General features: G+C 67.6%; 41 protein-coding genes and 1 tRNA gene. 19 read left to right on the top strand and 23 right to left on the bottom strand.

Annotated elements, in window-relative coordinates; translation table 11 throughout:
• Positions 1–463: 463 nt before the first annotated feature.
• The 3 genes from VMJ70_15535 to VMJ70_15525 form a co-directional block, all read right to left on the bottom strand.
• Positions 464–835, bottom strand: coding sequence for a transmembrane 220 family protein (locus VMJ70_15535; GenBank protein ID HTO92543.1), 372 nt, complete (start codon positions 833–835; stop codon positions 464–466).
• A 50-nt stretch (positions 836–885) separates the two neighbouring features.
• Positions 886–1,452 (bottom strand): hypothetical protein, encoded by a 567-nt coding sequence (locus VMJ70_15530; GenBank protein HTO92542.1) that lies wholly within the window; start codon positions 1,450–1,452, stop codon positions 886–888.
• A gap of 117 nt (positions 1,453–1,569) precedes the next feature.
• The gene (locus VMJ70_15525; GenBank protein ID HTO92541.1) at positions 1,570–1,812 is read right to left on the bottom strand and encodes a DUF2630 family protein; all 243 of its coding nucleotides are present in this window, start codon (positions 1,810–1,812) and stop codon (positions 1,570–1,572) included.
• A gap of 141 nt (positions 1,813–1,953) precedes the next feature.
• On the opposite strand from VMJ70_15525, the gene VMJ70_15520 reads away from it, so the two are divergent.
• Positions 1,954–3,063, top strand: a complete 1,110-nt coding sequence (locus tag VMJ70_15520) for a potassium channel family protein (protein ID HTO92540.1) — start codon at positions 1,954–1,956, stop codon at positions 3,061–3,063.
• Positions 3,064–3,082: 19 nt separating this feature from the next.
• On the opposite strand, the gene VMJ70_15515 is transcribed toward VMJ70_15520, so the two are convergent.
• Positions 3,083–6,472, bottom strand: a complete 3,390-nt coding sequence (locus VMJ70_15515; GenBank protein HTO92539.1) for a hypothetical protein — start codon at positions 6,470–6,472, stop codon at positions 3,083–3,085.
• A 217-nt stretch (positions 6,473–6,689) separates the two neighbouring features.
• On the opposite strand from VMJ70_15515, the gene VMJ70_15510 reads away from it, so the two are divergent.
• Positions 6,690–8,762, top strand: coding sequence for a S9 family peptidase (locus VMJ70_15510; protein HTO92538.1), 2,073 nt, complete (start codon positions 6,690–6,692; stop codon positions 8,760–8,762).
• A 102-nt stretch (positions 8,763–8,864) separates the two neighbouring features.
• On the opposite strand, the gene VMJ70_15505 is transcribed toward VMJ70_15510, so the two are convergent.
• Together VMJ70_15505 and VMJ70_15500 are read right to left on the bottom strand one after the other, a co-directional pair.
• Positions 8,865–9,461 (bottom strand): NADPH-dependent FMN reductase, encoded by a 597-nt coding sequence (locus VMJ70_15505; GenBank protein HTO92537.1) that lies wholly within the window; start codon positions 9,459–9,461, stop codon positions 8,865–8,867.
• Positions 9,462–9,968: 507 nt separating this feature from the next.
• The gene (locus tag VMJ70_15500) at positions 9,969–11,201 is read right to left on the bottom strand and encodes a hypothetical protein (protein HTO92536.1); all 1,233 of its coding nucleotides are present in this window, start codon (positions 11,199–11,201) and stop codon (positions 9,969–9,971) included.
• Between the two features lie 530 nt (positions 11,202–11,731).
• Between VMJ70_15500 and VMJ70_15495 the strand changes: the two genes are divergently transcribed.
• The 5 genes from VMJ70_15495 to VMJ70_15475 all read left to right on the top strand — a co-directional run bounded on the left by VMJ70_15495 (position 11,732) and on the right by VMJ70_15475 (position 16,849).
• Entirely contained in the window at positions 11,732–12,418 is a 687-nt protein-coding gene (locus tag VMJ70_15495; protein HTO92535.1) for a phosphatase PAP2 family protein, read from the top strand.
• Positions 12,418–12,597, top strand: a complete 180-nt coding sequence (locus VMJ70_15490) for a hypothetical protein (GenBank protein ID HTO92534.1) — start codon at positions 12,418–12,420, stop codon at positions 12,595–12,597. The genes VMJ70_15495 and VMJ70_15490 overlap by 1 nt, the downstream gene beginning before the upstream one ends.
• 65 nt (positions 12,598–12,662) lie before the next feature.
• Positions 12,663–13,400 (top strand): response regulator transcription factor, encoded by a 738-nt coding sequence (locus tag VMJ70_15485; GenBank protein ID HTO92533.1) that lies wholly within the window; start codon positions 12,663–12,665, stop codon positions 13,398–13,400.
• Positions 13,390–14,826 (top strand): ATP-binding protein, encoded by a 1,437-nt coding sequence (locus VMJ70_15480; protein HTO92532.1) that lies wholly within the window; start codon positions 13,390–13,392, stop codon positions 14,824–14,826. Before VMJ70_15485 ends, VMJ70_15480 begins: the two co-directional genes overlap by 11 nt.
• A 79-nt stretch (positions 14,827–14,905) precedes the next feature.
• The gene (locus VMJ70_15475) at positions 14,906–16,849 is read left to right on the top strand and encodes a serine hydrolase (protein ID HTO92531.1); all 1,944 of its coding nucleotides are present in this window, start codon (positions 14,906–14,908) and stop codon (positions 16,847–16,849) included.
• 80 nt (positions 16,850–16,929) lie between these two features.
• Here the strand turns inward: VMJ70_15475 and VMJ70_15470 are convergent, their stop codons facing one another.
• Positions 16,930–17,415: a hypothetical protein gene (locus VMJ70_15470; protein ID HTO92530.1), complete on the bottom strand. Its 486-nt coding sequence runs from the start codon at positions 17,413–17,415 to the stop codon at positions 16,930–16,932.
• A gap of 279 nt (positions 17,416–17,694) precedes the next feature.
• On the opposite strand from VMJ70_15470, the gene VMJ70_15465 reads away from it, so the two are divergent.
• From VMJ70_15465 to VMJ70_15455, 3 genes are read left to right on the top strand one after another with little or no spacing between them, the layout of a single operon-like run.
• The gene (locus tag VMJ70_15465) at positions 17,695–17,838 is read left to right on the top strand and encodes a hypothetical protein (GenBank protein HTO92529.1); all 144 of its coding nucleotides are present in this window, start codon (positions 17,695–17,697) and stop codon (positions 17,836–17,838) included.
• Entirely contained in the window at positions 17,835–18,017 is a 183-nt protein-coding gene (locus tag VMJ70_15460) for a hypothetical protein (GenBank protein HTO92528.1), read from the top strand. The genes VMJ70_15465 and VMJ70_15460 overlap by 4 nt, the downstream gene beginning before the upstream one ends.
• A 40-nt stretch (positions 18,018–18,057) precedes the next feature.
• A complete protein-coding gene (locus tag VMJ70_15455; GenBank protein ID HTO92527.1) occupies positions 18,058–18,183 on the top strand; it encodes a hypothetical protein in 126 nt (41 codons plus the stop codon).
• Between the two features lie 87 nt (positions 18,184–18,270).
• Here VMJ70_15455 and VMJ70_15450 read toward each other — a convergent pair whose 3' ends face one another.
• Positions 18,271–19,176, bottom strand: a complete 906-nt coding sequence (locus tag VMJ70_15450) for a hypothetical protein (protein ID HTO92526.1) — start codon at positions 19,174–19,176, stop codon at positions 18,271–18,273.
• A 2-nt stretch (positions 19,177–19,178) separates the two neighbouring features.
• Complete coding sequence (locus VMJ70_15445; protein HTO92525.1) at positions 19,179–19,451, bottom strand: DUF2277 domain-containing protein; 273 nt, start codon at positions 19,449–19,451, stop codon at positions 19,179–19,181.
• A gap of 117 nt (positions 19,452–19,568) precedes the next feature.
• On the opposite strand from VMJ70_15445, the gene VMJ70_15440 reads away from it, so the two are divergent.
• Positions 19,569–21,692, top strand: coding sequence for a hypothetical protein (locus VMJ70_15440; GenBank protein HTO92524.1), 2,124 nt, complete (start codon positions 19,569–19,571; stop codon positions 21,690–21,692).
• Positions 21,693–21,695: 3 nt separating this feature from the next.
• On the opposite strand, the gene VMJ70_15435 is transcribed toward VMJ70_15440, so the two are convergent.
• The 7 genes from VMJ70_15435 to VMJ70_15405 all read right to left on the bottom strand — a co-directional run bounded on the left by VMJ70_15435 (position 21,696) and on the right by VMJ70_15405 (position 31,961).
• Positions 21,696–22,733: a DUF481 domain-containing protein gene (locus VMJ70_15435; GenBank protein HTO92523.1), complete on the bottom strand. Its 1,038-nt coding sequence runs from the start codon at positions 22,731–22,733 to the stop codon at positions 21,696–21,698.
• A 48-nt stretch (positions 22,734–22,781) separates the two neighbouring features.
• On the bottom strand, positions 22,782–23,138 hold the full coding sequence (locus VMJ70_15430) for a hypothetical protein (protein HTO92522.1): 357 nt from the start codon (positions 23,136–23,138) through the stop codon (positions 22,782–22,784).
• A gap of 66 nt (positions 23,139–23,204) precedes the next feature.
• Positions 23,205–23,375, bottom strand: a complete 171-nt coding sequence (locus VMJ70_15425; protein ID HTO92521.1) for a hypothetical protein — start codon at positions 23,373–23,375, stop codon at positions 23,205–23,207.
• A gap of 148 nt (positions 23,376–23,523) precedes the next feature.
• Positions 23,524–25,959 (bottom strand): FlgD immunoglobulin-like domain containing protein, encoded by a 2,436-nt coding sequence (locus VMJ70_15420; protein ID HTO92520.1) that lies wholly within the window; start codon positions 25,957–25,959, stop codon positions 23,524–23,526.
• Positions 25,960–26,065: 106 nt separating this feature from the next.
• A complete protein-coding gene (locus VMJ70_15415; GenBank protein HTO92519.1) occupies positions 26,066–28,816 on the bottom strand; it encodes a T9SS type A sorting domain-containing protein in 2,751 nt (916 codons plus the stop codon).
• Between the two features lie 57 nt (positions 28,817–28,873).
• The gene (locus VMJ70_15410; protein ID HTO92518.1) at positions 28,874–31,327 is read right to left on the bottom strand and encodes a FlgD immunoglobulin-like domain containing protein; all 2,454 of its coding nucleotides are present in this window, start codon (positions 31,325–31,327) and stop codon (positions 28,874–28,876) included.
• 94 nt (positions 31,328–31,421) lie between these two features.
• Positions 31,422–31,961, bottom strand: a complete 540-nt coding sequence (locus VMJ70_15405) for a GNAT family N-acetyltransferase (GenBank protein HTO92517.1) — start codon at positions 31,959–31,961, stop codon at positions 31,422–31,424.
• 3 nt (positions 31,962–31,964) lie between these two features.
• On the opposite strand from VMJ70_15405, the gene VMJ70_15400 reads away from it, so the two are divergent.
• Both VMJ70_15400 and VMJ70_15395 read left to right on the top strand, forming a co-directional pair.
• Positions 31,965–34,157: a penicillin acylase family protein gene (locus VMJ70_15400; protein HTO92516.1), complete on the top strand. Its 2,193-nt coding sequence runs from the start codon at positions 31,965–31,967 to the stop codon at positions 34,155–34,157.
• An 11-nt stretch (positions 34,158–34,168) separates the two neighbouring features.
• Entirely contained in the window at positions 34,169–35,656 is a 1,488-nt protein-coding gene (locus VMJ70_15395; protein HTO92515.1) for a transglycosylase SLT domain-containing protein, read from the top strand.
• A 47-nt stretch (positions 35,657–35,703) separates the two neighbouring features.
• On the opposite strand, the gene VMJ70_15390 is transcribed toward VMJ70_15395, so the two are convergent.
• Positions 35,704–36,540, bottom strand: a complete 837-nt coding sequence (locus VMJ70_15390; protein ID HTO92514.1) for a VOC family protein — start codon at positions 36,538–36,540, stop codon at positions 35,704–35,706.
• Between the two features lie 174 nt (positions 36,541–36,714).
• Here VMJ70_15390 and VMJ70_15385 point away from each other — a divergent pair, with 174 nt between their 5' ends.
• On the top strand, positions 36,715–37,710 hold the full coding sequence (locus tag VMJ70_15385) for a sensor domain-containing diguanylate cyclase (GenBank protein HTO92513.1): 996 nt from the start codon (positions 36,715–36,717) through the stop codon (positions 37,708–37,710).
• Between the two features lie 23 nt (positions 37,711–37,733).
• Here VMJ70_15385 and VMJ70_15380 read toward each other — a convergent pair whose 3' ends face one another.
• Positions 37,734–38,642 carry a hypothetical protein gene (locus VMJ70_15380; protein HTO92512.1) on the bottom strand — a complete coding sequence of 303 codons (909 nt, stop codon included), beginning with the start codon at positions 38,640–38,642 and terminating at the stop codon, positions 37,734–37,736.
• A 159-nt stretch (positions 38,643–38,801) separates the two neighbouring features.
• Positions 38,802–41,213, bottom strand: a complete 2,412-nt coding sequence (locus tag VMJ70_15375) for a FlgD immunoglobulin-like domain containing protein (protein HTO92511.1) — start codon at positions 41,211–41,213, stop codon at positions 38,802–38,804.
• 638 nt (positions 41,214–41,851) lie between these two features.
• Here VMJ70_15375 and VMJ70_15370 point away from each other — a divergent pair.
• The 3 genes from VMJ70_15370 (at position 41,852) to VMJ70_15360 (ending at position 44,466) form a co-directional block, all read left to right on the top strand.
• Positions 41,852–42,055, top strand: coding sequence for a cold-shock protein (locus VMJ70_15370; GenBank protein HTO92510.1), 204 nt, complete (start codon positions 41,852–41,854; stop codon positions 42,053–42,055).
• Between the two features lie 453 nt (positions 42,056–42,508).
• Entirely contained in the window at positions 42,509–44,233 is a 1,725-nt protein-coding gene (locus tag VMJ70_15365) for a hypothetical protein (protein ID HTO92509.1), read from the top strand.
• Positions 44,234–44,334: 101 nt separating this feature from the next.
• On the top strand, positions 44,335–44,466 hold the full coding sequence (locus tag VMJ70_15360; GenBank protein ID HTO92508.1) for a hypothetical protein: 132 nt from the start codon (positions 44,335–44,337) through the stop codon (positions 44,464–44,466).
• A gap of 19 nt (positions 44,467–44,485) precedes the next feature.
• On the opposite strand, the gene VMJ70_15355 is transcribed toward VMJ70_15360, so the two are convergent.
• Positions 44,486–44,758, bottom strand: coding sequence for a hypothetical protein (locus VMJ70_15355; GenBank protein HTO92507.1), 273 nt, complete (start codon positions 44,756–44,758; stop codon positions 44,486–44,488).
• Between the two features lie 91 nt (positions 44,759–44,849).
• On the opposite strand from VMJ70_15355, the gene VMJ70_15350 reads away from it, so the two are divergent.
• Positions 44,850–45,413, top strand: a complete 564-nt coding sequence (locus VMJ70_15350) for an isoprenylcysteine carboxylmethyltransferase family protein (GenBank protein ID HTO92506.1) — start codon at positions 44,850–44,852, stop codon at positions 45,411–45,413.
• Positions 45,414–45,964: 551 nt separating this feature from the next.
• Here VMJ70_15350 and VMJ70_15345 read toward each other — a convergent pair.
• Both VMJ70_15345 and VMJ70_15340 read right to left on the bottom strand, forming a co-directional pair.
• Positions 45,965–46,041, bottom strand: a tRNA-Arg gene (locus tag VMJ70_15345).
• A 179-nt stretch (positions 46,042–46,220) separates the two neighbouring features.
• Positions 46,221–46,835 carry a TetR/AcrR family transcriptional regulator gene (locus VMJ70_15340; protein HTO92505.1) on the bottom strand — a complete coding sequence of 205 codons (615 nt, stop codon included), beginning with the start codon at positions 46,833–46,835 and terminating at the stop codon, positions 46,221–46,223.
• A 129-nt stretch (positions 46,836–46,964) separates the two neighbouring features.
• Between VMJ70_15340 and VMJ70_15335 the strand changes: the two genes are divergently transcribed.
• Complete coding sequence (locus VMJ70_15335) at positions 46,965–47,939, top strand: SDR family NAD(P)-dependent oxidoreductase (protein HTO92504.1); 975 nt, start codon at positions 46,965–46,967, stop codon at positions 47,937–47,939.
• A 474-nt stretch (positions 47,940–48,413) separates the two neighbouring features.
• Here VMJ70_15335 and VMJ70_15330 read toward each other — a convergent pair.
• A partial coding sequence (locus VMJ70_15330) for a hypothetical protein (GenBank protein HTO92503.1) occupies positions 48,414–48,620 on the bottom strand: 207 nt, incomplete at its 5' end.

Below are 48,620 nucleotides of genomic sequence, written 5' to 3'. Positions count from 1 at the left end.
GCGGATCGCCGCTACGCGACGGTCGGCTACGTCACGCTCGACCAGTACGGCAACAATCTCCCGCTCTACTTTCCGGCCTCCGGCCGCAGCTTCATGGCCGGAGTTCGCATGAAGCTGCCGGCGGGTGGAATGCGGTGAACGGGGCGCCGCTACCCGCTTCCTGAGTGCGCCGCTCGATCGCGCGGTCGCCAGCCGCGACGGCCAGCGCTGCACCTTCATCGGCGACGGCGGCAAGCGCTGCGAGGCGAGACATGATTGTCGATTTCTCTACATGCTCTAGAGCATGTTGATAATCGCGTTTCACGCGCCTCTCGCACGCGCAGCAAGCCTGCCCGGAATGGCGCGCAACATCGCGCGCGCAACGAAAGCATCGCGTGTCAAGAGACGATTTGTTTTGCGCGCCGATCTCTTGCGCGCCGATCTCTCGCCCTGCCCGGCCGACTTCGCCGGCAATCGCGCGCCGCTACGCCGGCTTCGCGAACAATCTCGCGATCACCAGCACGATCATCCAGGCCGCGACGATCAGCAGCCCGAACATCTCGCGATTCTCTTCCACCGCGGCGTCCTTCATCTCCCACTGCGCGAACATCTCGCCGAGCCTGATCTTGCCGAGCGCTCGCGGGGCGATGGTCGCCGCCCAGATCAGTGCGATCAGCGCGATCGCGGCCGGGAATTGCCACGGGTAGCCCGCCGGACGCCATGCCGCCCAGGCCGAGGCCACCATCGGCGCGGCGTAGATCGCGGTCCAGGCGATCGGATCGGGATCGTTGAACTGCAGGTAGGCGGCGAACGCAAACAGCAGGGTCATGAGCCCGTTGACGATTCGCAGGATCATGGCGGCGGAGTCTGAGACGATGGCACGGGCCGGTCAAGCACCGAGCCGGATCAGGCGGCCTTCTGCCCCATCTGGTCGCGGATCAACTGCTCGACTTGCCGCACGTCGGGAATGCCCTCGAAGCCGATGCGCGTCATCCGCATCATGCCGCTCTGCGACGTGCTCATCATGCGCGACGCGAAGTAGATCGAGCCCGAGCCATTCGCATTCTCGGTGCGCGTGATGTTGCTCATGTCTTCGTGCGTGAACGACTGGACTCCACGCCCGGCGACGTTGACGATGATCATCGCGCGCTTCTCGGTGACGGCGTAGACGGTCTTCTCGGCTCCGAGGTAGACCCAGATCGGCGCGGTGAGCACGCCGAGGCCGACCAGCAGGAACGGGATGCCGAACAGCGGGAACAGCGCCCACGGGCCGGGCACGTGAGGGCCCTTCGAGGTGAACGAATACGCCGTGGCGATCCAGAACACCGCAAACGCCGTGAAGGGAATCCCGAATGCGGCGGCGGGCAGCGCACGTCTCGCGGCGGCGCCGGGTGAAGGGAAGCCCGACCAGAGCAGTCGCTCGCCGGGATCGAGCTGGGCGGCCGCGATCTGCTCGGCCTGCATGCGGTCCATGCCTGTCCCCTCCTTCGCGCCGGCCCGGCGGGCCATCCGCCGGGGTTCGCGCGTCGAAGGTTATCGGCCGAACCGGACCGCGACCTGAGCGGGCCGCTCCACCGAACGGCCACGCGTTCAGCCGGTGTAGCCCTCCACCGTCTTCGTGTCGCGAATCTTCGCTTGCTCGGGGTCCTGCCCCGCGGTACGCCGCGCCCGACGCTGGCGAAGGAGGTCCCAGCACTGGTCGAGCGTGAGCTGCAATTCTTGGAGCCGCTGACGATCCGTCTCGCTGGCTTCGCCGTGGGATTCGCGCTCGAACAGCTGGTGCTCTTCGTGCGCGAGCTCGTTGATGCGATCGAGAACCGCCTGGTCGTTCATGATGCCCTCGTTCTGGGTCGAGTTCGATCGGCCGGATCCCGCGCGGCCGCGTCCGCCCGGTGGGTGCGAGACTAGCATCGCCGGGGAGCGCACGGCCACGCCCGCTTGCGCGAACCCGCCCGGTGCTCGGAAGATGCCGGCGTGAAGATCCTGGCATTGGCCGGAGCCATCGCGCTGATCCTGTGGGTGATGTGGGATGCGTTCGAGACCATCCTGCTTCCACGCCGCGTTCCGGCCCGCGCACGCCTCTCGCGCTGGGTGATCCGCTGGCTGTGGCGGCTGTGGGCCAGCACCGCGCGCGGCATCGGCAAGCGGTCGCGGCGCGAGAACCTGCTCAGCTTCTACGCGCTGCTCTCGATCCTTACGCTGCTGGTGGTGTGGGCAGGCGGCCTGATCCTGGGATTTGCGCTCATCTACTGGGCCGATGGTTCTCGTCTGGACGCCGATCGCGCCACGCGCGGCTTCGGCGCCGATCTCTACCTCAGCGGCTCCACCTTCTTCACGCTCGGACTGGGCGACGTGCGCCCGGTCTCGGTTCTCTCGCGGCTGGTGACGGTGATCGAGGCCGGCACCGGCTTCGGCTTCCTCGCGCTGGTGCTCGCCTATCTACCGGTGCTGTACGCAGCGTTCTCGAAGCGCGAGGCCCGCATCACCATGCTCGACGAGTGGGCGGGTTCTCCGCCGACCGCGGCGGTGCTGCTGCGCCGTTGCTCGGAAGCACGCGATCCCAATGTGATCGCGCCCCTGCTCAAGGACTGGGAACTGGCCTCGGCCGAAACGCTCGAGAGCCATCTCTCCTATCCGGTGCTCTGCTATTTTCGATCGCAACACGACAATCAATCTTGGCTGGCCTCGATGGTGGCGATCCTCGACACCTGCGCCCTGGTGATCGTGGGTGTAGAGGGCATCGACCCGTTCCAGGCACGCCTCACGTTCGCCATCGCGCGTCACGCGCTCGTCGACCTGAGCCAGATCTTTCGATCGAAGGCGATGAGCGCGCCGCCGGACTCGCGGCCGGTCGCCGAGCTTCGTGAGCTGCGCGCGTGGCTCGCCCGCTCCGGCGTGCGGCTCACCGAGGGCGACGAGGCCGACCGCCGGCTCGCCGACCTGCGCACGCTCTATCTCCCCTACGCCTACGAGCTCTCGGAGCGGTTGCTGATGCCGTTACCTCCGCTCCTGCCGCCCGAGCGGCTGCGCTACAACTGGGAGACCACCGCCTGGAGCCGCACGGCCCGAGATGGCTCTCACTGAGTGAGGCGCAGAGCGTCGCTCAATCCGGGTTGATTGGCCGCTCCGCCCCCCTCTCGGGCTTCTGCTGCTTCAGGATCACCGCCGGGATCTGCTTCTCGCTCACCAGCCGATTGAATGTCTCGAGATCCTGCTCGAGCAGGATCTTCAGCTTCTCGAGCTGCGCGTCGGTTCGCGCGTAGAGATCGCGCTGCACGTCGTAGGCCTGGTCGGTGGGCGGCGCGTTGGCGCCGTCCACGGTCCCGGCCAGGGACGCGAGCTTGTTGTCGAGTCGGATCGGGAAATTGAGCGGGTCCTCGCTGCTCCGGTTCCGCGTCTGATAGAGAGAATCCTCGATCGCGCTCAGGCGGGTGGTCAGCGATCTCGCGGAGTTGGCGATGCTCGAATCCCGATCGAGCGGGGCGGCGCGCGCCACCACCGACTTGATCTGATCGCGCGCGTCGCGGATGTGAACCACCGCGTCGTGAGCGGCGCTGATCTTGTCGCGAATGTCGCGAAGGAAATCGAACTTCTTCTGATAGTCCTCGACCGTGGTCGGGAAGCGCGGATCCTTGCGCACTTCGAGGGGCTGGGTCTGGGACTTGCCGCCCACGGTGAGCCGCACCTGATAGCGGCCTGGCACCACTTCGGGGCCGCGCAGCGAACCGTCCCACAGCACGATGCCCTTGAAGCGGGTGGCGTCGGGGATGCGGAAGTCCCACGCGAAGCGGTTGAGTCCCGCACGCGCCGGGATCTTCGGCTGCGGCGGCGCCGGCGGCGCCTCGTCGTCGTCCTCGCCGCCGGTCGAGGCTCCGGCGTCGGGCTCGGCGTGATTGGTGATCTTGCGAAGCACCGCACCCGATTCATCGAGGATCTCGAGGGCGATCTCGTCCTTCTCGCGCGGTTCGTCACGCAGTGTGTAGTAGATCAGCGCCCCGTGCGGCGGATTCTGGCCGACGGCGCCCCCGCCGCCGAATCCCCCGCCGCCGCCGAACAGGTAGCCGGGCGACGGGGCGAACAGATGAAATTCCTCGCGCATGACGGCATCGTTCATCTGCCGCAACGGCGCGATGTCGTCGAGGATCCAGAACGAGCGGCCCTGAGTCGAGACCGCCAGGTCGTTGTCCTTCACGATCAGGTCGGTGACCGGAACCACCGGCAGCATGCCGCGCGGCTCCTCCTCGGCGACGCGCGCCGCATCATCGGGGCGCGTCCGCGCCGTGGCGCGCGAGGCGGCGCTCCGGTAGGCCGCGGCCGATCCCGGCGCGTTCAGGCGCAGTGGCCACCAGCGGGCACCCGCGTCGGGCGAGAAATAGATGCCGCTCTCGGTGCCGCAGTAGAGCAGCCCCTCGCGAACCGGGTCCTCGCGCACCACTCGCACGAAGGAATGCTGCGGGAGTCCGTCGCTGATCTTCTTCCAGGTCTTCCCGTAGTCGCGGGTGACGTATGCGAACGGTCGATCATCCTCGAGTTTGTAACGGTTGGCGGCCACGAACGCCGTGCCCTTGTCGTGCGGAGAGGGAGCGATCTGGCTGATCATGCTCCAGGCCGGAAGATCCCTGGGTGTCACATCCGACCAGTTCTTGCCGTCGTCGCGCGAGACGTGCACCAGTCCGTCGTCCGAGCCCGTCCACAGCACGCCCGGTTCGGCCGGCGACTCGGCCATCGCGAAGATCGTGCAGTAGTACTCGACGCTGCTGTTGTCCTTGGTGATCGGCCCGCCCGATGGGCCGAGCTTGGTCGGATCGTTGCGCGTCAGGTCGGGGCTGATCGCCTGCCAGCTCTGGCCCTCGTTCAACGACTTGAACAAGATGTTGCCAGCCGCGTAGAGCGTCTTCGGATCGTTGGGCGAGGCGACGATCGGGAAGGTCCACTGGAAGCGATACTTCATGCCCTCGGCGCCGGAGCCCATCGGATTGTCGGGATAGACCGACACGTCGCGCTCTTCCTGGGTGCTCTGCTGGTAGCGGCCGATATAGCCGTCGTAGCAACCCGAGAACACGATGTCGGGATTGCCGGGCTCGGCGGCGATGTAGCCGCTCTCGCAGCCGCCGACGTCGTGCCAGTCGCTCGCGCCGATGCCGAACCCCCGCGTGCGGCTCGCGATTCCCACCGTCGAGTTGTCCTGCTGCGCGCCGTACAGGTGGTAGGGGAACTGGTCGTCGGCGACCACGTGGTAGAACTGCGCGGTCGGCTGATTGTCGAGCCGCGACCACGACAGGCCACCGTCCATGGAAACGTTGGCGCCGCCGTCATTGCTCTCGATCATGCGCTGCGGATCCTGGGGGTCGATCCATAGATCGTGGTTGTCGCCGTGCGGCGTGCGGATCGGAGCGAATGTCTGCCCACCGTCCTTGGAGCGGAAGCAGCCGACATTGAGGACGTAGACCACGTCGGCGTTCTTGGGATCCGCGAAGATGTGCGAAAAGTACCAGGCACGCTGGCGGAGCTTGCGCTCCTCGTTGGTGCGGCTCCAGGTGCGCCCGCCGTCGTCCGAGCGGTAGACGCCGCCCTTGTCCGACTCGACGATCGCCCACACGCGATTGGGATCGGCCGGCGAGATCGTGACGCCGATCCTCCCCACCACGCCGCCGGGAAGCCCGGTGCCTTTCAGCAGCTTCCAGCTGTCGCCGCCGTCGGTGGACCTGTAGAGCCCGCTCCCCTGGCCGCCGCTTTCGAGGCTCCAGGGCGTGCGGATCACCTGCCACATCGAGGCGTAGAGCACGCGCGAATTGCTCGGATCCATCGCCAGATCCACGGCCCCGGTGCTGTCGTTGACGAACAACACGTTCTTCCAGGTGACGCCGCCGTCGGTCGAGCGGTAGACGCCGCGATCGTGGTTGGGTCCGAAGGCGTGACCGAGCGCCGCGACGTAGACGCGGTCGGGATCGCGGGGATCGACGCGCACCTGGCCGATCTGGCGCGTGTCGGCGAGCCCGACGTTCTTCCAGGTCCGCCCGGCGTCGGTGGACTTGTAGACGCCGTCACCCGCCGACATGTTGCCGCGAATGCACGCCTCGCCCATTCCCGCGTAGATCACGTTGGGATCGGACGGGGCCACCGCGATCGCTCCGACCGAGCCGGTGCCGAGCTGACCGTCCGAGATCGGGCGCCAGCTCGAGGCGCCATCCACCGTCTTCCACACGCCACCACCGGTGCCGCCGAAATAGTAGACGCTGCGCTGGCCCTCGACGCCGCTCACCGCCGTCACGCGACCGCCACGGTAGGGGCCGATGCAGCGCCACTCGAGGCCGCGCAGCAGCAAGGGATCGCCGTAGTCGAAGCCGGCGCCGGCCGCCGGCTCCTTCTTCGTGGCGGCGGGCTTCGAGGCCGGAGCCGCGCCGCGCTTCGCGGACCAGGCCGCAACGGGTGCCAGAGCAAGAAGCGACACGACGACCAGCCAGAGCTCGAGTTTCGAACGAGTGGGCCGCATGCATTCCTCCGGAGGCGAAATGTACGTCGCAGAGCCTGGCAGGGTAATGGGTCTCGCGGTGCGAGAGAAACGCGGGCTTTGCGGCTGCTCGTGTATGCTGCCGGTTCCCGCGTGTCCTGCCGCCTCAATCCTCCGCGAGGCCTTTCCCATGTTCGAGCCCGGCCGCTCGCAGCTCGCTCGCCGCGCCACGCTCCTCCTACCTGGACCCTTCCCGCTCATGAACTCATCCGCCCTCAGCGCCCCGATCCCCCCGGTTGCCGAGCGGGTCCCCCATCCCGTGACCATGCACGGCGACACGCGCCCCGACGACTACTACTGGATGAAGGACAAACAGGATCCGAGAGTCCTCCGGTACCTGGAGGCCGAGAACGCCTACACCGATTCGATGACCGCGGGATCGAAGCCCCTGCAAGACGCGCTCTACGCCGAGATGCTGAGCCGCATTCAGCAGACCGACCTCACGGTGCCCTACCGCAAGGGCGCGTTCCTCTATTACACGCGGACCGAAGAGGGCAAGCAGTACCCCTACTACTGTCGCCGCAAGGGCGACATGCAGGCGGCCGAGCAGACGCTGCTCGATGTGAATGCTCTTGCGCAGGGGTACCCCTTCATGGCGATCGGCGAGTTCGAAATCAGCCCGGACGGTTCGAAGCTGGCGTACACGGTCGACAGCACCGGCTACCGCCAGTACCTGCTCAGGGTGCGCGATCTCGCCACCGGCGAGGAGCTGCCGGATCACGCCGAGCGCGTCACCTCGCTGGCCTGGTCCACCGACAATCGCACGCTGTTCTACACCCAGGAGGACGAAGTCTCGAAGCGCAGCTACCGGCTCTATCGCCACAGGCTCGGGAGCCCGACGCACGACCTGCTGTACGAAGAGGGGGACGCCCGGTTCGAGGTCGAGGTGACCGCGACGCGCAGCCAGGCCTGGATCGTTCAGACGCGAGGCAGCCACACCACGTCGGAGGTGGCGGTGCTTCCGGCCGGCGAACCGCTCGGCGAATGGAGACTGATCGCGCCGCGGGTGCAGGACCGCGAATACTACGTGGACCATCGCGGAGATCTCTTCTGGATCCGAGTCAACGATCACGGCAAGAACTTCCGACTGGTGACCGCGCCGGTCGCGACACCCGATCCCTCGCGCTGGACCGAGCTGCTCCCGCATCGCCCCGACGTCATGCTGGCCGGCGTCGCGTGCTTCAAGGACTACGTCGTCCTCAACGAGCGCGAGTCCGCGCTGCCCCAGATCACGGTGATGGACCCGGCCACCCACGCCACCCGCCGCGTGAAGTTCGACGAGGTCGCCTACACCGAGTTCCCGGCGCAGAACCCGGAATACGATTCGGCCACCTACCGCTACGGCTATCAGTCGTTCCTGACGCCGCCTTCGGTCTACGACCTCGATCTGGCTGCGCTCGGGAGCAAGCTGCTGAAGCGCACGGCGGTACTGGGCGATTGGGATCCGTCGCGCTACACGGTGGAGCGCGTGTGGGCCACGGCCCGGGACGGCGTCCAGGTGCCGATCACGCTGCTCTATCGCAACGGCACCCTGCGCGACGGCTCCGCGCCCTGCCTGCTCTACGGCTACGGCTCCTATGGCATTCCGCAGAACGTGACCTTCAGCTCGAACCGGTTCAGCCTGGTCGACCGCGGCATGGTGTTCGCGATGGCGCACATTCGTGGCGGCGGCGATCTCGGTGAAACCTGGCATCAGCTCGGGCGCATGGCCACCAAGATGAACACTTTCACTGACTTCGTCGCCTGTGCCGAGGATCTCGTGGCGCGCCGCATCACCAGCAAGGATCGGCTGGTGATCCAGGGCGGGAGCGCCGGTGGACTGCTGATGGGCGCCTGCACCAACCTGCGGCCCGATCTGTTCAAGGGCGTGCTCACGCAGGTACCGTTCGTGGACGTGCTCAACACCATGTCGGACGAAACCCTGCCGCTGACGGTGGGGGAATTCGAAGAGTGGGGCAATCCCAGGATCGCCGAGCAGTACCGGTGGATGCGCGCCTATTCGCCCTACGACAACCTGAGGGCGACCCGCTATCCGGCCATGCTGGTGAAGACCAGCCTCAACGACAGCCAGGTGGGATTCTGGGAGCCGACCAAGTACGTCGCGCGACTGCGCGCGCTCAAGACCGACGCCAATCCGCTGCTCTATCGCTGCAACATGGGCGCGGGTCACGGTGGCGCCAGCGGCCGATACGACGCGCTGCACGACGTGGCGTTCGACTACGCGTGGGTGCTGAAGACGGTGGGGCTCGACGCGGCGAAACCGCTGCCCTGAATCGGGGCGGGGCCAGGGATCGGGGGCGACGGGACCGTCGAGTCCGGGTTTGCGTCGGATCGCTCACGACCGCGCCGGCGCTCGACGGCGGGGGACTCCCGCTCAGCTCGTGACCTGCGCGCGGAAGCGCGCGATCCACTGCTCGAAGCGTTCGAGAAACTTGGAGAGGAACTGCCGGGTCGTCTCGTCGGTCAACCGCCCCGACTTGTCGAACTTCTCGTGCGCGCGATTCACCAGCACCTCGGGCTGAATCATCGCGAACGTGTTGGTGAAGATGAACGCCTGGCGAAGCTGATCCTGCGCGCGAGCCGTGCCCACCATGCCGGGCGTTGCGCCCATGATCGCGGCCGGCTTGCCGTGGAGCGCGCTGGCGCGCGGCGGGCGTGACAGCCAGTCCAAAGCGTTCTTGAGCACGCCGGACATGCCATGATTGTACTCCGGCGTCACGAACAGGACCGCGTCCGCCTCGCGCACCGAATCGCGAAGCTGGACCACCGGGCCCGGAAGGCCGTTCTCCTCGAGGTCGGCGTTGTAGAGCGGGATCGTGCTCAGATCGCGGGCGGTGATGCGAAGCGTGGCGGGCGCCAGCTCCTGAGCGGCCGCCAGCAGCGCCCGATTGAACGAACCTCGTCGCAGACTGCCGGCGATGCCCACGACATAGAACCCGCCCGCGGGGCGGGATGAGACTTCAGAATTCATCGAGTCTTCCGTTTGAAGCGGAGGCTGGATCGCCGCTGGGTTGCGATCGCTCTCCACCCTCCTGGTGGATGGTCGGGCCCGGCGAGCTGTGGGGTGTGCCGGGTGTGATCGATGCGCGGCCCGCGAAGGCGGCCTCTCTCCCGGGAGCGGGCGCCCCCGCGGTCACGAGGCGTGCGGACAGATCATTCGCCGCATGCGCGCGAACGAAAAAGGAATGGGATGGCGAAGACATCGCCCCTGGCCCGCACTGCCGCGGTGGCCGGGAGGACATTGTTCGCAGCTGCCGATTCAACCTCCGGGGGATCGAGGTGCGGCATCATCCCATTCCCGCCACTTCCCTGGCCGATGACCTTCCCACACCACACATCGCGGACATTCTTCCACAGAATCTCTCCGGTCCGCAACCTGAAAATCCGGCGTGCGGTCGGGAGGCGGGAGGAGCCGGGCTGGCGCCCGGGAGCGGCCCGGATCGGCCGCGTCAGCGCACGGTGGACACGCCTCGCGCGCTCACCATTTCTCGTAGGACGTCGCGTGCGGGAGCCAGAGCCACAACATGGTCTGCACCAGCGGCACCGGATAGACCATTTCGCAACGCCAGCCGCGGAAGCGCGTCGAGCCGTGGCCGGCCCGCTCGAGCACCTCGCGTGTCACCGCGCCATGATCCCCGACACCGGGAATCGAGTGCGCGCGCTCGGAGCGGGGCAGCGGTTCGAGCGACCCGGACACGTGAACCTCGCCGAAGCGCATGGGTCCGGGCTGACTGGGCGGCCGCAGATGCGCATGAGGCTCCGGCAGCACGAACGTGACTTGCGGCGTCGCTCCGGCGAACAGGTCCTCGGCGATGAACAGGTCGCGAACGGTTCTGCGGCATGGAACCAGCAACATGTATCCGCCGATCGGATAGACGCCCGGGCCCGGATCGAGCGGCGCGTTGTTGCGGATCCGGTAGGCCCAGGTGAGCCTCGGGATTTCCTGCGCGGGTGAATCGGCGGGCAGCACCATGGTGGTGGCGCTCGGAGTCCGCACGACCTCGATTCGAGGCATCGGCTGACTGCAGTACTTTCGGATCAGCACCTCCGCAGGAGTCGGCGGCTCGTCGGAACCTTCGATGGAATCGAACCGGCTGTGATCGATCTGCTGCTCGCTGTCGGGCCAGGGAGTGAATCCCATGATCGGCACCGGCGTGCTGCGGCGCAGGCGGCGCAGGCCGAAGCGCCGGTTGATCTCGAGGCCGTCCGCTCCGTCCCCCCGCTCCGACGGCACCACGAACAGCGAAGTGACCAGGAGATCGCTGTAATAGCCGATCAGGTACGACATGGACTTGAACGCAGACTGGCGAGTGGTGCGCTCGCGGGTGTCACGCGCGACTTCAGAGGATTCGGATATGCGCGCGTCGATCGCGGCCCTCCCTCCCGGCGCGGCATCGATGAGCGCCTGGAGCCGCTGGGCCGCCGAGCGCAGTCGAGTCAACGAAGCCTTTCCGACCAGTGAGGCGGCGGAATCCGCCAGGATGCGCAGTCCCGCCGGAGACGGCACCAGGTGCATCAGCTCGAGGTCGGTGCGCGCGTTGGTGGCGCGGACCAGCCGGCTCGCCAGGCTCTTGTCGAGGCCGAGCGAGCGAGTGAGCTGGGTGGGGCGCGGCTGTTGTCCGGCGACGCGCTGCAGCACCGGCACGAGCGCCTCGCGCAGCTCGGCGCCCATCGCGTCAATACCGTCCAGCAGCTCGCCCTGAACCTTCACGGCTCGAACGGATTTCGAGTTGCGGCTCATAAGTCGCAGCCTACCGTGGGGCATGTCATCGCAACGAGGTCGTTGGGACGCTTCATTGTGCGTGATCCTCGAGTGATGTCAATGAGAGGAACGCCCGATTGGAGCGGCCGTCACACCGAGAATCTCCCGAAGAAACGGCCCCCGGCGGCGGGGTCGACTTAGGGCCACCCCTCCCGAATCGGCCCCCGGCGAAAATCGTTCGGGCGAGGTCCAATCCTCGACGACAAAATTCGGCGGATGTCCGGCTCCTGGCCCTCATACGCGCGGAGCGCGGGGAGAGCGGCGCATGGACCACGGGGAAATCGACTAAAGTGAGTGCGCCGCGGGCCTCGCGAGGGGGCGCGGGACATCGGACTCCCCCGCGCACCACGGAGGGACAGCGCCTGCCCGCCATGCGCTTTGCGGAATCGATGGGTTCTCGACGGGAACGACGGCTCGGCCCATGCCTCCTGGCGCTCGCGCTGGCCGCGTCTCCGGGCGGGGCTGTCGCTCAAACCTCGATGACGCCCGCCGACTCGACCCCCACATTCTCGCGTTCGGACATGTGGCTGGGTGCGGTGGTTGCGGCCGGCGTGCTCGCGATCGGCCAGTCGGATCACTGGATGGCGGGTCAGCTGAAGGGCGCCGGCGGAGATCCGGCTGAGAAGATCTCCGACCTGGCGACCCCATTCGGGACCGCCACCGTGCTCGCACCCCTGCTGTTGGCCGGGCTGGCGGCGGGCCCGGTGCTCGGGCAGCCGGGGGTGACGCGCGCGAGCATTCGAATCGGCGCCGGGATCTGCGCATCGGCGGTTGCCTGCGAGGCGCTCAAGGTGTCGTTCGGGCGAACTCGACCCTTCCAGACTCCCGGCGATCCCGATGAGTTCCACCCCTTCTCGGGCTTCGACTCGTTTCCCTCGGGGCACACCACGGTGGCGTTCGCCGCCGCCGCCGGGCTCACCCGCGAGACGCACGCGCGCTGGGTGCCGTGGGTGGCGTATCCGCTCGCCGGGCTGGTCGGCTGGTCGCGCGTGCACGACGGCTGGCACTGGCCGAGCGACGTGGTGGCCGGCGCCGCGCTCGGAGTGTGGAGCGCCGAGAAGACCGAGGACTACTTGCGACGGCGCGATGCGCTCGGCGGACGGTTCTCGGCGTGGCTGATGCCCGAACGGCGGGGTGAAACGGTCGCCGTCGCGTGGGCGTTCTGATGCGAGTCGCGCGCTCATCGGCCGAGTTTCGCGCCCTCCCCCATCTCGTGGTGCGAGCGGAAGGCCACGACGCGAAGCTCGCGAACTTCGATGGCGGGCTGTTTCAGGAGTTGCTCCAGCCCGCGGGCCTCGAGATCGGCGGCGAGATGCGCGGCGATCTCACGGTCCACAAGCCCTAGTCCCCGGCCACCCGACCGTCCGGGCCGCTCGCGCCATTCTCATGAAATCTTCATAGATTCCTGAGATGCTCCGGTCCGACCTGCCGGAGAACGCCTCGACCATGCCGAAGACCCGCATTCTGATCGCCGAGGACGACCCGAAGACGGTCGCCTCGGTGCGTCTCTACCTCGAAAATGCCGGCTACGCGGTCGCGGTCGCCGCGAATGGCCGCGCGGCGCTCGAGCAGGCGCGCACGAATCCGACGCCCCACCTGATCGTGCTCGACCGGATGCTGCCCGGCGTGGACGGGCTGGCGGTGTGTCGTTCGCTCCGCGAGGAATCCGAGGTGCCGATCATCCTGCTCACTGCGCGCACCACCGAGGAGGATCGGCTGGAGGGCCTCGACGCCGGCGCGGACGACTACGTGTGCAAGCCATTCAGTCCGCGCGAGCTGGTGGCGCGGGTTCGGGCGGTGCTACGCCGGTTCCCGGCCGGGGCTCGCGATCGCCAGCCGATCGCGCTCGGCGAGTTGCGCGTCGATCCGGCCCGGCGCGAAGTGCGGATCGGTGCGCGCCGCGTGACGCTCACGCCTCGCGAGTTCGCGTTGCTCGAGGCGCTGGCGCGATCTCCGGGCCGCGCGTTCACGCGTGAGGAGCTGGTCGAGCGGGCGTTCGGCCCGGGCTACGAAGCGCTCGATCGCACCGTGGACGCCCACGTCGTGAACCTGCGCCGCAAGCTGGAGCGCGACCCCGCCGAGCCGGAGTGGATCCTCACGGTGTTCGGCGTCGGCTACCGGCTCGCGGATCCGAAGCATGCTTCGTAGCCTGCGGGCGCGGCTGCTGCTGCTGGCGGTGGCGGTGACCGGTGTCGCGCTGGTGACGGCGGCGCTGGTGTCGCGACTCGCGGTGCGCACCGAATTCCAGCGCCTCGAGAGCCGGGTGCGCGGCAAGAGCCTGAGCGACGCGGCCGAACTGCTCTCGGCGCGCCTGGCGGCGACGGACGCGCCCGCGCTGCGCGATTCGGTGGCGATGGATTCGGCTCTGTCGCGGATCGCCCGTCCCCTCGACCAGAATCTGCTGCTGGTGGACTCCACCGGCCGCGTCCTGGCGGCGAGCACGCCGGAGCTGCGCGCGGCGCGGGTGCGCTTTCGTGCCGATGGGGTGATCGAGGTGGATCGCGCCGAGGTCCGCGAGGGTGTTCCGACGCTGCGTCACGTCATGATCGCCGCCGCGCGTCCCGCAATCGTGCGCGCGGCCGACGGGTCGGCTCTCGGAACGCTGCTTCCCTTCCCGCGCGATCCCGGGCCGGGACTGGAACGCGAAACCGGGTTCCTGCCCGCGGTCAATCGCTGGCTCCTGTACGCGGTCCTCGGCGCCGGCCTGCTGGCGCTCTTGCTCTCGCTCGCACTCTCGCGCCGCATTCTCGGACCGGTGGAGGAGCTGACGCGCGCGGCGCGGCGCATGGAGTCCGGCGACCTCGGGCAGCGCATCGCGATTCGTTCGCGCGACGAGATCGGCGAGCTCGCGCACGCGTTCAACGCGATGGCGGCCTCGCTCGAGCGCACCGAGTCGCTCCGGCGGGCGCTGGTAACCGACGTGGCGCACGAGCTGCGAACGCCGCTCACCAATCTCCGCTGCCAGATCGAGGCTCTCGAGGACGGGCTGACCCCGGTGACCCCGGAAGGGCTGCGCTCGCTGCTGGAGGAGATCGCCTTTCTCACGCGGCTCGTCAACGACCTCCAGGACCTGGCGCTGGCCGAGGCCGGGCAGCTGCCGCTCCATCGCGCGCCCGTGGATCTGGGACGCGCGGTCGCGGAGGCCCTGGGGGCGATTGCCGCGCGCGCTGCCGGGAGGCGGATCACGCTCGTGCCGCGCGTCGCCTCCGGTCTGCCCGGCGCGCTGGTGGATCCGCTTCGACTCGGGCAGATCCTGCGCAATCTGCTCGAGAACGCCCTCACCCACAGCCCGGATGGCGGCGAGATCGCGGTCGACGCGACGCGCGCCGGCGACCACCTCGAGGTATCGGTTTCCGACGCCGGGACGGGAATCGCCCCGGAACATCTCCCCCACGTCTTCGATCGCTTCTATCGCGCCGATCCCTCGCGCGCTCGCTCGAGCGGCGGCGCCGGCCTCGGCCTCGCGATCGTGCGCCAGCTGGCCCTGGCGCACGGCGGGAGCATTCGCGCAGAGAGTCCGCCGGGAAGCGGGGCGCGATTCACCCTTTCGCTCCCCATCGCCTCGCCTTCATGAAGTCTTCACAGGAGCCGGCTAGCGTGGTTCGCGTTCGCATCGCAGCTCGACCTTGCCGCGCCCTGTGGAGGATTTCGTGATGTTCGCCGTTCCGATCTCGCTGGTTTCGATGCTCGCAACCGCTGCGCCCGCGCCTGCTTCGCGCGCGATGTCCGACGCACAGGTGACCGCCGCGCTCCAGGCCCACGTGGACTCGCTCGCGGGCGCCGACGCGTTCTCGGGGGCGATCCTGTTCGCGCGCGGTGACCAGGTCTTGTTGCGCAAGGCCTACGGTTTCGCCTCCCAGGCCGAGAAGCGGCCCAATCGCCCGGACACGAAGTTCAACATCGGCTCGATCAACAAACAGTTCACGCACGTCGCGATTGCGCAGCTGGCGGCCGCCGGCAAGCTCGGGCTCGGCGACACCATCTCGCGCTACCTGCCCGACTACCCGATCGACAAAGGCGGCAAGATCACCATTCAGGAGCTGCTCGACCATCGGGCCGGCACCGGGCGCATGTTCGGCGACCGCATGGTCGAAGCGCGCGATCGGTTGCGGACCATTCGCGACTACATGGACGTGGTTCGCGACGAGCCGCTGCTGTTCGAGCCCGGGACCCGGCAGGAGTATTCGAACACCGGCTACGTGCTGCTCGGTGCGATCATCGAGAGGGTCTCGGGCCAGAGCTATTACGATTTCGTGCGCGAGCACGTCTATCGGCCCGCCGGGATGAAGTCGACCGACTCCTACGCGCGAGACGAGAGCGTCCCGAATCTCGCGATTGGCTACACCCGCCCGCCCGACGCCGCCTCGGACGCGCCGCGCCAGTCGAACCAGGACTTTCTGCCGATGCGTGGCAGCTCGGCGGGCGGCGGCTATTCGACCGTGGACGATCTGGAGCGATTCGCCGACGCGTTGCGCGCGGGCAGACTGGGGCTTCCGCCGGTGCAGGGCATGGGATTCGCGGGCGGCACGATGGGCGTGAACGCCATGGTCGAGATCGCCGGCCCCTACACCGTCATCGCGCTCGCGAACTACGATCCGCCCGCGGCCGAGCAGGTCACGATGTGGACGCGCGACCTGCTGGTGCACGCCGGCGCGATCCCGCCGATCAAGGGCGGGCAGGAGGTCGGCGGACCACCGCTGCACCAGACCTTCATCCGCGGGGGCCCCGGCGGCCCGGGTGAAATGCAACGACCCCATGGCCCGCAGCGCACCGCGCTGCCGGCAACGCCAGTGGTGGTGCCGATGGCGCAAGCCGGTCACCTGCCGCTGGTGCAGGTGACGCTCAACGGCAGGGGCCCGTTCCGCTTCGCGATCGACACCGGCGCCGCCGGTTCGCTGCGCGTGGATTCCACGCTCATGGCGCGGCTGGGCCTCGAGCCGATCGGCGAGGTGCAGGCCGGCGATCCCAGCGGCCGCAATCGTCGCAGCATGCCGCTCGTGCAGGTGGACTCGCTCTCGATCGGCGGAGCGCGGTTCGGCGGACTGGTGGCGGCGGTTCGCTCGTACAACGAGCCGATGGCCGGACGCGACTCCATCGACGGCATCATCGGGTTCGGGCTGTTCGAGCACTGCCTGTTCACGCTCGACTACCCGGCCCACCTGCTCCGAATCGAGCGCGGCACGCTTCCCGAAGCCAATGGCCGCGACATCCTGGAGTTCGACGCCAGTCGCGGAATTCCCAACGTCGCCCTCGACGTGGACGGCCACACCTTGCCTGCGGATGTCGACGCCGGATCGATGGGCGGCTTCATGCTGCCCGACTCGCTGATGTCTCAGCTTCATCTCGCCTCCGAGCCCCGAGTGGTGGGACGCGCCCGCACGGTTTCGAACACGTTCGAGATCAGGGCCGCCGATCTCAGCGGGACGATCGCGCTCGGCGGGCTGCGCTTCGAACATCCGACCGTCACCTTTCAACCGGTGATGGGCGGCGCCAACGTCGGCTCGCGAGTGCTCTCGGAGCTTCGGATCACGTTCGATCAGCAGTCGCGGCGCGTGAAGCTGGAACGGGCGGCGGCCGGAGCGGCGAATCCGAGGTGACCCGCATGGGGCCGGGCGCCGTCGAACCCTGACGGCTCGCGTCCGACGGCGCCCCGCGATCGCTTCGCTTCACTTCCGCCTCAGAAGCGGATGCCTCCCTGCAGCACCACCTGTCCCTGATCCGCCAGCACGCCCTTCAGTTGAGCGTACGGTCGCACCGAGCCGGACGTGCCGCCGACGCCGGTCAGCACATTCAGTCCGAGATCGGTTCGCGAGCTGCCTTCGTCGGGGTCCTGGACCACCACCGCGGGTCCGGCTCCCATCCACACCGACACGCGCGACCTCTGCGGCAGGTCGTAGTGGAAGTCGCCGTTCATGGTCACGATGTTCTCGTGATCGCCCACCCCGAATTCCAGGTTCGGATTGAAATACCAGCGCGTCTCCGAGCCCATCGGCGTGAGCACGCCCGCGCCGAAGCCGACCGCGTTTTCGTCCATGAAGACTCCGGCCCGCAGGTCGGTGGTCGTCTCCGCGCGGGCGACCCCCGCCGCCAGCGACGCCGCCGCGCACAGGATCGCGACCGACGCGATGGCTGCGGCCCTGCCCTTCATCAGGAGATGTTTCATGTTCTCCTCCGTTCGGCCTGGTGGAGTGCCGGGGCATCGCTCGAGAAGCCCCGCGAATCGAGGATCGAGCACCGCTCGTGCCACGCATCCGGAAAACCCGCCAAGTCGTGAGGAGCGAAGGGGCGTGCCCCGGCGAGTTCGAGTTCATTCGAACGGCAGCGCGTGTAAGGAGGTACGATCGAGAGCAGGGATTACAAACGTGGGGCTGGTCAACCTCGTGACACTTCTTCGAAGTCGGGAGCGCAGCCTGAGCGAGCACTTCGCAGAGGAGGAATCTTCATGAATCGCGATCGTCTCGAGGAGTCGCCGGCCGAGCTCGCCCTCGACGAGAGCCTCGAGGAGACATTCCCCGCCAGCGATCCGCCGGCGCACTCCACCCCTCGGGAATCACGCGAGCCGATCCACTCGGGAGATCGGTCGTGATCCGCAGGCTCGAGGACGGGCGCTTCCGGCTCTATTCGAGCAAGCCCGACCCGAAGACCGGACGGCGCCGCAATCTGGGCACGTTCGACACGCGCGAGGGGGCCGAGCGCCACGAGCGTCAGATCCAGTTTTTCAAACGCCGCCGGCGCTCGCCGACTCGGACCTTGAACCGAGCGTGAACCGGGCCTAGCATTTCGAGCTCGAGCCCCCGCCGCCCGCGTGCTCGAGCCTCGAGGCTGCGGGCCTCGCGCCCGGGACGTGCCTCGCGTGGACGCCACGGCTTATCCGTATCGCGACATCGACTTCGTCCTGTTCCGGATGAATCAGAACATCAAGCCGGCCTAGCGCAGGGCCGAATACGCCGCCGGTCGCGGGATCTGACCGGCGGCGTTGCTTTTTCGGCGGAAAGCGGGAGCGAGTCGGGCGCAGCGCTCAGAAGCGGAATACCGGCACCAGCGCGACGTACCAGCCGCCGTGGCCATCGGTGCCGAGGTCGGTGGCGAACTCGATCTCGCGACGCAGTGAGTACTGGGCGCCGACGCCGTAGGTGTAGCGGTAGGCCGGGCCCTGATCCACTTCGAACGCCAGCGAGCCGCCATCGGGGTCGGCGACCGTGCCGGTGGCGGTCGCGAACGTGTTCCAGTCGGTGACCACGGCCCAGGCGCGCAGTGGCCGCGATCCGGCCCGGCCGTTCCAGCCGCCGCGAATCGACGTCACCACCGCCTTGAATCGACTGTCGAAGCCCAGGTCGGCCTGATCGAAATTGGCGTCGTAGATCATGAAATAGGGTCCATAGCCGCCGGCCAGCGTGATCCCCACTCCGCCCACCGATCCGGTCATGCGGGTGGGCACCTCCATCTGTTTCTGGCGGGGCGAGCCGCCGGGAAGAAGCGGCGGCAGCGACACGTTGATGGTGGTATTCGAGCTGTTCCAGATGTAGCCGGCGATCAGATACACGTTGACGAACGGAAGGATCCAGGCATCGAGCTTCAGGTTCACGTTGTCGACGTCGGCGCGCGCGGCGAGCTGCGCGAAGCTGCTGACCGATGTCGGTGGATTGCCGTTCCGGCCCACCCGCACGTCGGTGATGCGAATGTCACGGCTCAAATGGTAGTAGACGGCGCCGGCGCCGAATGGCAGCGGCAGCTCGATCCCGCGCTTGGTGGCCTCCTCGCCCAGGATCGGCAGGAACGACGACCAGCGCCTGGGCTGCGCCGCGACGAACGTGGTGTCGCCGCCGGGTGCGGGCGACGACTGCGCCGCCGCGCCCTGGCCGAGCGGGACGATGGCCGCCAGCGCCACCGCCGCGCTCGCGAGCCGCGACCGGTGCCTTCCCATGCTCAGCTCGTGCCGAATCTCAGCTTCGCGCGCTCGCGGGCCCGTTGCGCCTCGACCTCGCGATCGCGCGGCGGCGCGTGGGTCACCAGCGCATCGAGCAGCTCGCGCGAGGCGCGCGTGACCTCGTCTACGGCCCGCTGAAATGCGTCTTCGTTGGCGCGGGAGGGTCTGGTGCTGCCGCTGATCTTCCGCACGTACTGGAGCGCTGCCGCGCGCACCTCGTCATCGGTCGCGGGCGGATCGAAATTGTGCAGTGTCCGAATGTTGCGGCACATGCGCAGACACTACATCGAAGCGCGGGTGCCGAGAAGCGACTCCGCTCGCCGCCGAAGGGGCGGGTCCGGCATTTCTCGATTCATCGCGAGACCCGGTATCTTGTGCTCGGAGGTTGAATGCTCGCGAATCGCGTGCGGCACCTGCTGTCCATCGCGTTCGGCACGATTGGCATCCTCTCCATTCTGCTCGCCGCCCTGCTCGGCTACGCCACGCGGTCACTGTTCGACGAGCGGGGATTCTCGGAGCGGATCGCGGCGAGCCTCGAAAACCCCGAGGTCGCCACCTTCGTCGCCGAGCGCCTCGCGGATGCGGTCATCAAGGCGGAGCCCAACCTCATTGGCATCCGCCCGATCCTGGTGGGCATCGGCCGCGGCGTCGTGTCCTCGCCCCCGTTCCGCGCCGCGGCGCGGCGCAGCGCGCGCGCCCTCCACCATGCGCTCTTCACCGGCACCAGCACCAGGATCGTGCTCACCGTTCAGGACCTGGGCGCCCTGCTCCAGAGCGCGCTGTCCTCGCGGCCCGAGCTGGCAAGAAAGCTGCCGCCCGAGGTCTCGGCCGCGATCGGCCGGCTGGACCAGATGCCGGGCGGCGCGGTGAGCGCGAGGCTCGTCCGGGTCGGACACCGGGCCCGCAACGGTTCGGTCGCGCTGCTGGTGCTGGGAGTCCTGCTGTGTGCGGCGAGCGTGCGGCTGGCCAGCGATCGGCGCCGGGCCATCATCCGCCACGGCGTCGCGCTGGTGACGCTCGCGCTGCTGCTCGCGATCCTCGGCCAGTTCGGCGGCCGCCTGCTCTCGGTCTTCGCGCGTCCTCCGGCGCTGATGCCGGCGATGGCCGGCCTGCTCGGCGCATTCCTCGCGGGACTCACCTACTGGGCGGCGGCGCTGGGCTTCGCCGGGCTGGTGCTGGCCGCGGCCGCCGCCTCGCTCCTCGAGCGCGTCCCGCTTCAGGATTGGTTCGACCATCTTCGCTCCTGGCTGACTGCCCCGCAGGCGTTGATGCGCACGCGCTTCGCGCGCGGGCTGCTCGGCGCCGCCGCCGGCGCGGCGCTGATCTTCTGGCCGATGCCGTCGCTGATGGTGACGGCCTGGCTCGCCGGCGTGGTCGTGGCGTTCGCGGGCCTGCGCGAAGCGTTCGTCGCCGCGTTTCACCTGATGCCCGAGATCCAGGCGAAGACAAGAGAGGCCCGGACCGCGCCACGCGTGTCCCGCGGGCAGGCGGTCCTGGTGGGCGCGATCGCGGCCCTGTTGCTCGCGGGGGCGGGCGTGTGGCTGTTCCGCTCGACCGCCGTCCCTCCGCCCTCCACCGAGGCCGCCCTGCTGGCCTGCAACGGCCTGCCCGAGCTCTGCGACCGAAGGCTCGATCAGGTGGTGTTCCCGGGAACGCACAATTCGATGGGCGGCGCCGGTCTCCCGGGCTGGATGTTCACCAATCAGAACGGCGACATCCCCAGACAGCTCGAGGATGGCATCCGCGCCTTCCTGATCGATCTGCACTACGGCAATCCCGTCGGTGGCACGGTGAAGACCGACCTCAGCGGGGAATCGAACGCGATGGACAAGTACGAGAGCGCGGTGGGCAAGGAAGGCATGGAGGCGGCGCTGCGCATACGCGATCGATTGGCGGGCGGCAAGGAGGGGCCGCGCGACATCTATCTGTGCCATGGCTTCTGTGAACTGGGCTCGACGCGGTTCGTTCCCGTGCTTCGCGAAGTGCGCAGCTTCCTGGTCGCCAACCCCGGCGAGGTGTTGATCTTCGACATCCAGGACGAGAGCGTCACGCCTGCCGACGTCGCGCGGTGCTTCGTCGAGAGCGGATTGGTCGATTTCGTTTATCGCGGCCCGGTGGGTGGAACGTGGCCCACGCTGCGTCAAATGGTCGAGTCCGACCAGCGCGTGGTGGTGATGGCCGAGAACCACTCGGAGGGCGTGTCCTGGTATCACCCCACCTTCACGACCATGCAGGAAACTCCCTACGGATTCCGCGACACCACCGAGTTCTCGAACCGCCCCAATCGCGGCGGGACCTCGGGCTCGCTGATGCTCATGAACCACTGGGTCGAGACCGTGCCGAGTCCCAAGCCCACCAACGCCGAGGTCGTCAACTCGCGAGAGTTCCTGATGCGGCGGCTCGACGCCTATGCGCGCGAGCGCGGGCGCATGCCCAACGTGATCGCGGTGGACTTCTATGGCATCGGCGACCTGCTCGGCGTGTGCCGCGAACTGAACGAGCGGCCGCGCTGAGCCTCAGCGCCGATACGACCAGCCGATCGTGAGCGTGGTGATGTAGTCGTTCTTCGATGCCCCGGCGTCGGGCGGCCGGCTGTCGAACGTGTCGCTGAAACGGACTCCGGTGTTGAAGTCCTTGAACACCTCATAAGTCAGGCGAAAGTCCAGCTGCCCGCGCACGCGGCCTGCATCCGAGATGCTCGGATACACCGCCGCGCCGGTATTGAAGTCCAGCTTCGGACTGTCGAATCGGAACATGTCCCAGTTCATGGCCAGCAGCCCTTCGAAAGAGGCATCGGAGGAGCGCCCCGTGTCGGTGGTGAACTGCTCCTGGGTGCCGACCAGCCCCGCTCCCAGCGAGAAATCCATGCGATTGCTCTGCGCGACCATGCGACTGATGCCGCCACCGGCGGTGACGCGATGGTCGAGATCCAGCTCGTCGTTCTGCTCGAGCTGTGCGAGCCCCACCACCGACCAGCGATGCGGCAGATACCAGCTCACCGATTGCCGGACCGAGTTGCGTGTGGTGGTCGGCACCGACTCCTGTCCCTGCGCGTAGGAGTCGAACTTGGTCTGGCTGCCGACGGATTCCCCGCGGTAATCGGCGGCGCCGCTCAGACTGAAGGTAGTCGCCTGGTTGGCCTTGGCGAGCGTGAAGCCGAGATCGAAGTAGGCGATCAGCCGCTGGAGGAATGCGGCATTGAGCGGCGTGATTTCGACGATCCGAGGGAGCGCCAGCGTGTCGGTGCGCGCACCTTGCACGACCACGCGCCCATCGCGATCGGGCACCCCGAGACTCCCCAGGTAGCGCTCGCCCGAATCCAGTTCGAGATGGAACGAGTGCGGGCTGGTCAGGCGCGCCAGCTTCTCCCATTCGATGGAAAGGCGGCCGGCGTCATCGGTGCTGTAGTCGAGCTTCCCGCGCGCGAGGCCCTTCACTTCGCCGGTGATGTGGTCGCCGTTCTGGAGAATCGCGGCGTCGGTCTTGGCGCCCACGGCGGTGGCGGGCGGAAGCAGCGCCGCGAGAGCGAATGCGCAGAGGCACGCCCGATTCATGCCGCCAAGGTAGGGCTCGCCGGTCGGAGTGTCGAGCGGACGGCGCGCCTACCTCGCGCTGTCGCGCGATGCCTCGCGCTCGATGGCGCGCAGCCGCACCCGCATGGTCTCGGCAACCGCCGAGACCGGCCGTCCCGCCCAGTCCGGAACCGGGAACACCTGCTCCCACCTCCGGCCGGGCCGGTAGAGCGCGATGCAATCCCAGGCGATGACACTGTTGCTGTCGATGTCGGCCACGCTCTTTAGCGTGTCGAACGGCAGCTCGTAGTCCATGGTGCGCGAGAGCGCGCGCTGGTCGTCCCAGAACTGCACCGCGCGCCGGTCGGGAATGCGGAATTGGGAAGCCGAGGGCGGCAGCGTGAGGTCCTTGTCGCTGGGCGTCACGTGTTCCCACATCACGATCACGCGAAGATCGCTGCTGTCCTGATCGAGTGCTTTCTGGAATGCGGAGGCCCCCCGCAGGCAGAACGGTCAGGTGGGCGACAGCAGCACGAGAACGCGGATGTGGTCGGCCTCGCGGTTGAACAGCTCCTTCACCGGCGTGAGGTCGCGCCCCTCGATCGCCTGGATCGGCGGCTGCGACGGCGGCGTCATGTGCGTCTCGAGCGGATCGAGCGCGAGTGCCGTGGTCGCTGTCAGCACGCCAAGCACGAGGATTGCTGCGGCAACGCGCGGCCTGTATCTGGGCCAACCGTTCTCCGGATGCGGCCCGGTCGCGGGGCAGGACGAGACCATGTCGGAGCGAAGCTAAGCGGAGCAGCGGCCGCGGGCAAGTGAACCGGCGCGGGGGTCAGCGCAGATGCACCAGCCTGGCTTCGAGTTGAACCCCCGCGCCGTTCACCCGCACGAAGTAGACGCCGGATCGGGCCGGTCGGCCGGCATCGTCGCGGCCATCCCATGAGAGCGATTGCTCACCGCCCGGGAGCTCGCCGTCGTACACCTCGCGCACCCGCCTACCCGCGAGGTCGTAGATGCCGGCCTTCGCCGGCCCGCGTTCGGGTATCGCGAATCGGAACGAGACCAGACCCCGCGACGGATTCGCGGAGAGTCGAAGCGCGCCTGGGCGTCGCTCGATCGGCTCCTCTCCCACCCCCGCGAAGCCTCCCGACAGCCCCGCCAGGCACTCATGCGGCCAGCCGCCGGCCCCGAACCAGATCCCACCGGCGTAGAGCCGCCCCGCGCCGGCGGCGAGGCAGCGGACCTGTCCCTCGATTGGGGAGCCCCATGGAAGATTGGCCATGGTGGGAGTATCCACGGCGACAAGCGGTCCGCCGAATCCGGGACTGAAAGTGGAGAAGTCACCGCCGATGAAGAGCGTGTTCCCGAGCGGCAGGAATGCTCGCACCGGAAGATACGGGGAGGCAGTCCACGGAGTCGGGGATCCGAGGGTGTAGTCCACCTCGGCGATCCCATGGCGGGTCGATCCAAACACCGCGTCGAAGCTCCCACCGATCAGCAGGGTCGAGGTGAGCGGTGCGATGCAATACACCGCGGGCGGTCCCTGCGGTCCGCCGGTGACACTGGGTTGCCAGGCCATCACGTTGTTGTAGTAGACGGCGAACGCGGCGGCCCCGTGCCGCGCCATTCCTCCAAAGGTCTGAAACATTCCGCCCACGTAGACAATCGAATCGTGGATCGCGAGCGCGTAGACCGGTCCATCCGAGCTGGGGATCGCGGGCCAGGGGTCTCCGGTGATCGCGTCGAGCTGAGCGAGCCGGCCGCGAGGCTGTCCCGCCACGCTGAAAAAGGCTCCACCCGCGTAGATCGAGCCGCCGAGCGGGAGCAGCGCGTTGATGCCGCCATTCGCACGGGGATCCCACGGAGTGAGCGCGCCGTTCGCGTCGAAGGCCGCGCCGTTGCCGCGCGTTTGCCCGCCGACGCTGCTGAAAGCGCCCGCCGCGAACAGCATGCCGTTGCTGACCGCAAGCGCGTTGACGACTCCGTCCACATCCGGATCCCACGACGTCGGCAGGCCGGTCGAGGCGTCGAGCGCGGCGAGATGATTGCGCGTGACGCCGCCGAGGCTCCCGAACGAGCCGCCGAGATCGACGTTGCCACCCGAGGCATCGAGGCAGGTCACGAACCCGTTGGGGCTTGGGTTCCAGCTCGTCACCGCGCCGGTGCTCGCGTCGACCGACGCGGCAAACTGCCGCGAGACGCCCCCCATGTTCGTGAACTCGCCGCCCGCGTAGAGCGTCGAGCCGTCGAGCCAGATGGCGTCCACCTCCTGATCGGGCGACGGAGCGAATCCCGTCACGACCGCTCCGGAGGCGTCGAGCTCCGCCAGATACGGCACCGAGTGCCCGGCGATCTGGTCGAAGGTGCCGCCGATGTAGACCGCCACCACCCGGTTGCGGGAATAGCCCAGGGCCATGGTCTTCACGATGTGACCGGCGTTCGGGCTCCAGTCGAGCGGGGTGCCCGCGCCGTCCACGGCGCCGATCGAGTAGCGCGGCTGGCCCTGAAGGCTGATGAACTGGCCGCCGAGCCAGACCGTGATCGCGTGAGTGATCGGCAAGACCGAAAGGGCCATCGTCCAGACATCGGAACTGGCCTCGGGGTCCCAGGCGGTGAGTGCGCCGGACGCGTCCACCGCGGCCAGGTTGCCGCGGGCCGCGCTGTTCGCCTGGCTAAAGTGTCCGCCGATGTAGATCACTCCGTTGTAGGCGGTCAGAGTGCGAACCGTTCCGTTGGTGCTGGGAGTCCAGCTGGTGAGGTAGCCGGTGGTGAGATCGAATGCGGCGAGATTGGTGCGGATCGCGCCGTCCACGTGACTGAACGCCCCGCCGAGATAGAGCACGCCGGGGTTGAGCGGATCGATCGCCATCGCGTACACCGTGCCATCGATCGAGTACGAGTTCAGGTACACCCCGTGTCCACTGGAGTCGAAGTGGACGATCGGCCAGCCCGAGAAGCCCTGAACGTCAAAGCTGCCGGCGACGAAGTGACCGCCGCTGCCATCGGGAATCGAGCAGGTGATCGTGCCGGCGACGCCGTACGCCGGCGGCAGCACCGCGCCCGTAGTGCCGTCGACCCTGACGAATCCGCCAATCGGCGGACCGAGTCGCGTGAACGCGCCGCCGATATAGACCGTGTTGCCCGAGACCGCGATCGCGTTCACGATGCCATTGGTCACCCACAGGTTGCTCTGGACGTTCTGCGCGCGGGCGGGTGCGGCGACGATCGCCAGTGCGGCAAGCGATGCGGCAAGCGTCGTGGTTCCCATGACGCGACTCCCCGGGACGAGTGTGACGACGGGCGCCGGAAGGAACGGCGCCGCTCCTCGGGGAATACGTTCGGGATGGAAGAAGCGAACGCGGCGGGGGGCCGCGCTACTGCAGTCGCACCACGCGCTGAACGAAGGTGTGGCCGGGGGCCTTCAGGCGGAGAAAATAGAGCCCCGAGGGCAGTCGGGTTCCCGCCCAGGCGACCTCGTGGACGCCGGCGCCGGCGGAGCCGTCCGCCAGCACCTCGATGACGCGGCCCTGCACGTCGAGCACCGTGAGACGAATGCTGGCCTCGCGCGGCAGCTCGAAGCGGATGTGCGCCGCGCCACGGACCGGCTGAGGCGAGACCCGGTCGAGCGCGAACTCGCGCACCACCTGCTGGCCCACCGCGGTGTTGCCCGAAGCAATGGCGAACGCCGAATCGCTGATCGCGGTGCCGACAAGTCCGGTCGAGTCACGCGCGATCACCTCGAGTACCGCGTCGAGGCTCGGCGGGCCGGTGACCGTCCAATCGAAGCTTCCCGAGTTGGCGAGTCCGGTCGCGACCGAATCGAAAGGTCCGCCGCTGCCGGCGCGCGAGAGCAGGAGGTCGATACGCGTCACGGCGAGATTGTCGGTGGCCGACCACTTGAGCGTGGCGTTGCCGCCGACCGTCACGTCGTCGCTCGGAAGTGGCGCCAGCACCTGCGCCACCGGGGGCGTGGTGTCGGCAAAGGTCGCGGTCAGCGTCAGGTTCTCGAGCACCGGCACGGTCAGCGGATTCAACGCCGAAAGCGAATCCCCGCTCCAGCCGAGGAACGCGCAGCCGGACAGCGGCGTCGCCGTGAGCTGGACGTTCGAGTTGTAGGCGTAGTGCAGTTGATCAGGGTTGCGCGCCGCCGAGCCCGGCCCCACCACACTCAGTGTCACCGTGAAGCTGTCGGGCGCGAAGCTCGCCGCGATCGTGTGGTCGGCATTCACGTTGTTGAACGTGTAGCCGGTCACCGCGCCGACGCTCGAGCCATCCACCAGCACGTCGGCGACGTGGAAGTTGGGCGACGGCGAGATGGTGAAGCTCTGGTCGGCGCCCTGCGACACCGAAACGGCGCCCGAGGGCACGATCGAGCCGTTGGCGCCGGCACTGGCGGTGATCGTGAACGAGCTGGTCCCGACGCTCGCCCACCACGTGCTCCAACGGCTGCCGTTGCTACCGGTCGTCCCGTCGTCGGTGTTCGGGCGATTCTTGGCGTATTCGGCGACGGTCCACAGCGTGGCGTCATCGGCGGGGTCCACCTGCGAGGAAGTGAAATCTCCCCAGCGATTGCGGCCGGTGCCGAAATCCTTGTGGTAGTAGTCTTCACCCGCCCTGGAGATCACCGGGTCGCGGATCGTGCCGGCACCGTCGCTCGCGAAGTGCATCGCATAACCCGCCGACGGATGCTGCGCCGACGAACACTGGCTGAAGCCGACCAGGAAGTTTTCCTGCGCGTTCACCGCGATCTGTGGATAGGCGTACCACTTGCCGCCGTTGCTCACGGTGGCGGTCGGATCCTCGACCCGGCCGCCGTCCACGTACGCCCCCGAGGGGGTCGTAATCTGCGTCCACTGGGCGGCGCTGTGCGTCATCCCGACCGCCGGGAGGCCGATGGTCTGCACGTACCAGATCGAGCCGTTGCGGAACACCGGCGCGGTGCGGAGCTGGGAGTCGATCAGCTCGATCCGGCACGGCGTGCTGCCACAGGCGCTCGAGCCGGCGTTGGGAGCGCTCTGTGGCAACGACTGCCCCGACCCCGAGGCCCAGCCGCCGCCGGTGCGCGTTTGAGTGGTGCCCACCGTGTAGGTGGGCGCTCCGGGGCCGGTGCCGGTGATGCGATCGACCCGGTAGGTGGCGCTGCTCGCGGAGAGATGCTGCATCACGTATTCGGTGTCGCTGGTCGCCGAATAGGTCTGCACCGGCGCGTAGCAGAAGTTGCTGGTTCCGGTGCGATCGACGCGGAAAGCATCCCAGGTTCCGGAGCGGAGCGACGGGTAGTGGATCATCAGGATGCTCACGCCGTTGGCGTTCCCGGTGTTTCGATACATGTTGATCGAAACCGTGATCCAGTTCTTGTTGAATCCGAGCGTCGGAAAGTCGGCGAGTGCGATCGAGGTGCTCTCGTAGAGGATCGTGCGCCACAGGTGCCAGACGCCCGTGGGGTCGCTGGTGTCGGAGAGCCCGATGACCAGCGAGTTGCCGGTGGCGTTGCTGAGATCGCCCTGCATGATGGTGATCCAGCGATTGTTGTAAGGATCGTAGACCGTGCGCGGATCGGTGTAATCGTTGGGCGCCCCACCGGCCGGCGCCCAGAAGGTGTTGACGCCGACGGTGAGGATGGGTGAGCCGTCCGCCTTGTTGAGCACGCGCACGTTGTTGTTGAGGTTCTGAAAGATGGTGCTGAGCCCGACCGCGCCGTTCACGTCGGGCGGAATGATGATGTAGCTCGAGTCCACCATCGGGATGTCGTCGAGGCCCTGGAAGCTGGTGGTGGGCGGCGGCGATGACAGCAGGATGCGCGGGACCGACGAGAACTTCGGTGCCGGCGCGATCGGGCCAGTCTCCTCTTCTTGCTCTTCCTCGTTCAGCTCGGGGTGAACCAGTGGCCGAACCGGCGGGCGTGACAGGATCGATATCCGCGCCTGAGCCTTGGCGAGATCGCCGAGGCTCACCACCGCGCGCCCCGAGACGGGAAGCGGCGACGCGAGGACGTTGGTTCCCGCCACGGGCCCGGGCTCGGCGCGGCGATCGGGATCCGCCGACAGTCCGGCGGGCACAGCGAGCAGAGCCAGGGTGATCGCCGGAAGAACGAGGCGAAGCGGGCTGCGGGGGGTCGGTGCCATGAGGGACAAAATTGTGAGGACCGCGTGGCGACGCTGTCAAGCGCGGAAGGGCGAGATTCAGTGGAGGTGAATGAGTTTGGCCTCGAGATCGAGATTCGCCCCACGAATGCGCACGAAATAGACCCCCGATCGCGCAAAACGCCCGGTATCGTCGCGGCCGTCCCACATTATATGTAGCTCGCCGGCCGGCAAGTCGCCGGCGTGGAGGCTTCGCACCACTCGGCCGGCCGCGTCGAACACGGTGACCTCGGTCGCGGTGCGCCCGGGCAACGCGAAACTGAACGTCACACTTCCGCGCGAAGGATTCGACGAGAGATGAATCGCGCAGTGAAGTGGCGCGACGGGCTCTTCATTCACCGCCGTGACGCCGCCCGAGAACGCTGCGAAGTTCTCGTGCGGCCACCCTCCCGCCGACGGCGATTGCGAGCCGCCGACGTAGAGCGCGCCGGCGCCGGCCGCGAGTGAATGAACCTCGCCCGTCATCCCGGTGTTCCAGGGACGGGCGGCAAGGCTGGTCAGATCGATCGCCGCGAGTGGGCCGGTCGCGCCCGGACCCGAGCTGACGAAGTACCCACCAGCACAGAGTGTGTTGCCGAGGTCCAACAGCGCGAGGACTGGCTGATAGACCGGCGAATACCAGCCGGCCACGAACCCGACGACCGGGTCCACCAGGGCCAGGTTGGTGTGCATCGCGAAGTGGACTTCAAGGAAGTCACCGCCCAAGGCGATCAGGTTGCCGACCTGCGCCAGAGCATCGACCATGGTGACCGGCCCCTGACTCGCGCCCAAAACCTCGGGATCCCAGTTGGTGACCGCAAAGTTCTTGAGGTCGAACGCTCCCGCGCCACTCCTGACGAACCCATTCAGGCGCTGGAACTCGCCGCCGACGTACATGACCGAATCGCGAACCATCAGCGCGTGGACCGGCCGATCGGGCGTGGGAAGCGGCGCGACGCTGTTTCCCGAAGAAGGATCGAGCCGCGCCAGCATGGGGTTTCCCGGTCCGCCGGCGCTCAGAAATCCGCCGCCCACGTAGATCGAGCCGCCGAATCCCGCGAGCGCGTTGATCGGGCCGGTAGCGCGAGGATCCCACGACAGCAGGGTGCCGCCGCTGTTGAATGCCGCACCGTTTCCGCGGTTCTGACCAACGATCGTCGCGAACTGGCCGCCCGCGTAGAGCGTGCCACCGTTGACAGTCAGCGCGTTGATCGGGCCACTCGCATTTGGATCCCACGATGTCGGCATGCCGGTCGTGGCGTCCAGTGCCGCGAGATGATTGCGGGTTACGCCGCCCAGACTTCCGAACGCGCCGCCGACGCGCACCGTCCCGCTCCACGCGTCCAGGCAGGCCACGCCCGCATCCGGGCTTGGATCCCACGAGGACACGGCGCCGGAAGTCGCGTCGAGCCCGGCCAGATACTGCCGGGAGACTCCGCCGATGCGGGTGAACGAGCCTCCGACGTACACCGAGGTCCCGTCGAGGGCGATCGACGACACGGGTTGATCGGGCGACGGATTGAAGGTCGAGGAGGCGACGCCGGTCGAGGGGTCGACCTCGGCGAGATACTGCCGCGACTGCCCCGCGACCAGGTCGAACGTGCCTCCCAGGTAAACCGCGTTGACGAAATTGTGCGAGTAGCCGAGCACGATCGTGCGGACGGCGTGGTCGGCGTTCGGGCTCCAGCTCAGGGGCGTCCCCGTCACGTCCACGCAGCCGATCGAATAGCGCGCCTGCCCCTGCAAGCTCGTGAACAGTCCGCCAATCCAAATCGTCGGCAGGTGAGTGAAGGGATTTGCCGAGAGCGCGAGCGCGTTGACGTCGCCGTTGGAATTGGGATCCCAGCCGGTCACGGCGCCGGTCCCATCCACCGCCGCCAGATCGTTTCGCGTGTAGCCCCCGGCCATCGTGAACGATCCGCCGACGTAGACCACCCCGTTGTAGGCGACCATCGCGTTGACCAGGCCGTTGGTGCCCGGGTTCCAATCGAGCAGCGCGCCGGTCGTGACGTCGATCGCCGCCAGGGAGTTGCGCGTGACTCCGTTGACCGAACTGAAGACGCCGCCAATGTAAAGGACGTTCGGATTGGAATAGTCGATGGCCATGGCATAGACGTAGCCGTTGCCGACGCTGGGACTCCAGGGAAGCAAGTTGCCGTTGGAATCGAAGTGGGCGAGCCCGCTGTGGCTCTGGCCCTGGACGAACTGGAACGAACCGCCGACAAAGCGGCCGCCGCCGGCATCAACGAGTGAGCACATCACCGTGCCCGCGACCCCTCCGCCGGCGCCGGGCGCTACCACCGCGCCGGTCGTCTCGTCGAGCGTCACGAAGCCGCCAGTCGGCGGGCCGAGGCGCGTGAACTCGCCACCCATGTAGACGGTGTTGCCCGCGAGCGCGATCGCGTTCACGGCTCCATTCGCGACCCACAGGTTGCTCTGGGCAACCTGGGCACGGGCGGGCCCCGGGACCAGAATCAGTAGAGCGAGCAGGATGGTAGAGCGTTCGGCGCGCATGGCGTTCTCCGGTGAATCGGCGCGCGCGAGTCGGGGTGAATCGGGCGCCGCTCACCGGGCCATACGTCCGGCGACGCGCAGGCGAACAGGGGCTCTAGCGACCCGGCGGAGCAGGATCCAGGTCCAGCGTCATCTCGATCATGCTGGGGCGAAAGCCCATCGCCGAGAACAGCGCCTGAGCGTGCTCGTTACCGGTCTTGGTGAGCAGCACGATTTGATTCCGGCCGTGGGCCCGCACCCAGTCGATGGCGGCGCGCATCAGGGCGCGCCCCGCTCCCCGTTGCCGCGCCGATTCGTCCACATAGATGTCGTGAATCACGCCGGCCGGTCCGCGCAGATCCATCCAGCTCGTGCCCTCGACGTCGGCGTACACGTAACCGACGACCTGGCCCTCGTTCTCGGCCACCATCACCAGACTTTCGGGGTTCGAGATCTGGGAGACCAGGAATCGCCCGTAGCCCTGCTCGGGGTGCTCGGTCTGGATGAAGCGTTCGGGATCCGCGGCGTGGTGCTGCCGCATCAGCGCCGCGCCGTAACGGCCGAGCGCCTCGAGGTCGGATCGCTTCGCCGGACGAATGGTGACCATGGCCGCGGGAAGATAGCGCGAATCACCCCGGTTCGGGGTAGTCTGCACGCCGTGATCCTCGTCGCCCTGCTTCTGACCGCCGCGACCGCCCACTCCACTCCCGCTGCACCGCCGCCGCCCATTTCCGCAGAGATCGCCCGCTGGGAGCGCGAGGCGGCGCGCGTCACCATCGTTCGCGACGACTGGGGCATCGCGCACATCCACGGCGCGACCGACGCCGACGCGGTGTTCGGCGTCGAGTACGCGCAGGCCGAAGACGACTTTCCACGGATCGAGCGCAACTATCTGATCGCGCTGGGTCGGCTGGCCGAGGCCGAGGGCGATTCGGTGATCTTCCGAGATCTGCGCGCGCGACTGTTCGCCGACCCGGATTCGCTGCGCGCGCAGTACCGGGCGAGTCCGCGCTGGCTGCGCAACCTCATGGACGCGTTCGCCGACGGGCTCAATTTCTATCTCTACCGGCATCCGGACGTGAAGCCGCTCGCGATTTCGCGCTTCGAGCCGTGGATGGCGCTCTCGTTCACGGAAGGGAGCATCGGCGGCGACATCGAACGCATCAGCGTGCCCGGACTCGCCGCGTTTTACGGCGACAGCGCCGTCCAGGCGCCGCGCGACGCGGGCGACGGCGAGGAGCCCGAGCTTCGAGAACCCACCGGCTCGAACGGCATCGCGATCGCGCCCGAACTCACCCGCTATCGCCACGCGCTGCTGTGGATCAATCCCCACACCTCGTTCTACTTCCGCTCGGAGCTCCAGATGTCGAGCGATCAAGGGCTCGACGCCTACGGCGCGGTCACCTGGGGACAGTTCTTCGTCTATCAGGGCTTCAATCGCACCTGCGGCTGGATGCACACCTCGAGTGGCGTGGACAACATCGATGAGTTCCTCGAGAGCGTGCTGCACCGATCCAACGGTTACACCTACCGGCACGGGAGCGACGAGCGGCCGATGCTCACGCGCAAGGTCACGCTCTCCTATCGCACGCCCTCCGGGCTCGCGCAGCGCACCTTCATCGTCTATGCCACGCGGCACGGCCCGATCGTGCGCCGCCAGGGCGATCGCTGGGTGAGCGTGAGCCTGATGTGGAGGCCGGTCGCGGCGCTCACCCAGTCCTTCAGTCGCACCAAGGCCCCCGACTACACGGCGTTTCGCCTGCTGATGGAGTTGCACGCCAATTCCTCCAACAACACGGTGTTCGCGGATTCCCGGGGCAGCATCGCCTACTTCCACTCGAACTACATTCCCCGGCGCGACACCAGCTTCGACTGGACCGCGCCGGTAGACGGCGCCGACTCCGCCACCGACTACCGCGGGCTTCTCTCGGTGGACGAGTCGCCCAACCTCTGGAAGCCGGCGAGCGGCTGGGTGTTCAATTCCAACGACTGGCCGTGGTCGGCGGCGGGGCCTTCGAGCCCACGCCGCGAGAACTATCCGCGGTACGTCGAGACCGGCACGGAAGAGACGCCCCGCGGCCGCCATGCGCTGCGCGCGCTGACCGGCGCCAGCGACTGGACGCTGCAGTCGCTCGCGGCCGCGGCCTTCGACAGCTTCCTCCCCAGCTTCGAGACCATGCTGCCGCCGCTGTTCGCCGCCTACGATCGCCTGCCCGCGGCCGACACGTTGAAGCGTCGCCTGGCGGGCGAGATCGAAGCGCTGCGCGGATGGGACGACCGCTGGGGCGAAGGATCTGTGGCGACCACGCTCGCGATTCACTGGGGCGAGGCGATCGTGCGTCGCGTTGGAGCGCCGGCGCGCGCCGAGCATCTCTCGGCGCAGACCTTTGCCGCGACGCGCGTGTCGGGCGACGATCTGCTGCGCGCCCTGGTCGCCGCGTCGGACACGTTGACGCGATCGTTCGGCACGTGGAAGACGCCGTGGGGCCAGGTCAATCGCTTCCAGCGCCTCGACGGGGCGATCGAGCCCCACTTCGACGACGCGCGCGCCAGCATTCCGGTGCCGTTCACCGCCGGCATCTGGGGCTCGCTCGCCTCTTTCGCGGCGCGTCCCTATCCCGGCACGCGCCGCTGGTACGGCACCAGCGGCAACAGCTTTGTCGCCGCGGTCGAATTCGGCGACAGCGTGAGGGCCATGGCCGTCAGCATTGGCGGCGCGAGCGGCGATCCCGGATCGCATCACTTCAATGACCAGTCGGCGCGGTATGCCAGCGGCCAGCTGCGGCCCGTGTACTTCTATCCCGGGCAGCTCAGGGGCCACACCGAGCGGACCTATCGGCCGGGGAAATGAGGCGGGGACGCATGACTCAGAGGATTCGCCATGGTTGCTTCGGCGTCTTGCTGCTGGCGACGTCGCTGCTCTTCCCCGCGGCAAGCTCGGCGCAGGCGCGCGACACCACCGACGACGACGAGCTGCGCCAGATCGAGATCGACCGCACGCCGTGGGTCGGCGACTTCGATGGAATGTTCGATCGCCGCCACATCCGCATGCTGGTCCCCTACAGCCGCACGCTGTTCTTCGTGGACAAGGGTCGCGAGCGCGGCATCACCGCCGAGATCGCCCGCGGGTTCGAGCGCTACTTGAACCAGAAGTACAAGAAGAAGCTGGCCGGGCGTCCGCTGACCATCAGCCTGATCGCCACGACGCGCGATCGATTGGTCGGCGACCTCGCCCGGGGGCTGGGCGACATCGCCGCCGGCAACCTGACGGTGACGCCCGAACGCCTGAGGGCCGCCGATTTCGTCGTCCCCGCCGAACAGCCGCCGGTGCTCGAAGAGCTGGTCTGCTCCTCCGACGCGCCGCCGGTCGCCAATCTCGACAGCCTGTCGGGGAAGACCGTCGAAGTGCGTCGCTCCTCCAGCTACTACGAGAGCCTGATCGCGCTGAACGCGCGCTTCAAGGCCGACCGGCGAGCGGCGGTGCAGATCCTGCTGCTGCCCGACGCGCTCGAAGACGAGGACGTGCTCGAGATGGTGAACGCCGGCCTGATCGGCCTGACGATCGTGGATTCGTGGAAGGCCCGAATCTGGGCGCAGGCGCTGCCCCGGATCAAGATCCGAAAGGACATCGTCCTCCGCGACGACGGCAAGACCGGCTGGGCGATTCGACGCGACAGCCCAAGATTGAGGAACGAGATCGAAGCCTTCGATCGGGGCCTGCTCCAGCATCAGGACATCATCGAGTCGCGCATCGCGAGCTATGAAAGGAACGTCAGACAGATCTCGAACAGCACCGGTGGCGCGGCGTGGAAGCGCTTCGAGAAGACGCTGGCGCTCTTCAAGAAATATGGAACGAAGTACGACTTCGATCCGCTGATGCTGGTGGCGCAGGGCTACCAGGAGTCGAAGCTCGACCAGACCGCGCGCAGCCACATGGGCGCGATCGGCGTGATGCAGATCATGCCCGCGACCGGGGCCGAATTGCGGGTCGGCGACATCGAGCAGCTCGAACCCAACATCCACGCCGGCGCCAAGTACATGGACCGGCTGATGAGCAAGTACTTCGCGGGCGCCCAGTTCGACGAAGCCAATCGCACGCTGTTCGCGTTCGCGAGCTACAACGCGGGGCCCGGGAACATCTCGCGCATGCGCAGTCTGGCCGAGAAGCGCGGCCTCGACCCGAACGAGTGGTTCAACGACGTCGAGCTGGTAGTGGCCCAGAAGATCGGAATGGAAACCACCACCTACGTTCGCAACATCTACAAGTACTATGTCGCCTACAAGCTGACGCTCGAGGCGCAGCAGACCCGTGCGAAGGCGCGGCAGTCGGTCGAATCGAACCGCAACTGACGCCCGCCGGCCCCTTGGGGGTGCTGGCAGGGCGCCTCAGGCCGAACCTAACCAGGCAGCGCGAGCACCAGCGCGTTGCCAGAGGGGTCGCGGATCATGGGTCCGGATTCCGTCGGCTCGACCGCGCTGGCCTCCTGGATTCGCGCCAGGATGCGGTCACGCTCGGGCGCCCCGGCGAGCACCAGCGTCGCATGGCGGAGCGCGGCGCTTCCCGGCGGCGGCGGCGAGCCGCCCGCACTCTCCCACGTGTTGGCGCCGATGTGGTGATGGTATCCGCCGTCGGCGAGGAACGCGGCCTGCCGGCCGAGCTGCGCCATGAGCGCGAAGCCCAGCACGTCGCGGTAGAACGCGATGGCTTTCGGGACATCGGCAACCTTCAAGTGCACGTGGCCCATGACCGTTTCTGCCGGCAGCCCCACGAAGCGCGAGTTCTCGGGATCGCGAACCTCGCCCATCAGGTCTTCCACCTGGAGCGGCATGCTGGTCAGGCGCGAGCTCACCTTTCCCTCCCACACCGAGCGCGGCCGATCCCAGTAGATCTCGATGCCATGGTCGTCGGGATCGGAGAGATAGACCGCTTCGCTCACGAAGTGATCGGACATCCCGACCAGCCGTACGTGGTCGCGCGCCGCGTGCACCAACCATTGCGCCAGATCCACTCGATTCGGCACCAGCAACGCGAAGTGATAGAGCCCGGTCGCGCCCGGGACCGGCCGAGCGTCGCGCTCTTCGAACAGCACCAGCAGCTCCCGCCCGGCGACGCCGAGCGAGGCGCGCGCGCCACTTCGATCGAGAAGCGAGAGGCCCACCGCGCCGCGGTAATAGTCGAGCGATCGGTCGAGATCGGAAACGGTGAGATGGACCGGACCCATCGAGCGGAGCATGGGGCGAAGATAGCGGGAGCGCGGCTCCCGAGCGAGGGGTTGCGATCGAGCGTGGTGCACCGAGTCGATCGACTCCCCTTCCTCCCTATCCATCCGCCGATGAAGTCCGCGTCGGCTCAGGCCGATAACCTCCGAGTACCTGGACCCTTACTCCGCCGAGAAGGAACATTGGCAATGAGCCCCCTCGACAAGGCCCTCAACAGCCTCCTCGACCTGGGAGACCCCGCGGTGCGCCGCGACCGCGCCGAGCAGCTCGACCAGGCGCTTCGCACGCTCCTCGCTCTCACCGAGGGCGACGCGACGGTGATCATGCTGCCCGGGCGAGCCGAGCGGCTGGTCCTCCATTCCGGCACCGCGGCGCCAAGTATCACGCCGGTGTCTCCCGAAGGCAGCGAAGCCGCCCGGACGCTGGCACAAACTCCTCAGCCGATCGTGATCGAGGAACTGGCCGACCATCCGCGCTACGCGGCCCACGACGGCTGCCCGGGAGTCGAGGCCGGTCCGGTGATGTTCGCCGCGCTGCGTCGCCGAGGAGCCGATCCCGGATATCTCGCCGTGTATCGGCGCCGCGGGCGGCCACGGTTCAGCGTCGCCGACGTGCGCGCGATCGTGCTGCTGACGACGGTGCTGCAGCGCTCGCTCGAGGCGCTCAGGCTCGCGCGCGGTCTCGAGAAGCTGGCGTTCACCGACGATCTCACCGAGGTGTACAACGCGCGCTTCGTGAAGTCGGCGCTCAAGCGCGAAGCGCGTCGCGCCGCCCGTTTCGGCCAGGAGCTGTCCCTGCTGCTCGTCGAGGCGGATCGCGCGCTGGTGGAGAACGCAGGCGACGCGAGTGACGAACTGATCCGAGATCTGGCCGCGCAGCTCGTCCGGCAGGTGCGGTCGTTCGACTTCGTCGCGCGATTCGACGCCGGACAATTCATCGTCGTGCTTCCGCAGACCGGCCGCACCGGGGCCGTCGAGGTGGCGGAGCGGATCCGACAGGCCATCGAGGCCCATGCGTTCCGCAGATCCAGGCCGGGCGGGGTGACGGTGAGCATCGGCATCTCGGTCCTGCCCGAGAACGGCGCCGAGCCCCAGGTCCTGGTGGCGGTTGCGGGACGATCGCTGGCCGCTGCTCAGGGCGAGGGTGGAAATCGAGTCGAATCGAGGCTCGACCGGGCCGCCTGAGCCGCGATCGCGCTAAGTCCGGCTCAGCGGTAGGTGGCTTTCAACTGCCCCCAGCTCGACCGCCGGGCCGGCGTAGGCGCCGTATCGAGCAGCATCGAAGCGGTCGCCGCCGGCTCACCCACCGGAGTGCCGAGGTCGCAGCTCCCGGTGACCTCGGCGTTGGGAATGAACGCCTCCGTGCACCTGACCGGACCCACGTCCGGCGCGTAGTCGACCGAGCCGCGGGTTTCGGAGCGCGAGGTTCCGGCGACGTTGCCCGAAGCATCGGTGCACTGGCTGAGCCCATAGTCGATCAGGTAATCCACGCGGACGCAGCCGCTGAAGGTGCCGGCGGGAACCGTGACCGGTTCGATGGCGGCGATCGTTCCGTGCAGGAAGACGTCGTCCGCCAGGTCTGGAATCAACTGGAGCGTGAATTCGTGGCCGAGCGTGAGGTCGGACACGAGCCACTGCCACGAGCGAGTGTTGGCCAGGTTGCAACGCCAGGCGGCGATCTCGTCGGGAGTCTTGCGGAACGCGAACTCGCCGTTGAGCAGCACGGTGTGGGCGCCGACCGGGGCGTTCTCCGGACACGGCGCATCGGCCATCGCCTGCGCGATCTTCGCGCGCAGATCGGGCCGTGCGATCCAAACCTGGCGCAGGAACGGGTCCGGCACCATCGACTCGAGCGCGCTCGCCAGCACCATTCCCGACAGCATCTCCTGGCGCAGGTACTGGGCCGCGATGGCGTCGGGCGCCACGGTGGTGCCGTCGAAAAACAGCCGCGTGCGACTGTCGGATGGAGGCTGCTCGGTGCTTTCGAAGTGCTGGGAGTAGGACCAGCTGTTGCCGTTGTCGCTCGGCCACAGCGAGTCCATGGTCGGTTGGGCGAGCGCGGGCGACGAAAGGAGCGTCGCGAGCGCGAGCGGGAGGAGTCGGAGGTGCGGCGCCATGATCGAACTCCTTGAGGGGCGTTCTCGGTGCGCTTCAACTAGAGCTTCGCCCCGTGGAGCGTCGAGGGTCAAGCGAATTCGGGGTGCGGGTGGTGGCGATCGCCGATCGTGCGCAGGAACGGCTGTGTGCTCGGTACCGGCGCACGACCGGGCGCGGCATCACTGCAGTCTGACGAGTCGGGTCTCGCTCTGAAACGAGCCCGCGCTCACCCGGGCGAAGTAGACGCCCGGGTTCACGCGCCCGCCGGACTCGTCGCGGCCGTCCCAGGTGACTCTCTGCTCGCCGGCCTCGAGCACGGAGGAGCGAAGGCGGCGTACGAGGCGCCCGGAAAGATCGTAGATCCCGGCGTCGGTTGTGGCGCGCGCGGGCAGCGCGAAGCCAATCGTTACCGGGCCACGCGAGGGGTTGGCGGAGAGCTTGAGCCCCCTCGCGACATCGCGCGTCGCGCTGACAGCGGTCACGCCTCCTGAATACGTGGCGAGATTCGAGTACGCGGTTCCGCCCGCCGAGTAGAAGCTCCCTCCCACGTATAAGCGATCACTGGCCACCGCAAGGGCGTGGACGTATCCGTCCACCTGCGGGTCCCAGGCGACCAGGTCGAGTGTGCCGATATCGAGCGCCGAAAGGCCGCTCGTGCCGCCCAGGTACAGCCTCGATCCCGATCCCTGGAGCGCATAGAACTGGCCCGTGACCGGCGCGGCCCACGCCGTGGCCGATCCCGCGACATCGTCCACCTGGCCGAGGTTGAAGCGGGTGCCGCCACCCAGTTGGTAGAAGTCGCCGCCGATGATCAGTGTGTTGCCGTCTTCTGCGATCGCATAGATCGGAGCCGGAACGACGCCGTTGGTGGCGCGCGGGTCCCACGTTCCCAGAGCGTGCGTGGACAGATCGAAGTCCGCCCCCGAGCCACGCGGACTCGAGCCCACGGTTCCGAATTGCCCGCCGACGTAGAGCCGGTTCGAGTGAACGACCATGGCAAGAACGTCGCCGAGGACCGGCGGGAATTCCGGGCCGGCCGCTCCGCTGCTCGGGTCGACCTGTCCGAGGTGGATGTGCTGGTTATTGTCGAGCGTCAGGAAGCTGCCGCCCACATACACCGAACCGCCATACGGGAGCACTGAATGGATCGTGCCATCGGCTCGTGGATTCCAGCCGGTGTCGTTGTGATTGGAATCGAACGCCGCACCGAAGCCACGACCTTGGATGCCGACGAAGGTGAATGCGCCGCCCACATACATGGTCGAGCCGTCGGTGGCGAGCGCATCGACTTCCCCGTTGACTCCCGGGGTCCAGGTCGCGACGCCGGTCGTGGCATCGAGTGCCACCAGGTTCGAGCAGTTGACGCCCCCGGCGCTCGAGAAACTGCCTCCGGCCCAGACGGTGCCACCGGATTCGTCGACGCAATTGACGGGCGCGTTCAACATCGGGTTCCAGTCGGTCGCCACGCCCGTCGCCGCATCGAGGGCCGCTATACGCCCATGTGCGGTCAGGCCGATCACGTCGAACCTGCCTCCCGCGTACAGCGTCCCACCATCGAGGAGCAACGCGTCCACCTCGTCGCTGGGCCCGGGAGTGAACGTGGTGGAAGGCGTCCCGCTGAACGCGTCGAGCTGGGCCAGTCGGGGAAGGGAGTGCCCGCCCGCCTGGCTGAACGTGCCTCCGACATAGACCGACACCACGTTGTTTCGGAAGTAGCCGAGCGCGATGGCTTTCACTGTGCCATTGGTGCTGGCGTTCCAGGTGTTCGGAGTCGAACTGCTCGCGGGGATCGAGGCGAGAGTGTAGTGCTGTTGGCCGGCAATCTGTGAGAAGTCCCCTCCCACCCAGAGCGTGACCGCATGAGTCAAAGGAGCGACCGAACCGGCGATCGCGTACACCTGACCGTTAACGTCGGGATTCCACGAACGCAGGCTGCTGAACGCGTCGAAGGCGGCGAGCGAATGTCGCTGCGCTCCGTCGGCCGAGAAGAAGGCGCCGGCAGCGTAAATCGTCCCGTCGTAGGCCCACAGCGCGTTCACCTTGCCGTCGGTCCCCGCCGACCAGGGAAGGAGAGCGGCGGTATTGACGTCGACCGCGACGAGGTTCGAATAGGACACCAGGCCGATGTAGGTGAACGCGCCGCCCACGTAGAGCACGGTGGGATTGAACGGATCGATGGCGAGCGCGCGAACGCCGTCGCTCGCGTCGAACACGCCAGCGTCCCAGGAGGTGACATTCCCGCTCGGGTCCAGATGCGCCAAGCAACTGTGAGGCTGGCCCTGCACGTGGCTGAAGCGACCTCCGATGAAGCGACCTCCGCTGCCGTCCGGAATCGAGGCGTTCACAATGCCGTCTACCTCGGCGTACGGCGTCTGGATGGCGCCCGTTGCGCCGTCGATCGTCGCGAATCCGCCGATCGGCGGTCCGACCTGGGTGAAGGCGCCGCCGATGTAGACCTCGCCGGCCATTCTTGCGATCGCGTATACGGGGCCGTTGGTCACCCAGAGATTGCTCTGGACGCTCTGCGCCACCGACTCCCCCGGCGTCAGGGCCAGCGCTAGCGGAAGCGTGAATTTGAGAACCGCGCGCATGGGAAGCTCCCTCGATCGAAGTTCCACGGGCGCGCCGAGACCCGGCGGCCCACCGTTGCTCCGTACGTCCGAGGCGGGCTCTGCGAACGTCTGGCGGGTCGGCGTCGATCGCCCGGCCCCGCGAGTTGGGAGAACGTCGAGTGTTTCCTGTTTGAGCAGCGCGGATACTTGCGGCGCTGGGGAAAGGGCACGGAAGCGCTCGAACGACAGTCGGAGTGGCTGCGCGGACATCGGTAGTCGCCACCCACTGTCCACGCCCGCCGCGGCGCGCGGGTGCGGGCCCGGCAGAGTTCGATGTACCGAGTCGCCCGCTCGAGCGATCGGGAACGGGCCCCGCCGGGCCGAGGCCTGCCGAGCGCCTCGGGAGCACATTCACGGCGCTAGTCGCAAGTGAATCCGGTCGTTGGGGACTTCACGTCGAATTGACTGGCAATCCCGAGCGATCCGGACGATATTACGTGTGTCTTCGGTTGCCTGTGGATGTGCCGTGCATATTCAGATTCCGCCAGAGACTCTCTGGCGGTTTTTTTGTGCGTGGCCGCTCGCGATCGAGACACCGGTCAAGTTGACCGACCGTAGCCGCGGCGTGATTCGCGGCAAGTGCGGGTCGAAAGACCCGGATACAACAGGAGTTTCAAGTGGCTACTGGTACCGTGAAGTGGTTCAACGAGGCGAAGGGCTTTGGCTTCATCACCCAGGCGGATGGCGGAGAGGACGTGTTCGTCCACTTCTCGGCCATCAACGGCGAGGGTTTCAAGACGCTCGCGGAGGGTGAGTCGCTTCAGTTCGACGTGACCCGAGGCCCGAAGGGTCTGCAGGCCTCAAACGTTCGCAAGGCCTGAAACGCCCGAGGTACCACCTCGCGCTGCCGGGGCGGCGTCCGCAAGGACGCCGCCCTCGGCGTTTGTGGGCGATCGTGACGACGGGCACAACGCGCACCCCCGCACGTCGCCACAGCACGGGCAGACCCAAGGCCGAGGTTGGTGAAGGAAGCCGCCATCGGGCGGCTCGCGGTCGAAACGCCTTGCGGCCGCTCGAGTGCAGCGTCATCCTCTCGGTGTCCTCCCCAATCCCCCGTGTCACGGTGTTGAGGACGGTCTTATACAGCAGGAAGTGGGACCGGTGCCGCGATGCACAATCTGTCTCCCCTCCGTCTCAGGCTGCGATCGGGCAATCATGCCCCGAATCCATGCGTCGTAGCGTGCGCACTTCTCATCGTCCTGCCCTTGATGATGGGCTGCGGCAAGCGCTCGGTCAGCGGCCTGGTCACGGCCCCGGAGGGGCCGCGGGAGCCGGTGCCGCCCGGCGAATGGACACAGACCACCGGCCCCGGCGGCGGAGAAGTTCTGAGCCTGACCGTCCACGGCACCAGCATCATCGCCGCGGTATCGGGCGCCGGTGTCTTCCGCTCGACCGACGATGGCGACAGCTGGACCGCAGCCAACAATGGTCTGCAGAACGCTGGGGTCGGCGTGCTTTCGGTTAGCGGCAGCAGCATCCTCGCGGGAGCAGGAGGGGCGGTGTATCGATCCACCGACGATGGTGTCAGCTGGACCCCCACTGGCACCGGTCTGACGGGTACTTGGGTCCAGGCACTGGCCGTGAGCGGCACCAGCTTGTTCGCCGGGACCTACCACGACGGCGTATTCCGCTCGACCGATGATGGCGCCAGTTGGACCGCAGCGGATACGGGCCTGATCGACGAGCGGGTCCAGGCCCTGGCCGTCAGCGGCACCAGCCTGTTCGCCGGGACCTACGGCGGCGTATACCGGTCGACCGACGGCGGCGCCCACTGGACGGCGGCTAATGTCGGGTTGACGGATTGGGCTGTGTCGTCAGTTACCTCGCTGGCCGTCAGCGGCACCACCCTTTTCGCTGGGACTTGGCATGGGTTGTTCCGCTCGACCGACAACGGTGACACCTGGGTGGCGATCGGCGCCGGTCTGCCGGACCCACGTATTCGCGCCCTCGCCCCGAGCGGTACAGAGCTATTTGCTGGAACCGGAGGCAGCGGCGTGTTCCGCTCGACCGACAACGGGAGCACTTGGACTGCCGCAAGCGCCGGCTTGACGACGACGGACGTCCATGCCCTTGCCGCCACCGGCACGAGCCTTTTCGCCGGGACATATGTCAGCGGAGTATTCCGCTCGACCGACGCCGGAGCGAATTGGATCGCGGCCAGCAGCGGCATTGTGGTTACAAAAGTCACCGCCCTGGCGGTGAGCGGAACGACCATCTTCGCCGGTCAATTGGACGGCGGCGTATTCCGTTCGTCCGATGAAGGCGCCCATTGGGAGGCGGTCAGCAGTGGGCTGACGAACGTTTGGATCACTGGGCTCTCCCTGAGTGGCACGACCATTTTCGCCGGGACGTACCAAGCGGGGATCTTCCGTTCAACCGACAACGGCAGCCATTGGACGGACGTCAGCGGCGCACAGTTGGCGGGCGCGTATGTCACTGCACTCAGCGTCAACGGCACGACCCTGTTCGCGGGGACGGACGCGGGCGGCGTGTTTCGCTCAGTTAACAACGGCAGCAGTTGGATCGCAGTGAAAGGTGCAACCGGCAATCCCGTCGGCGCGATTGCAATGAAGGACGGGATACTGTTCGTTGCGGACTTGGGAAACGGACTGCTGCGGTCTACCGACAATGGCGCCAGCTGGCGCGCGGTTAATGCCGGCCTCGGGAGCAGCTTCGTCTATTCCCTTGTTGTGTGCGACGGGCAGTTGTTCGCGGGAACGCTTGGCGGAGTATTCTGCTCGACCAACAACGGCGCCAGTTGGTCCGCGGCCAGCAATGGCCTCTCCGACAAACTAGTCCTGGATCTGGCCGTCAGCGGCACCAGGCTTTTCGCCGCGACCTACGGCCGCGGCGTGTTCTGCTCGACTGACGACGGCGCCGGTTGGGTGGCGCTCCAAGGCGGTGTATCGCGGTTCGAGGTGCACGCCCTCGCGGTCACCGGCACAGGCCTGTTCGCCGGAACCTATGGCAGCGGGGTCTGGCGGCATCCGCTGAAGTAGTGGGTCACGCGCCGACGGCGTCCTCGACTTCGGCGGAGTTGCCACGGCTGCCGCAAGCGCCTGCGCAGAGTGCCGCGTTCTCGGGCGCCGAGGCCGGCGCCGTGGCGGTGAGCATCGGCCTTGCGGCGTTTCCCAAGGATGGCAAGGAGCCCGAGGCGGTGGTCGCGGCGGCGGCGCGAGCGCTCGGGATCGCCCAGGGCAGAAGCGGCGACGGGGACGCGAGCGCGGCCTAGCTTGGAGTAGGCCGCTTCCTCATTGCAGCACCACCGCCCGCGCGTGACGGACCTCGTTCCCCTGCACCAGCCGTAGCAGGTAGACCCCGGGCGGGACACGCGCCCCGTCGCCGAGGTGAACCAGGTGCCGGCCGGGGCCGAGCGCGCCGACCTCGCGCAGGCGGAGCCTCGTGATTCGATGGTCCTCGTACGAGATCCGGATCGCGAAGGCCAGCGCGGTGAACGTGATCGCGAGGGCGAAGAGCCCCCTCTGCAGGGCCAGCGCCCCACGCGTCCGGCGCAGGGCGCGCATCTCCAGCTCGGGCGGAAGCGCGGGCGCGAGTCAGGCGATTTCGGGCTCGGCTCGGTTGAGTGTTCTACAGGTCGCCCGCTACGATCGTAACATGCTTGATCTGCCCTCGATCGTGGTTTTCGCCAGTTGGGCCCTGTTCGCCGTCACCTGGTTCATCGCCGCGCTGTTCGTGAAGCGCACGGTGGAGCGAAGTTGGAGCTTCGGTCGATCGTCGATGATCGTGGTGCTCGCGGTCGGTTACTGGATTGCGCGCAACCGACAACTCATCGGAGCTCGCCAGTTGTGGACACCCACCCCGTCCATCGAGTGGCTGGCCGCGGCCGTGGTGCTCGTGGGTTTGTGGGTCACGCTGTGGGCCCGCTTCGCGCTCGGGCGTAATTGGAGCGGCACCGTCACGTTCAAGCAGGATCACGAGCTGATCGAGCGAGGTCCGTATCGCTACGTCCGCCACCCGATTTACACGGGCATCCTGGTCATGGCGCTCGGCACAGCCATGCTGCACGCATGGCTCTCGCAGTTCCTGTTCTGCGGAGTCCTCTTGATCAGCCTCTGGCTCAAGCTCCAGGCGGAGGAGCAGCTCCTCACGCGCCACTTCCCCGAGGCGTACCCGCGTTATCGCGAGCGCGTGCGCGCGCTGATCCCGTTCGTGCTGTAGGCGCTTGCGGAGTCAGCGACGGCGTCAACAAACTTCGCCCCACAACCGTCATGAAAGCGGTCGGGCTCTCACCACGAACCGCCTCGGCGCTCGCCGCCCCCGCCACGGTCGAAAGTCCGGCCGCGACGAGCACCGCCGCGCGGGCGAGTCTCGGGCCGATGGTGCTCGGATTCCATCGCATCGCTTGTTCCCCCGTCCTGGTGCGCTGGAAGGTGAAGAACACTGGGGGCAGATGCGCGTCGCATGGGACAGCTCCGCGGTCGGATCTACCAGGACGAGGGCCGCAGGAAGCCTAAGGAGGGCACGAGGTACTGGGGCAACCACTTCGTTGAGTGCTACGTCATCAGGGGCGGCGTGTGCGTCGCCGCCGACCGCATCGAGGTCCCAATAGGCCCGAAGGAGTTGCCGCCGCGCAGGTCTCCCCTTGGTCTCCCCCTCAATGTCCTCTCCAGTCCATTCCTGTCCATTTCCGGCCAAACGGCGAGGGTGCCCCGGGAACCCGGAACACCCTCTGGCTGACGCACTTTCGCGGTGGGTTGCGGCGATTTAGGTGGTGGCCCCGGCTGGAGTCGAACCAGCGGCACGCGGTTTAGGAAACCACTGCTCTATCCGTCTGAGCTACGGGGCCGTGACGCAAGAGGATAGCGCACAATGCTTGAAGGCCAAATCACGCAGGCACGCGGTCCAGTAGAACTCTGCTCAACCCATGTCCGCACTAGCCGGGATTATTCGCGAAGAGAATGGACGCAAGTGGGCTTGACCCGGCTTTCGTGGACACTTCCCCAGTGAATCGTCTCCGATAACGCGTCAGACGCGCCGCGGCTGGAGCACCAAGTCGGCCGCCGCCTCGGCATCCTTGAGGAGCGTCTTGCGCGGCGTGCCCATCCGCGCACGCATGGTCAGGCCACGAGCAAAATCCGTGATTTGGATCGCGCGCACGGCTACCGGAAAGTCAGGCGGGATGTCTCCCGCGCTGATCCCGTCCCGGAGACGGCGCTCCACCAGTGCCGTGCCGCCCGCGACCGTGCTCTGCAGGAACCGCTGAACCTCAGCGTCATTCACAAGCGGCGCGACGCAGACCACAAGGCAGCCCCGGGCGGACCCTTTCTGGGTCGCACTTTCAACGGCGTGCCTCAGAAAGCCCGCGAGCGAGTCGCGAAGAGACTGCGGCGCGAGGAGCGCCTTGGCAGCGCGAGCGCCCTTCGCCTCTGCGTACGCCCTAAGGGCGCGCAAGAATATCGCCCGCTTGTCCCCAAAGACGGCATAGAGGCTCGGCCGTCCCACACCCATCCCGGCGACGAGATCGTCGATCGTCACTCCGTCGTAGCCCTTCGACCAAAACACCTGGGTCGCCTTTTCGAGCGCGTCCCTCTCGTCGAAGCTGCGCGGTCGACCCCGCGACCTAATGGTCTTTTGAATCATTTAGTTCGAAACTCCTTGACGGTGGCCATCGCACCCACATAATGTAACTGAACAGTTCGAAATTGGCAAGCTGGCCATGGCCTCGCTGGGCCTCACGACCCGACATCCTCCTTCACCACGGAGTCGCCCATGGAACATTCGATCGCACTCGTCACCGGCACCACCTCGGGGCTCGGCTATGCGGCAGCCAGCATGCTCGCCACCAAGGGCTGCCGCCAGGTCATCGTCACCGGCCGCAGCCTTGCCGGGGTCCAGGAGACAGCCGCTCAACTCGCGGCTGAAACCAAGAAACAGGTCCTCACGCCGCTGGAGCTGGATCTGGACTCGCCGTCCAGCGTTCAGTCCGCCCTCGCCGAGCTGGTCAGGCGGGGTCAGCCGATCGATTTCCTCCTGCTCAATGCTGGGATGGTCCCAGGTAAGGAGCGCGTGATCACTGCGGCGGGCGTCGAGGCTTCTCAGGCCCCGCTGATCGGCCATCATCAACTGACTGTCGGGTTGCGCCGCGCCAACCTGCTAAGCCCCGACGCGCGGATTGTCATCGCCGGCGCGGAACCTGCCCGTGGGGGCGTGCCGATGTTCAGCTACACCGATCTGCCAGCCTTCGCGGCCAAGTACTTCCGGGGAGACCGGACCGCGGCCATTGAAGCCCTGATTCGCAACGGGCCAAACGTGAAGTACGTGCCCAACAATACGTACGCCGACGCGAAGCTCATTATCGCTTGGTGGGTCGCGGCGCTGGCGCGCCGGCTACCCTCCGGCATGGCCGTGTACGCTGTCTCGCCCGGTGGGGCGACCGCCACCAAGGCGGTGCGAAACGCTGGCCCGGCGTTGAAGTATCTGATGATCCCAATCGTGAACCTCATTCCCGGCATGAATCAGACGCCGGAGACCGCGGCTCGTCGGTACCTCCAGGCGTCGGAGTTCGGAACCGATGTCTCAGGGCAATTCTTCGCCTCGGCCCAAGGAAAATTCTCAGGCCCGATTGAGGTGCAGCGCCAGCCACACCTCTACGATCACGCCAGCCAGGAAGCCGCGTGGCAGGCCGTCGTCAAGGTCTCCGGCGTCGACTTGTCTCACCCGGCATCCTTGAGCGGGGTGTCCTGAAGGACCACCGATCGCGGCACGGCGCAGCCGGCGCCTCCGAGAGGCCGTACCCCGCGCGCATTCACTCTAGTTGGCTACCCTTTGGCTACCCCCTCAATGGCCCAACGTGTCCGCTCGTGTCCGCCAGTGTCACGTCTCAAACGATCGCCCCGCCCGAACATCTTCGAGCGGGGCCGATTGTTGGCGAGTGCTCCGAAGGACTTACGTGAGGCTACGTGTCTTGCGTAGTTCTCGTCGGTTCTCGATCAGGAACCCCCGTGCGGACAGCAGCGGTCACGAGTGGACACCGATGGTCAGAAGCGGACATCTGGAAGGTTGCTGCCCACCCGGCCAGGACGGCGGGTGGGGCGACCGCGTCAGAGCTGAGAACGACCTATTCCTCGGCCCTCGACCATCGTGCCGCAGGCGGCGCTTCGAATGAGAGGTCCGACGTAACGGAGAATCGCAATCTCGCAGTCGTCCGGGGCTTCATCTTCACCTGCTCCGCCCGTTGCTCTTGGCCTCCTGGTTCATGATCGAGGGCCGATCCTCGGCAAGCGGGCCAACTTGACCGGAGCCAGGCTTGCCGGCCTCGATGTAGCCGGTGACCAGCATCCCTGGCACGAGCCCCTTGGGGTCATCCAGCTCGACGACCGTTTCGAGGATCTTGGTGTCGATGCGCTCCGTCGGATCGTCCGTCCG

Origin of the sequence: Candidatus Sulfotelmatobacter sp., assembly GCA_035498555.1 — a bacterium.
Classification (GTDB): Bacteria; Eisenbacteria; RBG-16-71-46; order RBG-16-71-46; family RBG-16-71-46; genus DATKAB01.
The sequence above is the reverse complement of the archived record's forward strand: the minus strand, read 5'-3'. Positions and strand labels throughout refer to the sequence as shown.

Excerpts from the sequence above, each read along its gene's own strand:
- VMJ70_15535 (HTO92543.1), bottom strand. The coding sequence starts at position 835 with ATGATCCTGCGAATCGTCAACGGGCTCATGACCCTGCTGTTTGCGTTC.
- VMJ70_15530 (HTO92542.1), bottom strand. The coding sequence starts at position 1,452 with ATGGACCGCATGCAGGCCGAGCAGATCGCGGCCGCCCAGCTCGATCCC.
- VMJ70_15525 (HTO92541.1), bottom strand. The coding sequence starts at position 1,812 with ATGAACGACCAGGCGGTTCTCGATCGCATCAACGAGCTCGCGCACGAA.
- VMJ70_15515 (HTO92539.1), bottom strand. The coding sequence starts at position 6,472 with ATGCGGCCCACTCGTTCGAAACTCGAGCTCTGGCTGGTCGTCGTGTCG.
- VMJ70_15510 (HTO92538.1), top strand. The coding sequence starts at position 6,690 with ATGAACTCATCCGCCCTCAGCGCCCCGATCCCCCCGGTTGCCGAGCGG.
- VMJ70_15505 (HTO92537.1), bottom strand. The coding sequence starts at position 9,461 with ATGAATTCTGAAGTCTCATCCCGCCCCGCGGGCGGGTTCTATGTCGTG.
- VMJ70_15495 (HTO92535.1), top strand. The coding sequence starts at position 11,732 with ATGACGCCCGCCGACTCGACCCCCACATTCTCGCGTTCGGACATGTGG.
- VMJ70_15490 (HTO92534.1), top strand. The coding sequence starts at position 12,418 with ATGCGAGTCGCGCGCTCATCGGCCGAGTTTCGCGCCCTCCCCCATCTC.
- VMJ70_15485 (HTO92533.1), top strand. The coding sequence starts at position 12,663 with ATGCTCCGGTCCGACCTGCCGGAGAACGCCTCGACCATGCCGAAGACC.
- VMJ70_15480 (HTO92532.1), top strand. The coding sequence starts at position 13,390 with ATGCTTCGTAGCCTGCGGGCGCGGCTGCTGCTGCTGGCGGTGGCGGTG.
- VMJ70_15475 (HTO92531.1), top strand. The coding sequence starts at position 14,906 with ATGTTCGCCGTTCCGATCTCGCTGGTTTCGATGCTCGCAACCGCTGCG.
- VMJ70_15470 (HTO92530.1), bottom strand. The coding sequence starts at position 17,415 with ATGAAACATCTCCTGATGAAGGGCAGGGCCGCAGCCATCGCGTCGGTC.
- VMJ70_15465 (HTO92529.1), top strand. The coding sequence starts at position 17,695 with ATGAATCGCGATCGTCTCGAGGAGTCGCCGGCCGAGCTCGCCCTCGAC.
- VMJ70_15450 (HTO92526.1), bottom strand. The coding sequence starts at position 19,176 with ATGGGAAGGCACCGGTCGCGGCTCGCGAGCGCGGCGGTGGCGCTGGCG.
- VMJ70_15445 (HTO92525.1), bottom strand. The coding sequence starts at position 19,451 with ATGTGCCGCAACATTCGGACACTGCACAATTTCGATCCGCCCGCGACC.
- VMJ70_15440 (HTO92524.1), top strand. The coding sequence starts at position 19,569 with ATGCTCGCGAATCGCGTGCGGCACCTGCTGTCCATCGCGTTCGGCACG.
- VMJ70_15435 (HTO92523.1), bottom strand. The coding sequence starts at position 22,733 with ATGAATCGGGCGTGCCTCTGCGCATTCGCTCTCGCGGCGCTGCTTCCG.
- VMJ70_15420 (HTO92520.1), bottom strand. The coding sequence starts at position 25,959 with ATGGGAACCACGACGCTTGCCGCATCGCTTGCCGCACTGGCGATCGTC.
- VMJ70_15415 (HTO92519.1), bottom strand. The coding sequence starts at position 28,816 with ATGGCACCGACCCCCCGCAGCCCGCTTCGCCTCGTTCTTCCGGCGATC.
- VMJ70_15410 (HTO92518.1), bottom strand. The coding sequence starts at position 31,327 with ATGCGCGCCGAACGCTCTACCATCCTGCTCGCTCTACTGATTCTGGTC.
- VMJ70_15395 (HTO92515.1), top strand. The coding sequence starts at position 34,169 with ATGACTCAGAGGATTCGCCATGGTTGCTTCGGCGTCTTGCTGCTGGCG.
- VMJ70_15390 (HTO92514.1), bottom strand. The coding sequence starts at position 36,540 with ATGCTCCGCTCGATGGGTCCGGTCCATCTCACCGTTTCCGATCTCGAC.
- VMJ70_15385 (HTO92513.1), top strand. The coding sequence starts at position 36,715 with ATGAGCCCCCTCGACAAGGCCCTCAACAGCCTCCTCGACCTGGGAGAC.
- VMJ70_15380 (HTO92512.1), bottom strand. The coding sequence starts at position 38,642 with ATGGCGCCGCACCTCCGACTCCTCCCGCTCGCGCTCGCGACGCTCCTT.
- VMJ70_15375 (HTO92511.1), bottom strand. The coding sequence starts at position 41,213 with ATGCGCGCGGTTCTCAAATTCACGCTTCCGCTAGCGCTGGCCCTGACG.
- VMJ70_15355 (HTO92507.1), bottom strand. The coding sequence starts at position 44,758 with ATGCGCGCCCTGCGCCGGACGCGTGGGGCGCTGGCCCTGCAGAGGGGG.
- VMJ70_15350 (HTO92506.1), top strand. The coding sequence starts at position 44,850 with ATGCTTGATCTGCCCTCGATCGTGGTTTTCGCCAGTTGGGCCCTGTTC.
- VMJ70_15340 (HTO92505.1), bottom strand. The coding sequence starts at position 46,835 with ATGATTCAAAAGACCATTAGGTCGCGGGGTCGACCGCGCAGCTTCGAC.
- VMJ70_15335 (HTO92504.1), top strand. The coding sequence starts at position 46,965 with ATGGAACATTCGATCGCACTCGTCACCGGCACCACCTCGGGGCTCGGC.